General features: G+C 74.2%; 47 protein-coding genes (2 of these 47 cut by a window edge). 21 read left to right on the top strand and 26 right to left on the bottom strand.

All coding sequences use genetic code 11. The features are described 5' to 3' along the window. Both GBN72_RS16740 and GBN72_RS16735 read right to left on the bottom strand, forming a co-directional pair. Positions 1–1,840, bottom strand: the 5' portion of a protein-coding gene (locus tag GBN72_RS16740; protein WP_151772578.1) for a glycoside hydrolase family 3 N-terminal domain-containing protein. The gene continues 416 nt to the left of window position 1, outside the view; the window shows 1,840 of its 2,256 coding nt (coding positions 1–1,840); its start codon is at positions 1,838–1,840; its stop codon lies off the left edge, out of view. A gap of 1,005 nt (positions 1,841–2,845) precedes the next feature. Further along, positions 2,846–3,457 carry a DUF1349 domain-containing protein gene (locus GBN72_RS16735; RefSeq protein WP_439959775.1) on the bottom strand — a complete coding sequence of 204 codons (612 nt, stop codon included), beginning with the start codon at positions 3,455–3,457 and terminating at the stop codon, positions 2,846–2,848. A gap of 199 nt (positions 3,458–3,656) precedes the next feature. Here GBN72_RS16735 and GBN72_RS16730 point away from each other — a divergent pair, with 199 nt between their 5' ends. Beyond that, positions 3,657–4,433: an SDR family NAD(P)-dependent oxidoreductase gene (locus tag GBN72_RS16730; protein ID WP_151772577.1), complete on the top strand. Its 777-nt coding sequence runs from the start codon at positions 3,657–3,659 to the stop codon at positions 4,431–4,433. A 242-nt stretch (positions 4,434–4,675) separates the two neighbouring features. Continuing rightward, positions 4,676–5,251, top strand: a complete 576-nt coding sequence (locus GBN72_RS16725; RefSeq protein ID WP_151772576.1) for a snapalysin family zinc-dependent metalloprotease — start codon at positions 4,676–4,678, stop codon at positions 5,249–5,251. Between the two features lie 711 nt (positions 5,252–5,962). Here GBN72_RS16725 and GBN72_RS16720 read toward each other — a convergent pair. From GBN72_RS16720 to GBN72_RS16710, 3 genes are read right to left on the bottom strand one after another with little or no spacing between them, the layout of a single operon-like run. Next, positions 5,963–7,384 (bottom strand): mannitol dehydrogenase family protein, encoded by a 1,422-nt coding sequence (locus GBN72_RS16720; protein ID WP_246212552.1) that lies wholly within the window; start codon positions 7,382–7,384, stop codon positions 5,963–5,965. Beyond that, positions 7,381–8,589, bottom strand: a complete 1,209-nt coding sequence (gene manD / locus GBN72_RS16715; protein ID WP_151772574.1) for a D-mannonate dehydratase ManD — start codon at positions 8,587–8,589, stop codon at positions 7,381–7,383. Before manD ends, GBN72_RS16720 begins: the two co-directional genes overlap by 4 nt. Before the next feature lie 30 nt (positions 8,590–8,619). After that, entirely contained in the window at positions 8,620–10,023 is a 1,404-nt protein-coding gene (locus GBN72_RS16710) for an MFS transporter (RefSeq protein WP_151772573.1), read from the bottom strand. 203 nt (positions 10,024–10,226) lie between these two features. Between GBN72_RS16710 and GBN72_RS16705 the strand changes: the two genes are divergently transcribed. Genes GBN72_RS16705 through GBN72_RS16695 form a run of 3 tightly spaced genes read left to right on the top strand, consistent with a single transcriptional unit; the run spans position 10,227 to position 12,497 of the window. After that, on the top strand, positions 10,227–10,910 hold the full coding sequence (locus tag GBN72_RS16705; protein WP_246212550.1) for a GntR family transcriptional regulator: 684 nt from the start codon (positions 10,227–10,229) through the stop codon (positions 10,908–10,910). Beyond that, entirely contained in the window at positions 10,907–11,560 is a 654-nt protein-coding gene (locus GBN72_RS16700) for a bifunctional 4-hydroxy-2-oxoglutarate aldolase/2-dehydro-3-deoxy-phosphogluconate aldolase (protein WP_218042058.1), read from the top strand. The genes GBN72_RS16705 and GBN72_RS16700 overlap by 4 nt, the downstream gene beginning before the upstream one ends. Continuing rightward, complete coding sequence (locus tag GBN72_RS16695; RefSeq protein WP_151772571.1) at positions 11,553–12,497, top strand: sugar kinase; 945 nt, start codon at positions 11,553–11,555, stop codon at positions 12,495–12,497. Before GBN72_RS16700 ends, GBN72_RS16695 begins: the two co-directional genes overlap by 8 nt. A 355-nt stretch (positions 12,498–12,852) precedes the next feature. On the opposite strand, the gene GBN72_RS16690 is transcribed toward GBN72_RS16695, so the two are convergent. Further along, positions 12,853–14,049: an MFS transporter gene (locus GBN72_RS16690; protein WP_151772570.1), complete on the bottom strand. Its 1,197-nt coding sequence runs from the start codon at positions 14,047–14,049 to the stop codon at positions 12,853–12,855. A gap of 661 nt (positions 14,050–14,710) precedes the next feature. Here GBN72_RS16690 and GBN72_RS16685 point away from each other — a divergent pair. Next, positions 14,711–16,102, top strand: coding sequence for an MFS transporter (locus tag GBN72_RS16685; protein ID WP_174887146.1), 1,392 nt, complete (start codon positions 14,711–14,713; stop codon positions 16,100–16,102). 111 nt (positions 16,103–16,213) lie between these two features. Here the strand turns inward: GBN72_RS16685 and GBN72_RS16680 are convergent, their stop codons facing one another. From GBN72_RS16680 to GBN72_RS16660, 5 genes are all read right to left on the bottom strand, one after another. Beyond that, entirely contained in the window at positions 16,214–18,190 is a 1,977-nt protein-coding gene (locus tag GBN72_RS16680) for a helix-turn-helix domain-containing protein (RefSeq protein WP_151772693.1), read from the bottom strand. Between the two features lie 574 nt (positions 18,191–18,764). After that, complete coding sequence (locus GBN72_RS16675) at positions 18,765–19,583, bottom strand: 3-hydroxybutyrate dehydrogenase (RefSeq protein ID WP_151772568.1); 819 nt, start codon at positions 19,581–19,583, stop codon at positions 18,765–18,767. Positions 19,584–19,643: 60 nt separating this feature from the next. Beyond that, on the bottom strand, positions 19,644–20,117 hold the full coding sequence (locus GBN72_RS16670) for an NUDIX hydrolase (protein WP_151772567.1): 474 nt from the start codon (positions 20,115–20,117) through the stop codon (positions 19,644–19,646). A 9-nt stretch (positions 20,118–20,126) separates the two neighbouring features. Next, positions 20,127–21,749 carry an apolipoprotein N-acyltransferase gene (lnt, locus tag GBN72_RS16665; protein WP_439959774.1) on the bottom strand — a complete coding sequence of 541 codons (1,623 nt, stop codon included), beginning with the start codon at positions 21,747–21,749 and terminating at the stop codon, positions 20,127–20,129. A gap of 734 nt (positions 21,750–22,483) precedes the next feature. Continuing rightward, entirely contained in the window at positions 22,484–23,272 is a 789-nt protein-coding gene (locus tag GBN72_RS16660) for a glutamate racemase (protein WP_164540677.1), read from the bottom strand. Positions 23,273–23,329: 57 nt separating this feature from the next. Between GBN72_RS16660 and GBN72_RS16655 the strand changes: the two genes are divergently transcribed. The 5 genes from GBN72_RS16655 (at position 23,330) to GBN72_RS16635 (ending at position 29,521) form a co-directional block, all read left to right on the top strand. Beyond that, positions 23,330–24,559, top strand: a complete 1,230-nt coding sequence (locus tag GBN72_RS16655; protein ID WP_174887145.1) for a glycosyltransferase — start codon at positions 23,330–23,332, stop codon at positions 24,557–24,559. 202 nt (positions 24,560–24,761) lie between these two features. Continuing rightward, on the top strand, positions 24,762–25,349 hold the full coding sequence (locus GBN72_RS16650) for a DUF6643 family protein (RefSeq protein ID WP_246212548.1): 588 nt from the start codon (positions 24,762–24,764) through the stop codon (positions 25,347–25,349). 41 nt (positions 25,350–25,390) lie between these two features. Continuing rightward, positions 25,391–26,218: an MOSC domain-containing protein gene (locus GBN72_RS16645; protein ID WP_151772565.1), complete on the top strand. Its 828-nt coding sequence runs from the start codon at positions 25,391–25,393 to the stop codon at positions 26,216–26,218. Positions 26,219–26,339: 121 nt separating this feature from the next. Continuing rightward, positions 26,340–26,948, top strand: coding sequence for an Rv1733c family protein (locus GBN72_RS16640; protein ID WP_151772564.1), 609 nt, complete (start codon positions 26,340–26,342; stop codon positions 26,946–26,948). 116 nt (positions 26,949–27,064) lie between these two features. Further along, positions 27,065–29,521, top strand: coding sequence for a right-handed parallel beta-helix repeat-containing protein (locus tag GBN72_RS16635; RefSeq protein WP_151772563.1), 2,457 nt, complete (start codon positions 27,065–27,067; stop codon positions 29,519–29,521). Here the strand turns inward: GBN72_RS16635 and GBN72_RS16630 are convergent. Next, positions 29,491–31,971, bottom strand: a complete 2,481-nt coding sequence (locus tag GBN72_RS16630) for a hypothetical protein (RefSeq protein WP_439959773.1) — start codon at positions 31,969–31,971, stop codon at positions 29,491–29,493. The two genes, GBN72_RS16635 and GBN72_RS16630, sit on opposite strands and share 31 nt — an antisense overlap. A 325-nt stretch (positions 31,972–32,296) precedes the next feature. On the opposite strand from GBN72_RS16630, the gene GBN72_RS16625 reads away from it, so the two are divergent. After that, the gene (locus tag GBN72_RS16625) at positions 32,297–33,166 is read left to right on the top strand and encodes a DeoR/GlpR family DNA-binding transcription regulator (RefSeq protein WP_151772562.1); all 870 of its coding nucleotides are present in this window, start codon (positions 32,297–32,299) and stop codon (positions 33,164–33,166) included. Between the two features lie 137 nt (positions 33,167–33,303). Here the strand turns inward: GBN72_RS16625 and cds1 are convergent, their stop codons facing one another. Further along, positions 33,304–34,431: an L-cysteine desulfhydrase Cds1 gene (cds1, locus tag GBN72_RS16620; protein WP_151772561.1), complete on the bottom strand. Its 1,128-nt coding sequence runs from the start codon at positions 34,429–34,431 to the stop codon at positions 33,304–33,306. Positions 34,432–34,713: 282 nt separating this feature from the next. Here cds1 and GBN72_RS16615 point away from each other — a divergent pair, with 282 nt between their 5' ends. The 3 genes from GBN72_RS16615 to GBN72_RS16605 all read left to right on the top strand — a co-directional run bounded on the left by GBN72_RS16615 (position 34,714) and on the right by GBN72_RS16605 (position 37,393). Next, positions 34,714–35,130 (top strand): hypothetical protein, encoded by a 417-nt coding sequence (locus tag GBN72_RS16615; protein WP_151772560.1) that lies wholly within the window; start codon positions 34,714–34,716, stop codon positions 35,128–35,130. Between the two features lie 174 nt (positions 35,131–35,304). Next, on the top strand, positions 35,305–35,895 hold the full coding sequence (locus GBN72_RS16610; protein ID WP_246212546.1) for an ATP-binding protein: 591 nt from the start codon (positions 35,305–35,307) through the stop codon (positions 35,893–35,895). Between the two features lie 238 nt (positions 35,896–36,133). Then, entirely contained in the window at positions 36,134–37,393 is a 1,260-nt protein-coding gene (locus GBN72_RS16605; RefSeq protein ID WP_151772559.1) for an outer membrane protein assembly factor BamB family protein, read from the top strand. 13 nt (positions 37,394–37,406) lie between these two features. Here GBN72_RS16605 and GBN72_RS16600 read toward each other — a convergent pair whose 3' ends face one another. After that, positions 37,407–38,648 carry an ROK family protein gene (locus GBN72_RS16600; RefSeq protein ID WP_151772558.1) on the bottom strand — a complete coding sequence of 414 codons (1,242 nt, stop codon included), beginning with the start codon at positions 38,646–38,648 and terminating at the stop codon, positions 37,407–37,409. 79 nt (positions 38,649–38,727) lie between these two features. On the opposite strand from GBN72_RS16600, the gene GBN72_RS16595 reads away from it, so the two are divergent. Further along, positions 38,728–39,972, top strand: a complete 1,245-nt coding sequence (locus GBN72_RS16595; protein WP_151772557.1) for a methyltransferase — start codon at positions 38,728–38,730, stop codon at positions 39,970–39,972. 4 nt (positions 39,973–39,976) lie between these two features. Here the strand turns inward: GBN72_RS16595 and GBN72_RS16590 are convergent, their stop codons facing one another. Further along, positions 39,977–40,912, bottom strand: a complete 936-nt coding sequence (locus GBN72_RS16590; RefSeq protein ID WP_151772556.1) for a class II fructose-bisphosphate aldolase — start codon at positions 40,910–40,912, stop codon at positions 39,977–39,979. 95 nt (positions 40,913–41,007) lie between these two features. Then, positions 41,008–41,898 carry an SIS domain-containing protein gene (locus GBN72_RS16585; protein ID WP_151772555.1) on the bottom strand — a complete coding sequence of 297 codons (891 nt, stop codon included), beginning with the start codon at positions 41,896–41,898 and terminating at the stop codon, positions 41,008–41,010. A 69-nt stretch (positions 41,899–41,967) separates the two neighbouring features. Between GBN72_RS16585 and GBN72_RS16580 the strand changes: the two genes are divergently transcribed. Next, positions 41,968–42,786, top strand: coding sequence for a maleylpyruvate isomerase family mycothiol-dependent enzyme (locus GBN72_RS16580; protein ID WP_151772554.1), 819 nt, complete (start codon positions 41,968–41,970; stop codon positions 42,784–42,786). Between the two features lie 462 nt (positions 42,787–43,248). On the opposite strand, the gene GBN72_RS16575 is transcribed toward GBN72_RS16580, so the two are convergent. Further along, the gene (locus GBN72_RS16575) at positions 43,249–43,971 is read right to left on the bottom strand and encodes a TetR/AcrR family transcriptional regulator (RefSeq protein WP_151772553.1); all 723 of its coding nucleotides are present in this window, start codon (positions 43,969–43,971) and stop codon (positions 43,249–43,251) included. Between the two features lie 146 nt (positions 43,972–44,117). Here GBN72_RS16575 and GBN72_RS16570 point away from each other — a divergent pair, with 146 nt between their 5' ends. Beyond that, complete coding sequence (locus GBN72_RS16570) at positions 44,118–44,612, top strand: nitroreductase family deazaflavin-dependent oxidoreductase (RefSeq protein ID WP_151772552.1); 495 nt, start codon at positions 44,118–44,120, stop codon at positions 44,610–44,612. A 163-nt stretch (positions 44,613–44,775) separates the two neighbouring features. On the opposite strand, the gene GBN72_RS16565 is transcribed toward GBN72_RS16570, so the two are convergent. Next, complete coding sequence (locus tag GBN72_RS16565; RefSeq protein WP_369695888.1) at positions 44,776–45,987, bottom strand: geranylgeranyl reductase family protein; 1,212 nt, start codon at positions 45,985–45,987, stop codon at positions 44,776–44,778. 482 nt (positions 45,988–46,469) lie between these two features. Between GBN72_RS16565 and GBN72_RS16560 the strand changes: the two genes are divergently transcribed. Then, entirely contained in the window at positions 46,470–47,825 is a 1,356-nt protein-coding gene (locus GBN72_RS16560) for a dipeptidase (protein ID WP_151772551.1), read from the top strand. Between the two features lie 227 nt (positions 47,826–48,052). On the opposite strand, the gene GBN72_RS16555 is transcribed toward GBN72_RS16560, so the two are convergent. The 3 genes from GBN72_RS16555 to GBN72_RS16545 form a co-directional block, all read right to left on the bottom strand. Next, positions 48,053–49,093, bottom strand: a complete 1,041-nt coding sequence (locus GBN72_RS16555) for an NUDIX hydrolase (RefSeq protein WP_281371828.1) — start codon at positions 49,091–49,093, stop codon at positions 48,053–48,055. Positions 49,094–49,259: 166 nt separating this feature from the next. Next, positions 49,260–49,556 carry a hypothetical protein gene (locus tag GBN72_RS16550; RefSeq protein WP_151772549.1) on the bottom strand — a complete coding sequence of 99 codons (297 nt, stop codon included), beginning with the start codon at positions 49,554–49,556 and terminating at the stop codon, positions 49,260–49,262. Between the two features lie 142 nt (positions 49,557–49,698). Then, complete coding sequence (locus tag GBN72_RS16545; protein WP_151772548.1) at positions 49,699–50,658, bottom strand: ROK family protein; 960 nt, start codon at positions 50,656–50,658, stop codon at positions 49,699–49,701. A 161-nt stretch (positions 50,659–50,819) separates the two neighbouring features. Here GBN72_RS16545 and GBN72_RS16540 point away from each other — a divergent pair, with 161 nt between their 5' ends. Then, positions 50,820–51,812, top strand: a complete 993-nt coding sequence (locus tag GBN72_RS16540; RefSeq protein ID WP_151772688.1) for a LacI family DNA-binding transcriptional regulator — start codon at positions 50,820–50,822, stop codon at positions 51,810–51,812. A gap of 10 nt (positions 51,813–51,822) precedes the next feature. Here the strand turns inward: GBN72_RS16540 and GBN72_RS16535 are convergent, their stop codons facing one another. From GBN72_RS16535 to GBN72_RS16515, 5 genes are all read right to left on the bottom strand, one after another. After that, a complete protein-coding gene (locus GBN72_RS16535; RefSeq protein ID WP_151772547.1) occupies positions 51,823–53,097 on the bottom strand; it encodes a DUF6986 family protein in 1,275 nt (424 codons plus the stop codon). Between the two features lie 166 nt (positions 53,098–53,263). Then, on the bottom strand, positions 53,264–54,226 hold the full coding sequence (locus GBN72_RS16530) for an electron transfer flavoprotein subunit alpha/FixB family protein (protein ID WP_151772546.1): 963 nt from the start codon (positions 54,224–54,226) through the stop codon (positions 53,264–53,266). A 54-nt stretch (positions 54,227–54,280) separates the two neighbouring features. Further along, positions 54,281–55,066 carry an electron transfer flavoprotein subunit beta/FixA family protein gene (locus tag GBN72_RS16525; protein WP_151772545.1) on the bottom strand — a complete coding sequence of 262 codons (786 nt, stop codon included), beginning with the start codon at positions 55,064–55,066 and terminating at the stop codon, positions 54,281–54,283. A gap of 194 nt (positions 55,067–55,260) precedes the next feature. After that, complete coding sequence (locus GBN72_RS35340) at positions 55,261–55,722, bottom strand: flavin reductase family protein (protein WP_176604107.1); 462 nt, start codon at positions 55,720–55,722, stop codon at positions 55,261–55,263. A gap of 284 nt (positions 55,723–56,006) precedes the next feature. Continuing rightward, a complete protein-coding gene (locus tag GBN72_RS16515) occupies positions 56,007–56,375 on the bottom strand; it encodes a TlpA family protein disulfide reductase (protein WP_164540675.1) in 369 nt (122 codons plus the stop codon). A gap of 233 nt (positions 56,376–56,608) precedes the next feature. On the opposite strand from GBN72_RS16515, the gene GBN72_RS16510 reads away from it, so the two are divergent. Beyond that, positions 56,609–57,094 carry the 5' portion of a lysophospholipid acyltransferase family protein gene (locus GBN72_RS16510; RefSeq protein WP_151772542.1) on the top strand. Its footprint extends 240 nt past the window's final position, so only the first 486 of its 726 coding nucleotides appear in the window; it begins with the start codon at positions 56,609–56,611; its stop codon lies off the right edge, out of view.

Genomic DNA, 57,094 nt, shown 5'->3' with positions numbered 1-57,094 from the left:
GGTTGATCGGCTGCTGCGAGGCGCTGCGCATCCAGGTCATCGGCAGCTTGCCGGTCGGCCGGTGGTCGCCGAACAGCACGTCCGACACACCGCCGCCCTCGGTGCCCGGCAGCCAGGCGGCGACCAGGGCCTTCCAGTCGGGCAGCTGCGCGGCGATGTCCAGCGGGCGGCCGGAGACCAGCACGACCACCACCGGCACGCCGCTGGCCTTCAGCTTCGCCAGGGTCTGCAGGTCCTCCTGGTCGAGGCCCATCGCGCCCGGCCGGTCACCGCGGCCCTCGGCGTACGGGGTCTCGCCGACCACGGCGACGGCGGCGGTGTAGCTGCCGTCGATGCCGTTCCCGTACCGCTCGTAGGTGACGCGCGAGGAGTCGGTGGCGGCCTCCCGGATGCCCTCCAGGACCGTGGTGCCGGGGGTGATGTCGCCGCTCCTGCCCTGCCAGCTCATCGTCCAGCCACCGCTCATGTTGCCGATGTCGTCGGCCGACTTGCCGGCCACGAACAGCTTGGCGGACTTGGCCAGCGGCAGCACGCCGCCCTCGTTCTTGAGCAGCACCTGCGACTCGCGCACGGCCTGGCGGGCCAGCGCCCGGTGCTCCGCGGAGCCGACCGTCGAGGTGTACGCGCGGTCGGTCAAAGGCTTCTCGAACAGCCCGAGCCGGAACTTCTGGGTGAGGATGCGGCGGTTGGCGTCGTCGACGCGTGACATCGGCACCCGTCCGGCGTTCACCTCGGCCCGCAGCAGGCTGATGAACTTCTTGTAGTCGGTCGGCACCATGACCATGTCGACGCCCGCGTTGACCGCCCTGCTCACCTCGTCGGCGGTGAAGCCGGTCTGCCCGTCGAGCTGGTCGACGGCCGCCCAGTCGGAGACCACGAAGCCGTCGAAGCCCAGTTCGCCCTTGAGCAGGTCGGTGACGAGGAACTTGTGCCCGTGCACCTTGACGCCGTTCCAGCTGCTGTAGGACAGCATCACCGAGCCGACGCCCCGGTCCACCGCCGCCTTGAACGGGGGCAGATGGACGGAGCGCAGTTCGGCCTCGGTCAGCTGGGTGTTGCCCTGGTCGGTGCCGTTCGTGGTGCCGCCGTCGCCGATGTAGTGCTTGGCGGTGGCCAGGACGGAGGCCGGCACCGAGCCGGGCCCGTCGGCCCCCTGGAAGCCGTCGACGGCGGTGGCCATGGAGGAGACCAGCTCGGGCGTCTCGCCGAACGACTCGTAGGTCCGGCCCCAGCGGTCGTTCCGGGCCACGCACAGGCACGGGGCGAAGGTCCAGTCGACGCCCGTGCCGGTCACCTCCTCGGCGACCGCCCGTCCGATCCGTTCGACGAGCGCCGGGTCGCGGGTGGCGCCCAGGCCGATGTTGTGCGGGAAGATCGTCGCGCCGCGGACCGCGTTGGCGCCGTGCACCGCGTCGATGCCGTAGATCATCGGAATGGCGAGCGGTGTGGCGACGGCCTGCCGCTGGAGGGCGTCGTAGGTGTCGGCCCAGGTCTGCGCGGTGTTGGGGCTCACCGTCCCGTCGCCGCCGGACAGGACCGAACCGAGGCGGTAGGTCTTCACGTCGGACTGGGGGACGATCGCGTCCTTGTCCGCCTGCGTCATCTGACCGATCTTGTCGTCCAGCGTCATCCGCGCCAGCAGGTCGTCCACCCGTTCGTCGACGGCCAGGGAGGCATCCTGGTACGGCAGCGCCGCGGCCTGGGCGGTGGCGTCGGCCGACGGCTGGGCCACCGTCAGCACGGCCAGGGTGAGGAAGGCCGCGACGACGGACAGGGCGGCCGTCATCCGCTTGCGGCGGAGGTAGCCGGAACGGCCGCGGTGGTAGGTCGTTGGTCTCATCGACAGGCCTTTCGGATGCGCGGGAGCGGAAGCGGAAGCGGCCGGGACCGGAAGGGTTCCCGCCTCTGGGCGGTCCGGACGGAAATGGCCACGAATGCCGTAGTGGAACGTCCTTTCGGTACGCCGGTGGGGCACGCGACGAGGCACGCGACGGTGTCCGGGCGGCGGCCGGACACCGGCGCGGGGCGCCGGCCTGCCCCGTGGGGGCGGCCCCGCCGTGGGGAAGGACGGCGGGACCGTGGTGCGGGCGGTGCGGCTGCGGCGGTGCGTCCTTGCGGTGGTGCGTCCTGGCGGCAGTGCTTCCTGGCGGCAGTGCGTTCCTGCGGTGACGCCGGTGCGGAGTGCGGGCGGAGCTGGTGGTGCGACGGCCGGCTCACCGGGTCGGCGAGCCGGTGAGCCGGCCGCTGCTGCCGCGGCACCGCGGGAGAGAGGCGGCCTGCGACCACGGCTCCGCCTTGAGAGCCCGCAGGCGGCGCGATCGCTTCTGTCCCACTGTGTGCCGTTCTGGTGCGTCACAGAATCGAGAGGACTTACACGAGCGGGGATGGGAGCGCTCCCATCCCTACGGTTCATAAAGCCAGCAGGGTTCTCCGCTGTCAACAGCCGTCACAAAACCTTCGGAACTCGCGGAGGACGCGGGGTGCACCGCGAGGGTCCCCCCTCAGGGACGGACGCGCGCGTCGGGTGCGCGGCGAAGGCATCGGGCATCGCGGCGTCACCCTGCGGCGGCGTCCGGTCCGCCGAGGACGAAGGCGGGTGTGCCCGCAGAGCCGCCGGCGGCTCGCGCCAGGCAGGGCGCGAGCCATGCCTGGCCGGAGCGGACACGCCGAGCCGGCCCGGGTCGGGCGCGCCCGGTCGGGCAGGGTTCCGGGCCGGGTCCGGGCCAAGCCGGAGAAGGGACCGGGCCGGAGAAGGGGCCGGGCCGGTGAAGGGACCGGGCCAGTGAAGGGGCCGGGCCGGTGAAGGCTGCGGTGCCGTGCGGGCTGCGCCCGGGCAGCCCCCGCGTCAGGACCCGTCGCGGAGGTCGGCGGGGGCGGCGGGGGTGAAGGTCGTGCGGTCGAACACGGCGGTGCAGCCCTGACCCGTCGGCGACTGGGCGAGGAAGCCGACCGTGGTGCGTCCGGGCTCGCCCTCGTCCAGGGTGAAGTAGCGCAGCAGTCGCCACCACTCCCCGTCGGTGGAGGCGTGGAACGCCCAGGCCCGGCCCGACCGGGCGACGCGCAGCCACAGCGTGTCGCCGGTCACCTCGAAGGCGTTGGCGTCGTCGGAGGTGCCGCGGGTCACCACGGTGACGGCGGTCGGGACCTTCTGCGGCGCGTACTCGAAGCAGAGCTTGGCCCAGCGGTCCTCGGCGGCGTGCACCAGCAGGACGCCGGCGTCGAACGCCGAGGCGAACTCCACCCGCACTCGCGCCGCGAGACTGAAGTCCCCCTCGGGCGGCACTCCCGTCAGCCGTCCCCCGTCCGGCGGCGTACCGGTGCCCGCCGGGTCGAGGAACAGGTCGGTCCCCGCCTGCCCGGTCAGGCGCAGGGCGCCGTCGGCGATCTCGTGCGCGCAGGGCGGCTCGCCCTGCGCGTGGAGCGGGAAGGGCACGCCGGGCACGGTCAGCGAATTCACCGCCGCAGTCTCGTCGCGCGGGTGACAAGGTGTCAACGCCCGGTGGGAGCGCTCCCCTATGCTGTCGCCCGGTTCGCGGGGCCGACCGGCTCCGGCCGAGGGCCACTGCCGCGCCACCGTCCCGGACCCGAAACCGTACCGGACCGGACCGGGGCGGCCACCGGCGCTCTCACCGTTTCGTCATGGGAGAAAACGCACCTTGAGCAGCATCTTCATCACCGGTTCCGCCCAGGGCATCGGGCACGAGACCGCCCGGGTACTGATCGAGGCCGGCCACCGCGTCGTTGCCCATGCCCGCGACGAAGGGCGGGCCACCGCACTGCGCGCCTCGCTGCCCGGCGCAGCGGCGGTGCTGGTCGGCGATCTGGCTTCGCTGGAGGGCACCCGGGCTCTGGCCATGGCCGCCGCCGAGGCCGGCCCCTTCGACACCGTGATCCACAACGCCGGTGTGGGCGGCGGCGCCTCCCGGCGGGTGGTGACCACCGACGGTCTCGGCCAGGTCTTCCAGGTCAACGTCGTGGCGCCCTACCTGCTGACCGCGCTGCTCCCCCGCCCGGCGCGGCTGGTGTACCTCACTTCGGGGCTGGAGTCGGAGGGCCGCCTGGACTTCGACGACCTGACGTTCGAGAAGCGTGTGTGGGACGGCATGCAGGCCTACTCCGACAGCAAGCTCATGGACGTGGTGCTGGCGTTCGCCGTGGCACGGATGTGGCCCGACACCGTGGTCAGCGCGGTGGACCCCGGCTGGGTCCGCACCAGGCTCGGCGGCCCGAACGCGACGGACGCGCTGCCGGACGGGGCCGAGACCCAGGTGTGGCTGGCCTCCTCGGACGAGCCGGAGGCCCTGGCCACCGGCCGCTACCTCAAGCACCGGGTGTCCCTGCAGGCCAACCCCGCCGCCTACGACCCCGGCGTGCAGGAACGCCTGCTGGCCGTCCTCGCCGAGGCCACCGGCGAGGTCGTCACCACCTCCTGAACGGGCGGCCGTCAGGCCGCTGTTCACGCCCTGGGCGCCGAAGGTACATGACCGCGGCCGAGGGTGGCATGGGCCGTTTCCGGCCGAACTCTTATGACATGCGCATGACCATACGGCCCTGCTGGGCAGAGGTTCTGCAGTTCCGAAGTGCTGGGAGTCCCCACGAGCGCATACCCCGTCGCCGTGAACCTCCTCCCCCACCCGGCTCCTCGGGGCCGACCCCCACGAGTGAAGGGACAGCAATGCAGAAGTCCTTGTGGCTGAAGACGGCGGGCACCGCCGCGGCGATCACCCTGGCCGCGACCACGGCGGCGCAGGCCGCCCCGGCCCCGGCCGACTCCATGAGCGCCGCGGCCGTGGTGACACTCCGCTACGACGACAGCCGTGCCGCCGGCTGGGAGTCGGCGATCGCCGCGGGAGTGGCCTCCTGGAACGCGAACATCGACAACGTCGAACTGGTCGAGGCCGCGCCCGGCACCCGGGCCGAGATCGTGATCGTGGCCACCACCGGCTGGCCGCAGGCGATTCTGGGACCGGTCCGTCCGGGCGGTCAGGTGCGCGTCGAACTCGGCAGCCAGGCCGTGTCGCAGGGGTACAACAAGACCCGCATCGCCGCCCACGAGCTCGGACACAGTCTCGGCCTGCCCGACACGAAGCCCGGCCCGTGCTCCCAGCTGATGTCCGGGTCGAGCGCCGGCACCGGCTGCACCAACGCGGTTCCCAACCTGACCGAGCAGGCCCGCGTCGAGTCCCTGTACGCCAACCGCCTGACCGCGCTCGTCCCCGCCGACGGCCGCACCGTCGTCGACGCCCGGTAGGTCCGGCGACCCCGAGCCCGGTCCGCGGGCTTCCGTCCCGCCGGCGAAGGGGTTCGCCGACGGGGCGGTTGGCGCCGTTGCGCCGGGAGACGGTGCGGTTCCATCCCCGGGCGGGCCACCCGTCCTGTCACGACAGCTCGGTCGGAGGGCCGTTGCCGTGGCCGGCCGACGACCTCGCCGGCGCCCCCGGCATCGAGCTGGGCGGCTGTCCGGGCTGGATCCAGGAGCCCGTCCGGCCGGACTGCGCGGCGTGCGGACGGCGTATGGATCACCTGCTCACCGTGGCCGGCTGGGAGTACGACGGGGAGTCCTGGCGCACGTGGCTCCCACCGGGGCGAGCGGGGTCTCGCCGCCCACGACGCGGCGGGCCTGATGCTGGGCGACGCGGGCGGCGTGTACTTGTTCGAGTGCCGGTCCTGCCCCGATCGCCCGATCGGCCACCGGTTCGCCTGCTCCTGACCGTGACGCACCGGTCGTGGTCCTCGGCCGTTTCCTCCCGGCGGAAGCCGCGAGGACCGGGATCGGCTTCCTCACCGGCCGGTACCGGCGGTGTCTGCCGGAACCCGTACGACGACGAGTGAGGAGCCGTCCATTGCCGGGGCGGGCTCCGTCGGGTCGCACCGGGGACAGCCTCTCCTGACGGCGTGCGGCCCCGGAATCCGAAGGGATTCCGGGGCCGGGGCCCGCCGGCGGGAGCCGGCCGGAGCAGGGTCAGAGCAGGACGGTGGGGCCGTGGGTGTCCAGGGCGGCGATCCGGTCGCGGACCTGGGCGACGAAGACCGGGTCGGCCGCGAGGTCCTCGGCGCCGAGGACGGCGAGGAGGGACGGGACGGCCCGGTCCGCGGGCCCGTCCCAGGCGGCACGCAGCCGGCCGGCCGCCGGGTCGTCGGGCCGGTGGTCCCGCGTGTGACGGGCCCAGGCCGCGACGGCTCCGGTCAGGACCGGGACCTCACGGCCCGCGGCGCGCAGGTCGCGCAGCGGGGCCAGCCAGCGTTCGGGGACCTTGAGGGAACCGTCGGTGGCGATCTGCCCCAGCCGGTGGCGCATCGCCGGATTGGCGAACCTGTCCACCAGCCCGTCCACGTAGCCGTCGGCGTCCAGGCCGGGCGGAAGCGTCGCGGCGACCTCGGCGGCGTACGCGCGCAGGACCGGCTCGGCCCACGGGGCGGTCATGGCGTCGGCGACGGTCTCCCGGCCGTCGGCGAGGCCGAGGCAGCTCAGCAGCGTGTGGCTGCCGTTGAGCAGGCGGAGCTTCATCACCTGGTACGGGGCGACGTCCGGGACGAGGAGCGCGCCGGTGTCCTCCCAGCGGGGGCGGGCCGCCGCGAAGGTGTCCTGCAGGACCCACTGGGTGAACGGCTCGCCGGTGACCGCCGCCTCGTCACGGACGCCGAGGGCGGCGCTCGCGGCGTCCCGGTCGGCGTCGGTGGTGGCCGGGACGATGCGGTCGACGACCGTGGAGGGGAAGGCGACCGCCTCGTCGATCCAGGCGAGCAGGGTGTCGCGGTCGTCCCATCCGGAGGCCTCGACGAACTCACGGACGAGGCGGGCCACGACCTGGCCGTTGTCGGCCATGTTGTCGCACGGCAAGACGGACAGCGGGGCCCCGCAGACCACCCGCCGGGCCCGCAGGCCGTGGGCCAGCTGGCCGGGCACGCTCCCCGGCACGTGCGCGCCGGCCAGATCGTCGGCGACCAGCGGGTCGGCGGTGTCGAGGCCGCCGCCCGGGGCGCGGCGGTAGCCCTTCTCGGTCACCGTGAGGGTGACCACGGTGACCTCCGGGGAGGCCAGCAGCGCCCGCAGCCGGTCGGCGTCGTCGGCGGCGTGCAGGGCCTCACGGAGCTGGCCGACCACCCGGGTGCGGGGACCGTCGGGGGTGCGCAGGGTCAGCGAGTACAGCCCGTCCTGCGGAGCGAGCTGTTCGACCACACTGCGCCCCCGCTGGGAGAAGCCGGCGATGCCCCAGCCTCCGCCGTGCAGTGCCTCGGCCTGTTCGGTGTGGACGGCCTGGTGGGCACGGTGGAAGGCGCCCGGGCCGAGGTGGACGATGCGGGTGCGCAGGGAGCGCGGGTCGGCGAGCGGGCCGGCCCCCTCGGGCAGCCCGGCCAGCGCGCCGAGATCGAGTCTGGTCACCAGTCGTGCACCGACCCGTCCGAACGGCGGCCCACGGGCAGGTACTTGGGGTTGTACGGGAAGCGCGCCGCGGCTTCCTCGTCCAGCTCCACGCCGAGTCCGGGGGCGTCGGACGGGTACAGGGCGCCGTCACGCAGCTCGTAGGTGGGCCGGAACACCTCGTGGGTGACCGGGTCGTGCTCCATGTACTCCTGGATACCGAAGTTGGGCACGGTGACGTCCAGGTGGACGGCGGCCGACATGCTGACCGGGGAGAGGTCGGTGGCGCCGTGCGAGCCGGTGCGGACCTGGTACAGCTCGGCCAGGTTGAAGATGCGCCGCAGGTGGGTGATGCCGCCGGCGTGGGCGACGGAGCAGCGGATGTAGTCGATCAGCCGCTCGGTGATCAGCTGCTGGCAGTCCCAGATCGAGTTGAAGACCTCGCCGACCGCGATCGGCGTGGTGGTCGCCCGGCGGATCTGCCGGAAGCTCTCCTGCAGTTCGGCCGGGGACGGGTCCTCCATCCAGAACAGCCGCAGCTCCTCCAGCCGGGCGCCGAGGCGGCCCGCCTCGGTCGGGGTCAGGCGGTGGTGGACGTCGTGCAGCAGGTGGAAGTCGAAGCCGAAGCGCTCGCGGATCTCGGCGAGGTAGCGGGGCGCGAAGTCCAGGTACTTCTCGGTGTCCCAGAGCTGCTCCTCGGGAAGGGCCCCCGCGGCCGGCTCGTAGACGGCGCCCTTGCGGACGCCGTACGTGCCCGCGACACCCGGCACGGCCGCCTGGGCGCGGATCGCGCGGTAGCCCGCCTCCTTGAACCGGGCGACGTCGTCGATCAGTTCGCCGACGGTGGCGCCGCTCGCGTGGCCGTAGACCAGGACACCCTCGCGGGCCTTGCCTCCCAGGAGGTCGTACACCGGCATGCCGGCGACCTTGCCCTTGATGTCCCACAGGGCGGTGTCGACCGCGGCGATGGCCGTCATGGTGACGGGGCCGCGGCGCCAGTAGGCACCCTTGTAGAGGTACTGCCACATGTCCTCGATGCGGTCGGCGTCACGGCCGATCAGCAGGGGCACGAGGTGGTCGTTCAGGTAGGAAGCGACGGCGAGTTCGCGGCCGTTGAGGGTGGCGTCACCCAGACCCGTCACCCCGTCGGAGGTGGTGAGCTTGAGGGTGACGAAGTTGCGGCCGGGCGAGGTGACGATGACCTTCGCCTCGGTGATGGTGGCCATGGAGCAGCCCTTCCCGTGGAGCGTGGTGGATCAGTTGCCGGCGGACGCGGTGACGCGCGCGGCGTGCGGAGCGGTGGTGCCGGCGTCGGCGTCGCCGCGGCCCCAGTCGGCGTACTCCGCGCCGCCGCGGCGGCCCGGAGCGGTCTCCGGCATGAAGAACAGGGCGACGATGCTGACCAGGATCAGCGCCGCGACGTACACGGCGACCCAGGTGTAGGAGCCGTCGCCGGCGATCAGGAGCGCGGCCGCCACGACGGTGAACGGTCCGCTGGCGATCATCGAGCCGAACTGCCAGACGACCGAGACGCCGCTGTAGCGGGCGCGGGCGGGGAACAGTTCGGGGAAGTACGAGGCCTGCGGCGCGTAGGTGCCCGCGTGGCCCAGCGCGAGGCCGGCGATCAGCAGGACGACGATCACGGCCATGTTCCCGGTCTCGATCGCCTTGAACGCCGGGACGACCAGCGCCAGGTTGAGGACCGCGGCGGTGAAGTAGACCGGCTTGCGGCCCACCTTGTCGGTGAGGCGGCCGAGCAGCGGGATGGCGAGCAGCTCGCAGGCGATGGCTATCAGCACGGAGTTGAGCACCAGGCCGGAGTCGACGCCGTGTTCCTTGGCGTAGGTGACCAGGAAGACGGTGTAGAAGGGGAAGACCGCGGCCTCGACGAACTTGGTGAACAGACCGCCGAACAGCTCGCGCTTGTGGTTGCGGGCGAGCAGCTTGAGCGGCGCGGTCTGGTGCGTGCTCTGCTGCTTCTTGGCCTCCTGGAAGGTCTCCGACTCGTTGACCTTGAGCCGGATGAAGACGCCGATGGCGACGACCAGGATGCTCAGCAGGAACGGCACCCGCCAGCCCCAGGAGAGGAACGCCTCCTCGGAGAGCTGGGTGGTGAGCAGGGCGAACAGACCGGTGGGGATGAGGTACGCGGCCGGCGAGCCGAGCTGGACGAAGCTGGCGAGGAAGCCTCGTTTGCCGGGCGGTGCCGCCTCGGCGGTGAGGAGGACGGCGCCGCCCTGCTCGCCTCCGACGCCGAAGCCCTGGATGAGGCGGACCAGGACCAGGATGGCCGCGGCCCACATGCCGATCTGCTCGTAGGTGGGCAGCAGGCCGACCACGAAGGTGCCGAGCCCGGTCAGCAGCAGGGTGAAGACCAGGGCCTTCTTCCGCCCGACGCGGTCACCGATGTGCCCCCACACCAGGCCGCCCAGGGGACGGGCGAAGAAGCCGACGGCGTAGGTCGAGAACGCGGCGAGGGTGCCCACGGTGGGGTCGACCTCGGGGAAGAACACCTTGTTGAAGGCGAGCGCCGAAGCGGTGCCGTAGATGAAGAAGTCGTAGTACTCGGCGACGGTGCCGACCACCGAGGCACCGACGGTCCGGCGCACGTTCTTGGACGTCGGCGGCGCTGGGGACGCCGTGGCGGGGGTGTTGCTCATCTGCCTGCCTCCTTGCAGGGGAAAGGCCGCTGGGACGGGGATGGAGGGGGATCGAGGGGAGATCCACCCGAGTCCCTGCGGCCCCTGGTTCGTCGGCTACCATACAAGTACGTCAGACAAGGTCAAGTGGGGGAGGGCACGCGATGGTCTCGGCCAACGGGTTGCACGCGGCGCGAGCACGAGGGCGTAACACGAGGCAGCTCGTGTACGAACTGCTGCGTACGCGGATCGTGGGACTGGAGCTGCGCCCGGGCGCGGCGCTGTCGGAGAACGATCTGGCGGCCGAGCTCGGCGTGAGCCGCACGCCGGTCCGCGAGAGCCTGATACTGCTCGGCGAGGAGGGCCTGGTGGACGTGTATCCGCAGCTGGGCACCTTCGTGTCGCGGATCCGGCCGCAGGCAGTGGTCTCGGCCCAGTTCGTCCGTGAGGCCCTGGAGCTGGCCGCCCTGCGCGACGGTGTGGCGCAGGCCGGTGAACGCGACGTCCTGGAGCTGCGGGCGCTGCTCGCCGGGCAGGCGGAGGCCGACCGGCGCGGCGACCCGGAGACGTTCTTCCGTCTCGACGAGGAGTTCCACGCCCGGCTGATGGCGGTCGGCGGGCACGGCGACGCCTGGTCGGTGGTGGGGCACGCCAAGGCCCACCTGGACCGGGCGCGGCGGCTGTCGCTCCCCCTGGAGGACCGGATCCCCCTGCTGGTCCAGCAGCACACCGACGTGGTCGACGCCCTGGAGCGGGGGGACGCGGGCGGCGCCGAGACGGCGCTCCGCGGCCACCTGCGGCAGGTCTTCGCCGACGTCGAGACCATCCGCGACCGCCACCCCGAACTGTTCGGCGGCGACGACACAGCGCCGCCCCGCCGGCAGCCCCGTACGAAGGAGCACCGATGAGCATCCCCCTGAGTCCGATCCTCCTGGAGAGCCGCGTGATCGCGGTGCTGCGCGCCGCGGACGCGTCGTTCCTGCGGCCGGCGGCGGAAGTGCTGGCCGAGGAGGGCGTGCGCAGCTTCGAGGTGACGCTGACCACCGCCGGCGGCGTGGCCGCGATCGCCGACCTGGCCGGTGCCCTCGGGCCGGACGCCGAGGTGGGCGCGGGCACCGTGCTCTCGGTGGAGGACCTGGACGCCGTGCTGGCGGCCGGGGCGCGGTACGTGGTCACGCCGCACACCGATCCCGAGCTGATCCGCGCGGCGGTGCACAGGGGCGTGCCGATCGTGCCGGGCGGGCTCACGCCGACCGAGCTGCGCACCGGCTGGGCCGCCGGGGCGAGCGCTGTGAAGCTGTTCCCGGCCTCCGCGGTCGGGCCGCGGTACGTGAAGGACCTGCACGGACCGTTCCCGGCGATGCCGGTCATCCCGTCCGGCGGCGTGGACCGGGCGAGTGCCGGCGAGTGGATCCGGGTCGGGTGCCCTGCCGTGAGCATGGGCGGCCCGCTGCTCGGTGACGCCCTGGCCGGCGGTGACCTCGGTGAGCTGCGGGTTCGGGCGCGGGAGGTCGTGAAGAGCGTGACCGAGGCCGCCGCGGAGGTGTCCGGTGGCTGAGGTCGTCACCCTCGGGGAGACCATGGCCCTGCTCGCGCCCGAGCGGGTCGGCGCCCTCGCCCATGTGCCGGGGATGAGCCTGGGCATCGGCGGGGCGGAGAGCAACGTGGCGGTCGGCCTGCGCCGGCTGGGCGTGTCGGCGGCCTGGATCGGGCGGGTCGGGGACGACCCGTTCGGGCAGCGGGTGCTGCGCGAGCTGCGCGGCGAGGACCTGGACGTGCGGGCCCTGGTGGACGCGGACGCGCCGACCGGGCTGATGGTGAAGGAGCGGCGCACGGCGCGGACGGCCGGTGTCTGGTACTACCGCGCGGGCAGCGCCGGGTCCCGGCTCTCCCCCGCTGACGTGCCGGCCGAGGTGTTCCGGGACGCGCGGCTGCTGCACGTCACCGGCATCACCCCGGCCCTGTCGGCGTCGGCCGCGGAGGCCGTGCGGCATGCCGTGGCGGTCGCCCGGGAGCACGGTCTGACGGTCTCCTTCGACGTCAACCTCCGCACCAAGCTGTGGAGCCCGGCCGAGGCCGCGGAAGGGCTGGCCTGGCTGGTCCGGGAGGCGGACGTGGTGTTCGCCGGGCCGGAGGAGGCCGAGCTGTTCGTGGCCGCGGACGACGATCCGCTGGAGGTCGCCGCCTCGCTGTGCGCGCTGGGACCGTCGCAGGCGATCGTGAAGCTGGGTGCGGACGGGTGCGCCGCGGTCGCCGACGGCGAACGCGTGCGGATGCCCGCGCTGCGGGTGGACGCGGTGGACACGGTGGGCGCGGGCGACGCCTTCGTGGCCGGTTACCTCGCCGAACTCCTCGCGGGCGAACCGCTGGTGGAACGGCTCCGGACGGCGTCGGCGACGGGGGCGTTCGCCTGCACCGTCCCGGGCGACTGGGAGGGACTGCCGACCCGGCGCGAGCTGGGGCTGCTGACGGCCTCGGAGAACGTCTCGCGCTGAGGCGTCCCGGTTGCCGCGGCGCCTCCCGCCCCGTCGGCCGGCCGGCCGGTCCGGTCCCGGCCCGCCGACGGGGCGGTCGCCGGCACCCGGGGCCCGGCCTGCGGGGCCCCGGCCTCCGAGGCCCCGGGCCGCTCCGCACCTTGCTCCTCGCCGGCACCGCGTGCCCGCGCGGTGGTGGGGGCGAGCGCATGGAGGGTCTCGGCGTCACGGACCTGCCGGTCCAGGGCCGCCACGACGCCCCACGCCGCAGAGTCGTCGGCGGGGAAGGGGGTCCCTCGCACCGGTGTCGGCCGACCGGGCGCACGGGAACTCCTCGTCGGAGCCGACGTCGTCCCCTGTCCGCGGTGCCACGGTCTCATCCATGGTCCTCCTCCTTCGTGGGTCCGGTGCGCGGCCGGTCGGGCTCGGGCACCCGGAGGGCGATCAGCACGGCACCCGCGGCCAGCGCGGCACCGGCGAGGGCGGTGCCGCGGGGCCCGGTGTGGGCGATGGCGAGGCTGCCGAGGGACGAGCCCAGGGCGATACCGATGTTGTAGGCGATCGAGTTCCCCGCGGATGCCGTGTCCGTGCTGCCCGGCGCGAACTCCATGACACGGTTCTGCAGGGCCGGAGTCAGAGCACCCATGGCGAGCCCGGTGAGCACGAGGGTGGTCCCGGCAGCCACCGGGTCGGTCCCGAGGGCGAACATGCCGATCAACGTGGCTGCCAGGAGGGCGGCCGGCAGCAGCACCGCGAGCCGCTGGTTCCGGTCGGAGAGAATGCCCCCGACCGCGATCCCGCCGAAGTCGGCCAGCCCACGGGCGACCAGCAACGGGCCCAGCAGCACGGCCGGCATGCCGGCGACCGCGGTGACGAACGTGGAGGTGTACGTGAAGACGGCGAAGAATCCCGCCACCGAGAGCGCGGTGGTGGCGAGCACCAGCATGTACCGCCGGGCGTCGGGTGACGTGCCGCGTCCGGCGTGCTCGTGATGTGCCGGAGTGGTCGGCATGGCCACGGCCAGGACGAGGAACGCGAGGAGACCCAGTCCCGCCAGGGCGAGGAACGTCACCCGCCAGCCGGCCTGCTGCCCCAGCCAGGTCCCCGCGGGAACGCCCAGCATCGGGCCGAGCGAGCCGCCGGTGAACACGACGGCGGTCACCCGTCCCCGTACGCGCACCGGAAACATCCCTGCGGCGACCGGAGCCACGACAGCCCAGAAGACAGCCTGGCTGAGCGCGGTCGACAACCGGGCGGCGAACAGCAGGCCGTATCCGGGCGAGAGGCCGGACACGGCGGTGGCCGCCGTCAGCAGTGCCACGAGCCCGAGCAGCAGTGGTCTGCGGGGCGCCCGCGCCACCACCCGGGCCAGCGGCAGCGAGACGACCACGACCGTGACCCCGTACCCGGTCACCAGCAGGCCGATGTGGGAGGACGGCACGCCCAGGTCTGCGGACATCACCGACAGCAGGCCCACCGGCATGGTCTCGACCGAGACGAAGCAGAACGCCGCGACCGCGAGGGCCACGAGCGCCGACGCCGGCCGCTTCCCGAAGTCCGCCCGTTCCTTCATGTCAGTACCTCGATTGCCGCGACCCTCGCGAACGCCTCGACGGCGGCATCAAGGGGCGCGGGAGTCCGGGGGCGGCCGTCCGTGCCATCCCGGCGCCCCGCAAGAAGGTCGCACCCACACCCCGTCATGTCCACGCAACCCAGCCCACAGAGAGCTCGCCGAGACGACATCCACCGTCAACTCCGTTGCTGTAGTACCCAGTTGGCTCGCTAATGCAGACGAAGCTCCTGGTGCGCGGGGTCACGACGAGGCCGCCAGGCGCTGCCGGTGCCGGCACGCCTACGCCTGGGGCACACCTACGCGCAGACGTCTGTCAGCGCCTCGGTCCGTCCGTCGTTCGAGGCACGGGGCCTCAGGTAGGCCCCCTCGTCGACCCCACCACACCGGAGGTCTTCGCGATCAGGGCCTCGGCCGCGTCGACAAACGCTTGTGGGCACTACACCTGGGTCGTACCTCGGCAGGGCGACGCGGACAAGGGGCTCTCAGGGGCGGTTTTCGGCCCCCACAACGGCTCCGGCGAGGAACGATCGCACCGTCATGGTGGAGGCACGCACACCTGCGGCCAAAACTATGGTGTCCCACCACATGTGCGCTTGACCTGGGCCTTTCTACGTTGTGCCGACACGTAGACGTCCCCATCCCACATCTGGAAGTGGTCACCATGGCTTCATCGGCAGCCGCGCCCCCGACGCCGAACAGCTTGAAGAAGATCGTCGCCGCGAGCCTCATCGGCACCACCATCGAGTGGTACGACTTCTTCCTCTACGGCTCGGCCGCCGCGCTGGTGTTCAACACCTTGTTCTTCCCGGACGAGGACCCGCTGGTGGGTACGCTGCTGGCGTTCCTCACCTACGCGGTCGGCTTCCTGGCCCGCCCGTTGGGCGCCCTGGTGTTCGGTCACTACGGCGACCGGCTGGGCCGCAAGAAGCTGCTGGTGATCAGTCTGCTGATGATGGGTGGCGCGACCTTCGCCATCGGCCTGCTGCCGACCCACGCCACCATCGGCAGTGTGGCGCCGGTCCTGCTGACGGTGCTGCGTCTGGTGCAGGGCTTCGCCCTCGGCGGCGAGTGGGGCGGCGCGGTGCTGCTGGTGTCGGAGCACGGCGACCCGAAGCGGCGTGGATTCTGGGCCTCGTGGCCGCAGACCGGCGCCCCGGCCGGTCAGCTGCTGGCCACCGGTGTACTGGCACTGCTGACCGCCACACTCTCGGAGAGCGCCTTCAACTCGTGGGGCTGGCGCATACCGTTCCTGCTCTCCGGCCTGCTGGTGGTCGTCGGCCTGTGGATCCGCCTGTCGGTCGACGAGTCGCCCGTCTTCAAGCAGGCGCTGGCCGCCGCCGAGGCCCGCAAGGCCGAGGGCACGGCCGAGAAGCTTCCGCTGGTCGCCGTCTTCCGGTACCACTGGAAGGACATCCTGATCGCGATGGGCGCGCGGATGGCGGAGAACATCTCGTTCTACGTGATCACCGCGTTCATCCTGGTGTACGCCGTCGAGGCGGCCGAGATGTCCAAGCAGACCGCGCTGAACGCGGTGCTGGTCGGCTCCGCGATCCACTTCTGCGCGGTGCCGGCCTGGGGCGCGCTCTCCGACCGCTGGGGCCGGCGCCCGGTCTACATGATCGGCGCGGCCGGCATCGGCCTGTGGGTGTTCCCGTTCTTCTGGCTGATCGACAAGGGCGGCTTCCTCTCCCTGCTGACCGCGGTCACGGTGGGCCTGGTCCTGCACGGCGCCATGTACGCCCCGCAGGCCGCGTTCTTCTCCGAGCTGTTCTCGACCCGGGTGCGCTACTCCGGCGCCTCCATCGGCGCCCAGTTCGCCTCGGTGGCCGCGGGCGCTCCGGCGCCGCTGATCGCGACCGCGCTGCTGTCGAGCTACGGCACCTCGACCCCGATCTCCCTGTACGTGATCGCCGCGGCGGTCATCACGCTGATCGCGGTGGCCGTGGCCAAGGAGACCCGTGACCGGGACCTGAACGACATCGAGGGCTCCAGCGCCTCCGCGGCCTCCCCGGCCGCCCCGGCCGCCCCGGCCCGGAGCGAGCAGGCGGTGTGACCCCCGGCCGGGGGCGGCACCGGCCGCCCCGGCCGCACACGTGAAGGCTCCGTACACCCTGGTGTACGGAGCCTTCACGCGTCGGAGCTCAGGAGGCGGGCACCGCGCCGGTCAGCCGCGCGGGGGCGAGGTCAGGCGCTGGAGGCGCAGCGCGAGCTGGATCTCCAGGGCCCGGTCGGGCCGCTGCCAGTCCTCGCCCAGCAGGCGGCCCACCCGCTCCAGCCGCTGCGCCACCGTGTTGACGTGGACGTGGAGTTCGTCCTTGGTGCGGGCAGGGCTCATCCCGCAGGCGAAGTAGGCGTCGAGGGTGCGTACCAGGTCGGTGCCGCGCCGCTCGTCGTAGTCGACGACCTCGCCGATCGTGCGGCCGACGAACCCGGAGATGTCCCGGTCCCCCGCGAGGAGCAGGCCGACGAAGCCGAAGTCCTCGGCCGCCGCGCCGTCACCGGTCCGGCCGAGGAGACGGAGGGCGTCCAGGCAGCGGCGGGCCTCCTGGTAGGCGACGGCCACCTGGTCCGGCCCCGACGACAGCACCTCCTGCGGCGCGGACGCCCCGACGGTGACCGCGTCGTGCACGGCGGTGCCGAGCCTGCGCGCGACGTCGCGGGCCAGGTCGGTGGCGGTGCGGCCGGGCGGCAGCGGGAGCAGCAGCACCGTGCCGCCGTCGCGGGCGGCAGCCAGGCCGTGGCGGGTGGAGGCCAGGTGCGAGGCGGCGGACCAGATCCGGCGGCGGGCCTCCGCCTCGGCGTCGCCGCCGGGCGCGGTGGCGTCCAGGCGGGCGGCGAGCACCACGTGGGTGACGTCGAGGTCGGCGTGCAGGCGGGCGGCGCGCATCCGCAGCAGCCGGGGGTCGTGGTCGCGGGCGTCGAGGAGGTCGTCCAGGAGTTCGCCGCGGACCCGCTGTTCGGCCTCGGCGGCGGACCGGCGGGCGAGCAGCAGCAGGGAGGTGACCATGGCGGCCCGCTCCAGGGTGCGCTGGTCGACGGGGTCGAGGACGGGGTGCCCGCGCAGCACCAGGGCGCCGAGGAGTTCGCCGCCGGCGGTGACGGCGGCGATCCAGTCGTCGCCGTGCGGCACGGCGTGGCCCTCGGCGCGGGACGCCTCCAGCGCCTCGGCGGGGACGGCGGTGATGTCGGCGTAGGCCACCGAGCCGCCGAGCACCTCCGAGACGGCGGCGGCGACGTCGTGCACCTGGCCGCCGCGGAGCACCAGCTCGGCGAGGCGGTCGTGGACCTCGGAGGCGCGTTCGATGACGGCGCTGCGGTCCTGGATGATCTCGTTGGCCCGCTCCAGTTCGGCGACGGCGGAGCGGGTCTCGGTGAGCAGGTTGGCGGTGTCGATGGCCGCCGCGGCGAGGGCGGCGAAGCTGCTGAGCAGGGCGATCTGGCCGCGTTCGAAGACGCGGGCGCGGCGGTCCGCGGCGAACAGCACGCCGATGACGTGGTCGCCGAGCATCAGCGGGACGCCGAGGATGGCGACCAGTCCCTCGTCGTGGACCCCGGCGTCGATCGTGCCCGTGTGCAGGAACCGCGCGTCCTTGAAGTAGTCCTGGGTGACGTAGGGCCGGGCCGTCTGGGCGACGAGACCGCCGAGTCCTTCGCCCATGCCGAGCCGCAGCTGCTGGAAGCGGGCGGCGACCGATCCGTCGGTGACCCGCATGTAGGTGTCGCCGCGGGCCGGGTCGTTGAGGGAGAGGTAGGCGACATCGGTGCCGAGGAGGGAGCGGGCGCGCTGGACTATGGCCCGCAGCACGGCGTCGAGGTCGCGGGGGCCGGCGAGGTCGTGGGCGGTGGCGAAGAGGGCGGAGAGCTCCTCCTCGCGGCGGCGCCGGCCCTCGAGTTCGGACCGGACCCGCAGGGCGAGGTCCCGGGCCCGGCGCAGCGCGGCGACCTCGGCCGGGGGCCGCCCCTCGGCGCGGGCCACGAGCACGGGGCGGTCGTAGGCGTCCGCGGAGGCCCCGCGGGCCAGCAGTTCCAGGTAGGGGGCCTCCACCCCGGCCGCGCCCTCGCCCACGACACCGGGCGCGGCGTTCCTCCCGGGCGCGGCATTCGCCCCGGGCGCGGAGCTCGCCCCCGGCGCGGCATCCATGCCCGAGGCAGCATCGGCGCCGTAGGCGACGTCCGCGCGGGAGGCGGGCACGGGGGCCGGCTCGACGGCCGGCGCCACCGCGGCACCCGACCCGGCAACCACGCCGGAGGCGGCAGCGTCCCCGCCGACGGCAGACGCCGGAACCGGCTCGACGACGGGCGCGTCCAGGGCTCCGGAGGCGGCGTTCCCGTCGGAGGCGGCCGCGTCCGTACCGGGGGCGGAGTCCCGGCCGCGAGCCGCGTCCGCGTCCGTGCCGGAGGCGGGGGCGACGGCCGGGGCCGCCCCGGTCCCGGAGGCGGGGGTGGGTCCGGTGCGCGGGCCGGGCGCGGAGGAGGAACCGGCGACGGCCGGGGCGCCGGGCGCGCCGGGCGGCGGGGCGTCGGCGGGCGCCCCGTCGGCCGGGCGTGGAGCGGGCGGTTCCGCGGACGGCCGGGCCGCCGGCGACGGCCCGCTCCGCAGGTGATCGTGGGACATGGGCACAGGATTCACCATGGCCGGGGCCCCGGGACACCCCTGTGGACGACGGCCGCTCGGGGCACGGGGCGGCGGGCGGTCCGCCGCCCCGCACGGACGGTCAGTGCGCGGTCCAGCCGCCGTCCATCACGTAGGAGGACCCGGTGATCGTGGCGGCGGCCGGGCCGCAGAGGAAGGCCACCGTCTCGGCGACCTCGGCGGGCTCGATCAGCCGCTTGACGGCGGTGTCACGCAGCAGGATCTCGGAGACCACCCGGTCCTCGGGGATGCCGTGCACCGCCGCCTGGTCGGTGATCTGCTTCTCGACCAGTGGTGTGCGCACATAGCCGGGGTTCACACAGTTGGAGGTGACGCCGTGGGGCGCGCCCTCCAGGGCCACCGTCTTGGACAGTCCTTCCAGCCCATGTTTGGCGGACACATACGCCGACTTGAAGGCGGAGGCGCGCAGCCCATGGACGGAGGACACATTGATGATGCGCCCCCAGCCCTGCCCGTACATGTGCGGCAGGGCGCCGCGGATCAGCCGGAACGGCGCCTCCAGCATCACCGTGAGCACGGTGTGGAAGACCTCGGGCGGGAACTCGTGCACCGGACGCACCAGCTGGATCCCCGCGTTGTTGACCAGCACGTCGACCCCCTCGGCGGCGCGCTCGGCGGCGTCCAGGTCGGTGAGGTCGAGGACCTGGGGTTCCACGGTCCCGTTCAGCCCGGCCACCTGCCCGGTGAGTTCCGCGAGGCCGTGTTCGTCACGGTCCACCGCCCGCACCGTGGCGCCCGCGGCGGCCAGCCGCAGCGTGCAGGCGCGCCCGATGCCGCCGGCGGCGCCGGTGACCAGGGCGGTGCGCCCGGAGAGGTCGGGCGAGGAGGGGTCGAGGGGGGTGTCGACGCCCCCACCGGGGTTGCTGGGCTGCTCGGTCATGGTCCGACCCTAGGCAGCGCCCCCCAGCCACCCCATGTGGTCAGCGCCCATACTTCCCGGTCAGCTCATAGGGTCGAACCATGTGGGGGCATCCGACAGCGCCTGCTTGATCCGGGTCAGCCCGAACTCGTCCAGTTCCGGCAGCGCGTCGACCGGGAACCAGGCCACGTCCAGCGACTCGTCGTCGTTCACGCGGGCCTCGCCGCCGACGGCGTGGCAGCGGAAGGTGATGTCCATGTACTGGCAGACGTCGCCGTTCTCGTACGTCACCGGCTGGAGCGCCTGCACGCTGAGCACCCGCTCCGGGACGCAGTGCACCGCGGTCTCCTCGAAGACCTCGCGCACCGCGCAGGCGGCGGGCTGCTCCCCCGGTTCCGGGATGCCTCCGATCACCGCCCAGCGACGCGTGTCGGCGCGGCGGTTGAGCAGGACGCGGCCCTGGCCGTCGAGGACGATCGCGGTGACGCCGGGCAGCCACAGGAGCTGCCGCCCGGCGCTGGCGCGGAGCGTGCGGATGAAGTCCGGGGTTGCCATGGTCCGACCCTATCGGTCCGTTCCGGCGCGCCTGGCCGACACGGTGCGCACGGCCCGCCACGTTCCGCCCGCGACGGCGAGCGCCACCAGCGCCCACTCGGGCAGGGTGCCCAGCGTCGTCGCCGGGGTGGCGGAGGACCGCAGCGGAACCTCCTGCACCAGCGTCCCGGGCACGAACATGCCGGTGCGTGCGGTCACCCGGCCGTCGGGCAGGATGATCGCGCTGACCCCGCTGGTCACCGGCACGGTCACCGTCCGGCCGTGTTCGACCGCCCGCACCCGCGACATGGCGAGCTGCTGATAGGTCATCTCGCTGCGCCCGAAGGTGGCGTTGTTGCTGGGCACCGAGAGGAGCTGCGCGCCGGCCTGCACGGTGTCGCGCACCGCCCAGTCGAAGGCCGCCTCGTAGCAGGTGACCAGCCCGACGCCGGTGCCGTTCATCCGGAAGACGCCCGGGGTGTCGCCGCGGCTGAAGTCCCGGTGGACCATGCCCGTCCAGGTCTCGTTGATCGCGCCGATCATGGGACGCAGCGGCAGGTACTCGCCGAACGGCTGCGTCTGCCGCTTGTCGTAGGTGTCGACCGGGCCCTTCTCGGGGTCCCAGAGGATCTGCTCGTTGTAGACCTTGCCGTCCCGCTCGACCACGCCCCCGACGGCGATGGGCACGCCGACGGCCTTGGCCGCCCGGTCGATGACCTCGGCGGCGTCGGCGTTGGCGAAGGGGTCGATGTCGGAGGAGTTCTCCGGCCAGAGCACCAGGTCGGGCCGCTTGGCCTCACCGGCGTCGATGCGCTCGGCGAGCCGTTCGGTCTCCCGGACGTGGTAATCGAGCACCGCACGCCGCTGGGCGTTGAAGTCGAGGCCCAGCCGGGGGACGTTCCCCTGGATCACGGCGACGGTGGCCGTACCGTCCTCGGCGCCCGCGTCCACCGCGGCCCGCGCGCCGAGCGCGGCGCCGAACGGCGCGAGCAGGCTCAGCAGCGCGGCGGCGACAGCCCCGCGGCGCACGACACCGGTTCGCCGCGCCGAGCGGGCCTGCCGGACGGCCTCGCAGAGTCCGAAGCCGCTCAGCACCACCGCGAAGCCGAGCAGCGGGGTGCCGCCGAGCGCGGCGAGCGGCAGGAGGACGCCGTCGGCCTGACCGAAGGCGACCTTGCCCCAGGGGAAGCCGCCGAAGGGGAAACGCGCCCGGACCGCCTCACCGGCGGTCCAGACCGCCGCGGCCCACAGGGGCCAGGCGGGCAGCCGGGAGACGGCGGCGATGCCGGCCGCGGTGAGCGCGAGGAAGACCGCCTCCACGGCGACCAGCGCCAGCCACGGTCCGGGCCCGACCTCGATACCGGTCCAGACCAGCAGCGGCAGCAGGAAGCCGAGGCCGAAGAGGTATCCGAGACCGAAGGCCGGCTTCCACCGGCGGCCGCGCAACGTCTGCCCCAGGACGGCGAAGGCGGGCAGGGCCAGCCACCACAGGGTGCGGGGCGGGAAGCTCGCGTAGAGCAGCAGGCCGGAGAGGGCGGCGGCCACGGCAGGCAGGAGACGGCGCGTCCAGGTCGCGGCCCGGCTGCGGGGCGCGGCCGGCTCGGTGGGCGGCTGGTCGCCCCCGGCTTCGGTGGGGAGTGCGGTCACGGTCACTGGTGGAGTCTAAGGCGCATGTCAGGGGCCAGGAACGGGCCGGGGACCGGCCGGGCGGGACGGCCGGGGAGGTCGTGCGCGGTCGCGCGGCGCAGGACGGGCCAAGGCCGTCGAAGACGGACAGCTCCGACCGTACCGGGGGCCGCCCGTCCCGATACCGCCGGCACCGGGTGACGTCGGTCTCGCCCTGACCGGCCCGTGGACGACCCGTGCCCCGCACGCCTGGCTCCGGCGGCGGCCCGGACACCCCGCGGCACCGGTACCCCCTGACCTCCGCAGCGCCCCGTCCCTCCGCCGGGACGCCACCGCGCCCTCATGCCCCGCGGCTCCCCGCATCGCGCCTTCCCGCACCGCGGCCTCACGCCTCCACGCACCGCGGCACCGCGGCACCGCGCCCGCGCCTTCACGCACCGCGGCCTCACGCCTTCATGCACCGCACCCCGCGCACCGCGGCGTCACGCCTCCACGCACCGCGGCGTCACGCCTTCACGCACCGCGGGCTTTGCGCCTTCACGCACCGCGGGCTTTGCGCACCGCGCCTTTGCACTTCGCGCGTTTGCGCGCCCCGTGCCCCTCAGGCCGCCAGACCGCGCCCGCACGGTGCCGGGTGCGGCGGCCGCAGGGCGTCGGGACCACCGTCCGGCGTTCCCGGCGCTCAGGCAGGGGACCGGCCGCGGCGACGACCTCCGCGGCGGACGGGCGCCACCCGGCGGCGGGGCCGGGGCTCCGGCGCCTCAGCGCGCCGCGCTGACCTCGCGGAGTCCGCGCCCCTCGGCGTAGGAGAGGGCGGCGTCCGTGAGGGTGGACTCGACGCCGTCGTGGAGCACGGTCAGGGTCGCGCCGCCGGGCGGCACCACGTCGCCCGGCGTCCCGCCGATGCGGCGCAGCGCCTGCGCGGCGACCGCGCCCGCCGACCCGAGCAGTCCGGGCCGGTGACCGGCGGCGCGCTCGAGGGCGTCACCGATCCGCTCGGCGACCAGTTCGTAGTGGGTGCAGCCGAGCACCACGGTGCGCACGTCCGCGGGCGTGAGCGCGGCCGCGGCGGCGACGGCCGCGTCCACGGCGGCCTGGTCGGCGTGCTCGACGGCGTCGGCGAGTCCGGGGCAGGGCACCTCGGTGACCTCGACGCCCGCGGCGAACTGCTCGATCAGCCCTCGCTGGTAGGGGCTGCCGGTGGTGGCGGGGGTGGCCCAGATGGCGACAGGGCCGCCGTCCCCGGCCGCGGGCTTGATCGCGGGGACCGTGCCGATGACGGGCAGGCCGGGCTCCAAACGCGCGCGGAGCGTGGGCAGCGCGTGGACCGACGCCGTGTTGCAGGCGACGATCAGGGCGTCCGGGCGGTGGGCCGCGGCGGCCTCGGCGACGGCGAGCGCCCGGCGGGCGAGGTCCTCGGGGGTCCGGGGTCCCCAAGGCATCCCGGCCGGGTCGGAGGAGAGGACGAGATCGGCGTCGGGCCTGAGCCGGCGTACCGCGGCGGCCGCGGCCAGCAGCCCGATTCCGGAGTCCATGAGCGCGATCTTCACTCGGTCACCATAGTCGATGGACACGGAACGGCCCGTTCCCTGGTGCACACTGCGGCGATGGGCGTCGTGGTGTGGATCTCCGTCGTGTCCCTCGCCGTCTGGCTCTGGCTGCTGCTCGGGCACGGCTTCTTCTGGCGCACCGACATACGGCTCCCGGCGCGGAGCGAACCGGCGGTGTGGCCGCGGGTGGCGATCGTGGTGCCGGCCCGCGACGAGGCGGCGGCACTCCCGGAAAGCCTGCCGTCGCTGCTGGCCCAGGACTATCCGGGCGAGGCCGAGATCCTGCTGGTGGACGACGGCAGTACGGACGGCACCGGCGCCCTGGCCGGGGAGCTGGCCCGCCGCCACGGCGGGCTGCCCCTGACCGTCACCTCTCCCGGCGAGCCGCCGGACGGCTGGACCGGCAAGCTCTGGGCGGTCCGGCACGGCACGGAGACGGCCCGGCTGCGCGCACCGGAGTTCCTGCTGCTGACCGACGCGGACATCGCGCACGCCCCGGACAGCCTGCGAGCCCTGGTGTCGGCCGCGGTCACCGGTGGGTACGACGCGGTGTCGCTGATGGCCCGGCTGCGGGTGCGGGGCGTCTGGGAGCGGCTGGTGGTGCCGGCCTTCGTCTACTTCTTCGCCCAGCTCTACCCCTTCCGCCGGGTCGCCAGGCCGGGGGCCCGGACCGCCGCGGCCGCCGGCGGCTGTGTGCTGCTGCGCACCGCGGCGGCCGTGGCGGCGGGGGTGCCGGAGGCCGTCCGGGAGGCGGTGATCGACGACGTGGCGCTGGCGCGCGCCGTGAAACGGCGGTCGCCCTCCGCGCGGATCTGGCTCGGCCTGGCCGACGGCGTGGTCAGCGTGCGCCCGTATCCGCGGTTGCGGGACCTGTGGCGGATGGTGGCGCGCAGCGCCTACGCACAGCTGCGGCACAGTCCGCCGCTGCTGGCGGGCACGGTGCTCGGACTGTTCCTGGTCTACCTGGCGCCGCCGGTGGCCCTGGCCGCGGGCCTGGCGGCCGGCCGCCCCCTCGCGGCGGTGTGCGGCGGTGCGGCCTGGGCGGTGATGGCGGGAAGTTACGTGCCGATGCTGCGGTACCACCGGCAGCCGTCCTGGGCGGCGGTGCTGTTGCCGTTCACCGCGTTCCTCTACACCCTCATGACCGTGGACTCGGCGGTGCGCCATCACCGGGGTGTGGGCGCGGCCTGGAAGGGCCGTACCTACGGCCGCCCCGGGACGGCGTCCTTCACCCGTTCGCCGAAGGCTCCGGACGGCCGAACGGACCCTTCGGCGCAGGAGGCCTGACGGGCCACCACGGGGCCCTCCGAAACTGCCGTTGACCGTCGGTAACCTGTCCGATACAGGCGCCCATACACGATTCGTGATGGACAGAAGGAGTCTTTTTGCCAAATTAGCTCGAATTGGGTATCCAACATCACCGCCGACACGGAAAACAACCTTCTTATCCGTCTCCCCAACGACCACATCGTGGGCTTAACTTATGGGTATGACCTCCCCCCGCTCCCCTTACGGTGGCGGCTATTCAGCCGCGTTCCCGGACACCCCGATCTACGACTCCCTGGTCGCCGAGCGGGGTACCCCTCAGATCGCCCCGATCCGCGTGCCGCCCATGTACGACACGCCGTCGTACGACACCCGCCCCTCCTACGACCACGGAGGCGGCCACCTCCCGGCGCTGCCCGCGCTGCCGTCGGGTCCGTCGTACCAGCCGCCCGCACCGCAGCCGCCCATGCCGTCCTACGGCTACCCGCAGGCGCAGCCGGCGCTGCCGGCGGTCCACGCCGCGCTGCCGCCGGCGCCCTCCCCGGTCCCGGCGCCGTACATCCCGCAGCAGGCCACCTCCGGCTCGCGCGGGTACCCGGCGCCGCAGCAGCCCCGTCCGGCGCCGCACCCGGGCACCGGGTACGAGGCGATGCGCCCGGCCGCCGCGCGTCCGGCCCCCGCCCCGGCTCCGGCGCCGCAGGCCCCGTACAACGGGTCGTACGGCCAGCAGGCTCCGTACAACGGGTCGTACGGGCAGCCCGCGCAGGGCTACCAGTCGCAGTACAGCCCGCAGGAGTACCGGGGCTACTGACCGGCGCACGACCGGTCGGTGCCCGATGGCACGATGACCGCATGGGGAAAGCGGAAATCCATTCGATCCACGTACATCCGGTCAAGGCCTTCCGGGGCCAGGCGCCCCGGGAGGCACTGGTCGAGCCCTGGGGTCTGGCCGGTGACCGGCGCTGGGCGCTGATCGACGACGGGGGAAAGGTCGTCACCCAGCGCCAGCAGCCCCGCCTCGCGACAGCCGCCGCCGAGCTCCGGCCCGGCGGCGTCCGTCTGTCCGCGCCCGGCATGGAGCCGCTCACCGTGTCCGTGCCCGACCCGGGCACGTCGGACACCGCGGAGGCGGACGTCTTCGGTACCCGCGTCCGCGCGGTGCTCGCCGACGCGGCGGCGCACGCCTGGTGCCGCGCCTTCCTGGACGCTCCCGTGCGCCTGGTGCACATGGACGACCCCGCGGTCCGCCGTCCGGTCGACCCCGCGTACGCCCTGCCCGGCGAGACCGTCTCCTTCGCGGACGGCTACCCGCTGCTGGTGACCTCGCTCGCCTCGCTGGACGCCCTCAACGCGCTGATCGCCGACGGCGACCACGCCGAGGAGGGCCCGCTGCCGATGAACCGGTTCCGCCCCAGCCTGGTGGTGGACGGCTTCGAGGCGTGGGCCGAGGACGGCTGGAGCAGGGTGTCGGCCGGCGGCGTCCACTTCCGGGTCGCCAAGCCGTGCGGGCGGTGCGTGGTGACCACGACGGACCAGGAGTCCGCCCGGCGCGGCCGGGAGCCACTGGTGAGCCTGGGCCGCCACCGGCGCTTCGGATCGCGCGTGGTCTTCGGGCAGTACCTCGTGCCGCTGACGAGCGGTGCCGTCCGGGTCGGGGACCCGGTCACGGTCCTGGAGTGACGCCGCCCGCCGCCCGTCCGCCCGGTGCCGCCGAAAGGGTGAGGTCCCTCTCTTTCCCGGCGCACGGCGCGTGAACGGACGACGGCAGGGCTATCACAGAAGCGGAAAGGGGGGAGCGCCGGTGGGGGCGATCCGTGGAATCTGGCGCTGGCGGGGGAATCCGCTGCGGCGCACGACCGATCTGGTCGAGGCATGGGCGGCTCTGGTCGCCCTGCTGCTCATGGTGTTCGGCGCGCCGCTGGCCGGCCTCCTCGCCGGCTCCGTCGCGCACGACACGCTGACGCGTACGGCCGGCCGCCAGCACGCGGCCCGGCACCGCGTGACGGCGACGGTGCTGGACACCTCGACGGTCGTCGTCCCGGTCTCCGCCGACGCCGGGACGGCGACGGAACGCGACGGCCGCCGGCGCGTGTTCGCCGCGTGGACCGCGCCCGACGGCACGCAACGGCGTGCGCACACCTGGACGAACCTGCGGAACCCGGAACCCGGCCGGCGGTTCACCGTGTGGACCGACACCCGGGGCAGGCCGGTCGCCCGCCCGCTCGACGCGGGCGAGATCGCCCTGCAGGCGGGCCTGGCCGGGATCGGCGCGGCCCTGCTGACCACGGCGATCGCCGAGTCGGCGCGACGGGTGACGCTCCGGCAGCTGACGCTGCGCCGCTACGAGCGGCTGGACCGGGCGTGGGAGCGGGCCGGACCCGACTGGGGCCGGGCCGGTACCGGAAGCTGATCACGATCGTTCACCGGGCAACCCACCGTCCACGCGCGCGCTACGGTGGTGCGGCCGACACGTTCGGCCCAATCCGCTACATCCCGTGTACGACGAGGTGGGGACAGAAAAGCACCATGGCACAGGGCACGGTCCAGGTGACGCACACCGGCACGTCGCGGTGGCGTCGCCGCACGGGTGAGTACCCCTCGCTCGCCTCGGCCCTGGAGGCCGCCGGCGACGGGGACGTGCTCACCGTCTCCCCCGGCACCTACCGGGAGAACCTCCTCGTACAGCGGGCGGTGACACTGCGAGGGCCCGAGGGACAGCCGGGAGCCGTGCGCATCGCTCCCGTCGACGGCGTGCCGCTGACGGTGCGTGGCTCCGCCGTGGTGCAGGGCCTGCACCTGGAGGGGCAGGACTCCTCGGCTCCGGCACTGCTGGTGGAGGAGGGCGCCCCCGAGATCTCCGACATCCGCGTGATGACCCGGTCCGCGGCCGGGATCGAGGTGCGGGGCTCGGCCCGGCCCACGGTGCGCCGCTGCTCCGTCGACAACCCGGCGGGCGTGGGCATCGCCGTCGCGGACACCGCGGGCGGGGTCTTCGAGGAGTGCGAGGTGGCCGCGGCCGGTCAGGCCGGCGTGTCGGTGCACGGCGGGGCACGCCCGCGGCTGGAGCGCTGCCGGGTGCACCACGCCTCCGGTCCCGGTCTGAGCGTCACCGGGGAGGGCTCCTTCGTCGAGGCGGTGGGCTGCGAGATCTTCGAGGTGCGCGGCAGCGGCGTGCAGATCACCGGGCGGGCCACCGGCCAGCTCACCGACTGCGCCGTGCACCGCACCTCGGGGGACGGCGTCACGCTGGACACCGACGCGGTGCTCACCCTGGCGGACTGCCGGATCCACGACATCCCCGAGAACGCGATGGACCTGCGGTCGCGTTCGGTGCTGACGCTGACCCGCACCAGCGTGCGGCGGTTCGGGCGCAACGGGCTGTCGGTGTGGGACCCAGGGACCCGCGTCGACGCCCACGAGTGCGAGATCTTCGACTCGACCGGCGACTACCCGGCGGTCTGGGTGAGCGACGGCGCCACCGCCGTGCTGGACTCCTGCCGGGTGCACGACGTGCCCGACGCGCTGTTCGTACTGGACCGCGGGTCGCGGGCGGACGTCGTGGACAGCGACCTGAGCCAGGTCCGCAACACGGCCGTCTCGGTCAGCGACGGCGCGACGGCCCAACTGGACGACTGCCGCATCAAGGACGCCGCCACCGGCGCCTGGTTCCGTGACCACGGCAGCGGGGGCACGCTCGCCAACTGCTCGCTGGACGGCACCCAGACGGGCGTGATCGTCACCAAGGGGGCCGACCCGACGGTGGAGCGGTGCACGGTCGACGGGCCGGCCGAGGCGGGGTTCTACGTGTCGGCGGGAGGCCGCGGCACCTTCGTCGGCTGCAAGGTGACCGGCAGCGGCGGGTACGGCTTCCACGTCCTCGACGGCTGCCGCACCACGCTGCGCAGGTGCCGCACCGAGCGCTGCGCGCGGGGCGGTTACGAGTTCGCGGAGGCGGGCGCGGGCGGCGCGGGCGGCCCCGACGTGGAGGACTGCACCGGCGACGAGAGCCTCGCCGGCGGCTCCTCCCTCACCGCCGGGTCGCCCGCCGCCGACGGCCCGGTGCTGACCGCCCCGGCGCAGGTCGGCACGGGCGGGCTGCTGGGTTCGGTGCCCGCGCCGCGCGCGGAGACGCCGGCCGGTGCGGCGGACGACGCCGCCCGCGCGGCCCGGGCGCGTGAGCCGCGGGAGGTGCTGGGCGCGCTCGACGCCCTGGTGGGACTGGAGAGCGTCAAGCGGGAGGTGCGGGCGCTCACCGACATGATCGAGGTGGGCCGGCGCCGTCAGGAGGCGGGCCTCAAGGCGGCCTCGGTGCGGCGTCATCTCGTCTTCACCGGCTCCCCCGGCACCGGCAAGACGACGGTGGCCCGGCTCTACGGGGAGATCCTGGCCTCGCTGGACGTGCTGGAGAAGGGCCATCTGGTCGAGGTGTCCCGCGTCGACCTGGTCGGCGAGCACATCGGCTCCACCGCGATCCGCACCCAGGAGGCGTTCGAACGGGCGAGGGGCGGTGTGCTCTTCATCGACGAGGCGTACGCGCTCTCGCCGGAGGACTCGGGCCGGGACTTCGGCCGGGAGGCCATCGACACGCTGGTCAAGCTGATGGAGGACCACCGGGACGCCGTGGTGGTGATCGTCGCCGGCTACACCGAGGAGATGGAGCGCTTCCTGTCCGTCAACCCCGGTGTCGCCTCCCGTTTCTCGCGGACCATCAGGTTCGGCGACTACGGGCCGGACGAGCTCCTGCGGATCGTGGAGCAGCAGGCCGAGGAGCACGAGTACCGGCTGGCGGACGGCACGGGCGAGGCGTTGCTGAAGTACTTCGCGGAGATCCCCAAGGGACCCGCGTTCGGCAACGGACGCACCGCCCGCCAGACGTTCGAGGCGATGGTGGAGCGGCACGCCGGCCGGGTGGCGCAGCTTCCCGACGCGAGCACCGAGGCGCTGACCCTGCTCTATCCGGAGGACCTGCCGGAGCTGGACTGAGGGGTGTCCTGCCCGTCGCCCCCCTGGCGGGGCGCGGGCAGGCCGTCCGGCAGCCGGGCCAGCAACGCCGCGCGTTCCTCGGCGAAGACGGGGTCGGCCTGGTAGTCGCCGTGGCCGAGCACCGGCGAGGGCAGCGGGTGGGCGGGGGTGCGGCCCAGGGAGAGCGGGTCCTTGAGGGGTTCCCGGTCGACCGGGGGGCAGGGCGGGCGCCCCGAGGCGGTGGCGTCGTCCGCGTCGCCGACGAGGACCGGCCCGCCTATCGGGTCGGTGCGGCGGTGCAGGTTGCGCCAGCAGTCGACCTCCTGGTGCAGGCGGCGCAGCGCCTCGGGTCCGAAGTGGGCGGGGAACCAGCGTCCGTAGAGCCGTTCCAGCGGGGACCCGTAGGTGAGCAGGGCGACCCGGGCACGCACCGGGGAGGGCAGTTGCCAGGCGGCCGCTGCGGCCAGGACGCTGCCCTGTGAGTGCCCGGAGAGGACCAGGCGTCCGCCGGTGGAGGCGGTCCAGGTCGCCATCCGCCAGGTCAGGTCGGGCACGGCCCGCTCGGCGTAGCAGGGCGGCGCGAAGGGGTGGGCCGCGCGAGGCCAGAAGGTGCCGACGTCCCAGAGGATGCCGATGGTGCGGCGCGCGGAGGCGTCCCGGTAGGCGCGGCGGCCGAAGGTGACGAAGAGTATGAAGCCCAGCCCGATCAGCCAGGAGCCGATGGCCTGCGCCACCTCGGCGAGGCCGGCGACGGCCACCGGCGCGCCCTCGGCGGCGTCGGCGGGGGCGCGCCCGGTGCCGAGGGCGCCGGTCAGCGCCCCGGCTCCCAGCAGGAAGGTGACGACGGCGACGACGCCGACGAGCAGCGGCGCCCGGTCGGTGAGCGCGGCGAGCACGCGGACCCGGGCGACGCCGCGCACCCGCACCGGGTCGTGGGGTTCGCCGGGGTGGTCGCGCAGCACCCCGGGGATCTCTCCGCGGACGGACCGCCAGGCCCGGTGGGCGAGGACGACGACCAGCACGAGCACCACGGCCAGCAGGACGGGGATGGCGGAGGCCTGCCAGGTCAGGACCACCGGAGGACCGGCCAGGGTGCCGCTGCGGCCGTCGAGCCAGTCGGCGACCCGTTGGGCGACGCCGCCGGACATCACCCCGCCGAGGGCGCAGGCCAGCAGGGCGACGGCGGGGCCGGCCAGGCCGCGCAGGGCGGCGCGGGCGTCGGGGTGGGAGCGGTGCAGGGCGCGGGCGACGGCGGCCAGCGCGACCACCAGCACACCCTGGGCGAGGGAGATCGCCCCGAAGACGGCGTCGCCGGCCGGCGGTCCGGCCGATTTCCAGCCGGGCCGGGACCAGCAGGCGTACACCACGGCGAGGAGCAGCAGGGACGCGGAGCCGAGCGGCAGGGCGCGCTGGAGGCGGGCGTCCAGCGCGTGGTCGACGCGGCGTTCGCTGCGGCCCCTGCGGCACACCACCCAGACCACGGAGAGGGCGGCGGCGGCGAGCGCGGCCTCCAGCAGCCTGCCGGTCAGGTCCAGGAGGGCCGGGCCGCCCTCGGCGCGGTCGTGACGTGCCGCGGCGGCGGCCACCGCCGCGGCGACGGTGATCAGCGCGGCGGCGGTGTGCGCGGCGCGCAGCCGGGCGACCAGGCGGCGCCCGTACCAGAAGCCGGGCCGGCCCAGCGGCGCGTCGTCGCCGTACTCGTCCGGCCCGGTGCCGGTCAGCGGCTGCTGCGACTCGTAGGCGCTCCAGGTGCGGTGCGAGAGGTACCAGAGCAGCGTCGTCAGCGCGGTGGGGACGACGGCGGCGAGGGCCAGCCGGCGGCCGGGCGCGCTCCACCAGCCGTCGGTGAGGAACTCCAGCCAGGAGTGGGCGCTGACGCAGGCCGGGGTGCCGGCGCACTGCCAGGCGGTGAGGTCGAGGGCGACCTCGCAGGCGGCGGCGACCAGCAGCACGGTGAGGCTGAGGCCGGCGAGGCGCACCAGCGTGCCGTGGAGGCGGACGGCTCGGCCGTCGCCCCGGGCGGCGGGGCGCATCCAGTGGGCCAGGTTGACGACCATGAAGGGCAGCAGCAGGAGCCACAGGGCGCGGCTGCCGTTGCCGGAGGTCAGGTTGCACCAGACGTACGCCTCCTGGACGGGTGCGGCGGAGGCTCCGTCCCCCGTGTCCGCGCCGCCGGTGCCGCGGGCACGCCCGGCCCGTTCGGCGTCCACGTCGTCGGCGCGCCGGAACACGGCCGCGATGCCGTCGCCGGTGACGCGCACCGTCCGCGGGTCGTCGAGCATCTCCGCCGGGGTGGTGCCGCCCACCCCGTGGACGAGCAGTTCCAGCGTGGGCCCGCCGGCCGGCGGGTTCTGTGCCTGCGGCGCCGGCGCGACCGGCGTGCCCTGTTCAGATACCACGTGTCTCGCTCCCCCGTGCGTTCGATGTCCGCGGCTTCGGCTTCCGGTCCGCCCTCCCGGACCGCCCGGCATTCGAACATGTGATGCGGTCCTCCGCCCGTGGGATCTCCGTTCCGGCGCCCGCTCAACCCTTCCTCACCGAATCTCCCCTCCATCGGGTGACGGCTGTGACCCGGCGGCCGCTGCGGCCACCTGACCGACCTTCGGCGTGTCGTGCGAGGATGGAACGTCGACCGGCCCGGCACCGGAACGGAAAACTCCTGGTCACAGCACCGGTTCGGCGCGGTCCGGGGACGCGGGGCGCGGAGCGACCGCGGCGGGACGGGCACGACGGCGAGACGGCGATATGGCGATACGGCGATACGGCGATACGGCGAGACAGGGACGAGGGGCAGAGGTGGCTGAGCGGCAGAACCTCCTCGCGGAGCAACGGCGGGCACTGATCCTGGACGAGGTCCGCCGCCGCGGCGGCGTCCGGGTGAACGAGCTGACCCAGCGGCTCGGCGTGTCGGACATGACGGTGCGCCGTGACCTGGACGCGCTGGCGCGCCTGGGGGCACTGGCGAAGGTGCACGGCGGTGCGGTGCCGGTCGACGGCGCGGAGCCCACCGGGCACGAGCCCCGTTTCGAGGAGAAGACCGGCCGCGAACCGGCCGCCAAGGAGGAGATCGCCCGCGCGGCGGCGTCCTTGGTCACGCGGGGTTCGGCTGTGGCGCTCTCCGGGGGCACCACCACCTACGCGCTGGCCCAGTTGCTGGGCGGGGTCCCGGACCTGACGGTGGTCACCAACTCGGTGCGGGTGGCCGACGTGCTGCACACCGCGCGCCGCTCCCCCGACGGGACGGAGACGGGCGGGCCGACGGTGGTCCTCACCGGCGGGGTGCGCACCCCCTCCGACTCGCTGGTCGGCCCGGTCGCCGACCGGGCGATAGCGGCGCTCCACTTCGACCTGCTGTTCCTGGGCGTGCACGGCATCTCGGTGGAGGCGGGGCTCTCCACCCCGAACCTGGCGGAGGCGGAGACCAACCGGCGGCTGGTGGCCTCCGCCCGGCGTGTCGTGGTGGTCGCCGACCACACCAAGTGGGGGACGGTGGGGCTGAGTTCGTTCGCCTCGCTGTCCGAGGTGGACGTCCTGGTGACCGACGCGGGGCTGCCCGCCGTCACCCGGGCCGAACTCTCCGAGCTGCCGCTGCGGCTGCTGGTGGCCGGGGAGGACGAGGAACTGCCGGAGACGTCCGCCGAGGCGTTCCCGCCCCGCGCGGGCTGACCGCGCCACGGGGACCGCACGGTCCCGGCGCGGCGCCGCCGGGACCGGCCCGGCGCGGCGCAGGGCGGCGCCACCCGGCCGGACGCCGAGCGGGACGGGCGCGACGGCACGACACGGCGCGGGCGGGCGCGGTCCGGTCAGTCCGGCCAGGCGCCGCCGGCCAGTACCCGCTCCAGGACCTCCGTGTACGGACCGATCTCCAGCCCCTGACCGGCGAGCCAGGCGTCCGAGTAGTACTTGTCGAGGTAGCGGTCGCCCGGGTCGCACAGCAGGGTCACCACGCTGCCCGACCGCCCGGCGGCCACCATCTCGGCGACGATCTTGAGGGAGCTCCACAGCCCCGTGCCCGTGGAGCCGCCCGCCTTGCGGCCCATGACCCGCTCCAGGGTGCGCACCGCCGCGACGCTCGCCGCGTCCGGCACCTTCATCATCCGGTCCACCGCGCCGGGCAGGAAGCTGGGCTCCATCCGGGGCCGTCCGATGCCTTCGATCCGGGAGCCGCCCTCGCAGACCGGATCGGGCTCGCCGGTGGTCCAGCCGTCGAAGAAGACGGAGTTCTCCGGGTCGGCGACGCAGATCCGGGTGTCGAACTGCATGTAGTGGACGTAGCGCGCCAGGGTCGCCGAGGTGCCTCCGGTGCCGGCGGTCGCGACGATCCACGCGGGCACCGGGAAGCGCTCCATCCGCAGCTGACGGAAGATCGACTCGGCGATGTTGTTGTTGCCGCGCCAGTCCGTGGCCCGCTCGGCGTAGGTGAACTGGTCCATGTAGTGGCCGCCGGTCTCCCCCGCCAGGCGCGCGGCCTCCTCGTACATCCGGCGCGGGTCGTCCACGAAGTGGCAGCGGCCGCCGTGGAACTCGATGAGCCGGCACTTCTCGGCGCTGGTGGTACGCGGCATCACCGCGATGAACGGGATGCCGATGAGTTTGGCGAAGTAGGCCTCCGAGACGGCCGTGGAGCCGCTGGACGCCTCGATCACCGGGCGGTCCGGCCGGATCCAGCCGTTGCAGAGTCCGTAGAGGAAGAGCGAGCGGGCCAGGCGGTGCTTGAGGCTGCCGGTGGGGTGGGTCGACTCGTCCTTGAGGTACAGGTCGATGTTCCAGTGCTCGGGCAGCGGGAAGCGCAGCAGGTGGGTGTCGGCGGACCGGTTGGCGTCGGCCTGGACCCGGCGGACCGCCTCCTTGAGCCAGGCGCGGTAGGTCACGTCGCTGCGGTCGACGTCCGGCGTGGCGTCGGCGCCGGGCGGGGGAAGGGGGCTGGGCATGACAGGCTCCTCGGACGGCCCGGAAGAACCGGGAGCCCCGATCATAGACACCTTCCACACGCTTCCCACCTGCATAAACGCATCTTTGGGGACCTCAAGCGGGGCCTTGGGAGCGCGCCGGGGACAGGGGGCGCACAACGGCCGGTCCGTCCGGGCCGACGTGCCGCGCGCGCCTCGGCCCGGACCTCCGGAGGCCCTGGTGTCCGGCCGCACATCCGGGCAGACTACTCGTACGTGGCGCAACGGGGGCGCAGCGGACAAGGCGAAGGGTGGGGCGTCAGCATGGCGGAGCCGGATTTCACCGCCACGGAGGAGTTCCTGGCGGCCGGGCCCGGGGACCGGGAACAGCCCGGCGGCCAGGACGAGTTCAGCGCGACGGGCGTGCGCATCGAGCGGGGCCTCAGGTCGCTGACCAGGGCCGGCCAGGTGCGGGTGCGGGGCGGACTGGTGGAGCTGCTCAACAGCGGCGGGCGGGTCATCGCCGCCGCGCCCGCGAAGAAGGTCCGCGTCCTGCGGACGCGGTTCCGGCGGGCCGACCGTGTCCTGGTGCAGCTGGGGGGAGTGCGCTATGTCCTGACGCTCCGTGACGAGGACGCCGAGTCCGGCGCGTCCGCGCACGACGGGCGTGGACCGGACGGCGCGGAGTCGCCGGCGGTGCGCCTCGCCCGGACGGTGCGCCTGGCGGCGCGGCCACGCTGAAGGAACCCGGTCGTCCGCGTCCGGACCCGCCCTCCGGACGCCGCCGGTTGCCGCGAGTTGCGGCGGTGCGGGCGCTGGGTCACGCTGTTCTCACGTCACTCTGGGTTTACCGGCGACTACGCAGACAGCCGGTCGTCGCCATCTTCCGGACCTCTACGTCGGGGAGTTGCAGCCGTGATCAGTCACCCGAGCAGGCACTGCGCGGTGGAGCTCCAGGCCCTGCCGTCGCGGATCGGACAGGTCCGCAGAATCGTCTCGGCGCAATTGCGCTACTGGCATCTGGACTCCCTCACCGAGCGGGCCTCGCTCGGTGTCACCGAACTGCTGACCAACGTCCACCGGCACGTCCGGCCGGACAAGACCTGCACCGTGCGGCTCGAGCTGCTGCTCGACCGGCTCACCGTGTCGGTGCACGACCACGATCCCCGGCTCCCGGTGCTGGGGGACGCCGATGCCCTCGCCGACTCGCTCGCCACCTGCGGCCGCGGCCTGGCGATGATCGCCGCGCTCAGCGAGAGCTGGGGGGCGCGTCCGGACGGCGACTCCGGCAAGGTCGTCTGGTTCACCCTTCCCGCGGCCGAGGACGCCCCGCGGGCGCCGGCTCCGGGGCCGGCCCTGGCCGGCGTCCACCCTCCTGATCCGGCGCCCGGTCCGGCTGCGGCACCGGAGTTCGCGCCTGCCGCGACGCCGGAGCCGGAACCCGCCCTGGTCGAGGCCGTCGTCGCGGCCTCCCCCGCTCCCGCCCGGTCGGCCGTTCCCGGCTGACCGGGCGGTGACCCTTGAGGCGGGCGACGCGGGCGACCGCGCCGCCCGCCTCCGGCCTGCGCCGACGCGGGGCGTCTGTGACAGCCGTGACAGCCGTGACAGGACCGGCACGGTTTCACAGCTGTGTCCACGTTGTGTACCCGGCAGCTCCGCGCACCCGGCCTGCCCCTACAGTTCCCCGTGTCCCGCCCCGGTCGTCCCCCGCGGCGGCAGCTGATACGACGAAGGAACGGGGAACATGAACAAGCGCCTCTCCACGGAGTCTCCGGCGTCCGGCGGCCGCCTCCGGACGCCCTCCCGCCGCGCCCTGCTGCGCCTCGCCGGGGCGGGTCTCGGGCTGGCCGCTCTCACCGGCGCCGCCGGCTGCCGCGCCGAGGACGAGGACCCCTCCTCGGGGACCGGCACCGGGGGCGGCGGGAAGGGCGACGCCAAGGGCGGTGGCGAGGGCGGGGGCAAGGGCGGCGCGCCGAAGCCCCTGTGGCAGACGGACACCACCGCGCAGGCCATGGGCGTCGTCCACGCCCTCGTGGTGGCGGACGGCGTGGTGATAGCCACCGGCGACCCGCTCAAGGGCTTCGACGCGGCCACCGGCAAGGAGCTGTGGTCCCGGGAGGAGCTGACCGTGCCGGGCGCGCAGATGCTCATGGGCGGCGGCACGCTCTACCTGGCCAGCGGCCAGTACGACGGCGACGTGGTCGGCATCGATCCGGCCACCGGCGAGGAGACCTGGCGCAGCAGGCTCGGCGGCGCGTACGGAGACCCCCGGGTGATCGCCGTGGACGACACCCAGGTCTACGTGATCGCCGAGGAGGTGGAGAACGGTGAGCTGACCGACCGGAACGTGATCGCGGCGATCGACACCGCCTCGGGACGGGCGGTGTGGAAGGAGCGGCGTGACGCCGGCACGGAGGAGCACGGCATCATCGCGGCCGCGCGGGGGCGGCACCTGGTCTACACGGACTACCGGAAGAACCTGACGGTGCGGGACACCTCCACCGGGCAGCAGGTGTGGACGCGGAAGATCAGCGAGTTCAACTACCAGCGGTTCGCCGTGGAGGGGGATCTGGTGATCCTCGCGGACGACGGGAAGCTGCTGGCGGTCGACCTCGCCACCGGGAAGGACCGGTGGTCGCTGACGGCCGAGGAGTTCACGAAGTTCGTCGGCCCCACCGTGCTGGACGGCGTCCTGTACGTCTCGGACACCAACCGCAAACTCTTCGCCCTCGACCCGCGGACCGGCGACGTCGCCTGGGAGAACACCGGCCTGTCCGAGCGGGAGGCCACCAGCCCGTGGCACTTCGCGCTGGCGGGCGACGTCCTGTACGCGGCCACGGAGTTGAACGACCGGGGCGGCGTCTACGCGCTCGACGTGGCGACCGGCGACTACCTCTGGACGTACAACGACGGCTCCGGCGAGCTCGACGAGTGGTTCGTCACCACCACCGAGGCCGGCGTCTTCTGCCTGCACGGCAAGCGTCTGACGGCCCTCCCGGTCTGACACCGGCCCCGCATCAGCCCTCGAGCACCGCCAGGGGGTCGTCGAACACCGGCTGCCAGGCCAGTTCCGCGGCCCCCACCAGGCTGTTGAAGGGCAGTGTGCACCCCTGGAGCGGGACGGCGGCGCTCTGCCCCCACAGGCTGCGCCGGGCCACCACCGAGTGCAGCCGCCCGGGATCGGCCTCCAGCAACGCCCGGTGCAGTCCCCCGAGGATGATCCGGTCCGGGTTCAGGATGTTGACCAGGCCGGCCAGGCCCAGGCCCAGCCGGTCGATCAGCGCGTGCACGGCCGCCCGCACCGCACGGTCGTGGGCGTAGCCGTCCCGGATCAGTTCCTCGGCCTGCCGCAGCAGGGACCCCTCGGGGCCCGGTTCACGGCCGAGCACGGCGAGGAACGCCAGGGGGTCGGTCTCGACGTCGAGACAGCCGCGGCTGCCGCAGTGGCAGGGGCGCCCGTCGGAGTCGACGGTGAGGTGTCCGACCTCCAGGGCCAGTCCCGAACTCCCGGTGTGCAGGCGGCCGTCCAGCACCAGGGCGCCGCCGACGCCCTGGTGGCCGGTGGCGACGCACAGGAGGTGGTCGGCGCCGCGCCCGGCGGCGTGCCGGTGCTCGGCGAGCGCCGTGAGGTTCATGTCGTTGCCGACGAACACGGGCACCTCGATACCGGCGGCACGCAGGCACGCGACGAAGACGTCCCGTACGGGGGCTCCGGCCGGCCAGGCGAGCAGCAGCGGGTTGAGCGCCACTCCGTCCGGCTCGGTCACCGCGAACGGCACCGCGAGCCCGGCCCCCACGCACCGCAGGCCGGTCTCCCTCAGCAGCCGGGCACCCGCGCCCACGGCCACGCCGAGGAGCTGGGCGGGGTCCTCCTCCACCTTCAGCGCGCTGTGCGCGGTGGCGACGATCCGGCCGCCGAGTCCGACCAGGGCGGTACGGTAGCCGTCTACGTGCACCTGGGCCGCGAGGACGACCGGGCCCCGTTCGGCGACCATCAGCCGGTGCGACGGACGGCCCTGCGATCCCGCGGGGGCGACCGGATGCGCGTCGACCTCGATCAGTCCGAGCGCCTCCAGCTCGGCGGCGACCGCGCCCGCCGTGGCCCGCGTCACGCCCAGCTCCGAGGTCAGCACGGCGCGGGTGGGTGCCCGGCCGGTGTGGACGAGCTGCAGTGCCGGGCCGAGCGCGCCGCGTCCGCGGTCCAGCCGGGCCCGGGTCGTGCCCTCCCCCTCCGGTCGGGGGTCAGCGTTGCCGTTCATGCCGAAGAGTCTTTCATGATCCCCCGGCCGGGGACGGGCGGACGGTCTCCTGCGGCGGCTCGGCTAGCCTGGGAGCACGATGAACGACCGCTTCACCACTCCCTGGGCCGAACTCGCCCTCTCCCGCTTCCCCCGGGATCCGCGCGACCGGCTGCGGGCCTGGGACGCCGCCGACGACTACCTGCTGCGCCATCTGGCGGCCGCCGGGCCGCCGTCGTCGGGCGCCGTGGTGGTCGTCGGCGACCGCTGGGGCGCGCTGACCACGGCACTGGCCGCACGGGCCGCCGGTGCGGGTTCGGGGGCGGGTGCCGGTTCGGGTGCCGGTTCGGGTTCGGGGGCGGGTGCCGGTTCGGGTTCGGGTGCCGCGGCGGGGACCGTCACCCAGATCACCGAGTCGTTCCTGACCCGGGAGGCCACCCGGGCCAACCTGGCCGCCAACGGCCTGGCCGAGGACGCGGTCACGCTGCTGACCACCCGTGACGCGCCGCCGGAGCGGATCGACGTCCTGCTGGTCCGGGTCCCCAAGAGCCTGGCGCTGCTGGAGGACCAGCTGCACCGGCTGGCCCCGGCCCTGCACGAGGACAGCGTGGTCGTCGGCACCGGCATGGTGAAGGAGATCCACACCTCGACGCTCGCCCTGTTCGAGCGGGTCGTGGGCCCGACCCGGACCTCGCTGGCGGAGCGGAAGGCACGGCTGGTGTTCGTCACGCCCGGCGGGCCGGCGGCGGAGCGCGGCGCCAACCCGTGGCCGCTGCGGTACGAGCTGCCCGGGGACGCGGCGCTGGTGGCGGGCCGCCCGGTGGTCAACCACGCCGGGGTGTTCTGCGCCGACCGCCTCGACATCGGCACCCGCTTCTTCCTCCAGCACCTGCCAGCCGGCCCGGGCCTCGGCCGGGTGGTGGATCTCGGCTGCGGCAACGGCGTGGTCGGTGCGGCTGTGGCGCTGGCCGACCCGGACGCCGAGGTGCTGTTCACCGACGAGTCCTACCAGGCGGTCGCCTCCGCCGAGGAGACCTGCCGGGCCAACGGGCTGGGCGCGAAGGCGGAGTTCAGGGTGGGCGACGGCCTGGACCGCGTCCCGTCGGACAGCGTCGACCTGGTACTCAGCAACCCTCCGTTCCACTCCCACCAAGCGACCACCGACGCGATCGCCCGGCGGATGTTCCGGGGCGCGAAGCGGGTGCTGCGGCCCGGTGGCGAGTTGTGGATCGTGGGCAACCGGCACCTCGGCTACCACGTGTCGCTGCGACGGGTCTTCGGCAACGCCGAACTGGTCGCCTCCGACCCGAAGTTCGTGGTCCTCCGGGCGGTCCGGCGGGGCTGACGTCTCAGCCGGTGGCGGCCGCGGCGGGCGCCGTCCCGGGTTCCGGCCCGTCGCCGCCGTCGCCGTCGCCGTCGCCGTCGCCGTCGCCGTCGCCCAGGATCACTTCGAGGTAGCGCACCACCGTGTCCGCCACGGCCTCCCTCGCGGGGCCCAGGTAGCGGCGCGGGTCGACCTGCTCGGGGTGCCGGGCCAGGTGGGCGCGTACGGCGCCGGTCAGGGCCACGTTGAGGGCGGTGCCCACGTTGACCTTGCCGATGCCCCCGGTGACCGCCGCGGCCAGCTCCGCGTCGGGGACCCCGGAGGAGCCGTGCAGCACCAGCGGGACGTCGACCGCCTCGGCAAGCCGGGTCAGCAGGGCGTGGTCAAGGGTGGCGGTGCGCGTGGTCATGGCGTGGACGCTGCCGATCGCCACCGCCAGGGCGTCCACCCCGCACCCGGTGACGAACGCGCGGGCCTCGTCGGGGTCGGTGCGGGCCCCGGGCGCGTGGGCGTCCAGTGCGGGCGTGCCCTCCTTCCCGCCGACCTGGCCCAGCTCCGCCTCGATCCACAGCCCTTGGCCGTGTGCCCAGCGCGCCGCCTCGCGGGTGGCGGCGAGGTTCTCGGCGTGGGGCAGCCGGGAGGCGTCGTACATCACCGAGCCGAAGCCGGCGTCCGCCGCCTGCCGCAGCAGGTCGTCGCGGGTGACGTGGTCCAGGTGCAGGCCCACCGGCACGGCCGCCCCCTCGGCCGCCGCGGCGGCGGCCCGGGCGAGCGGCAGCAGCCGTCCGCCGTGGAACGCCACGGTGTTCTCGCTGACCTGCACGATCACCGGCGCCGCGGCCCGTTCGGCCCCCTCGATCACCGCCTCGACGTGTTCCAGGGTGATGACGTTGAAGGCGGCGACGGCCCGGCGGGCGGCGGCAGCCGCCCTGACCAGGTCGCCGGAGGGCACGAGGGGCACGGCTCTCCTTCCGTTCGGTACGACGGTGCGGCGGCCGGTCGGCGGCGGAGCGTCCGCTGGTCGGCGGCGGGGCGGTGCGCCGAGCGGTGGGGCGGTCAGGCGGTGTCGGCGAGGATCACCGAGCGGGTGAGGTGCCGGGGGCTGTCCGGGTCGAGGCCGCGCCCGGCGGCGACCGCCACGGCGAGGCGCTGGGCGCGGACCAGTTCGGCGAGCGGGTCCAGGCCGCCGTCCACCCAGAGCGCACCGGTGGCGCGCACCTGCTCGGCGAGTCCGGCGGGCGCCTCGCCCAGCATCCAGGTGGCGGTGGACCGGGTGGAGACGCTGATCGGGCCGTGCCGGTACTCCATGGCCGGATAGGCCTCGGTCCAGGACAAGGACGCCTCCCGCATCTTCAGCGCCGCCTCGTTGGCCAGGCCGACCGTCCAGCCCCGGCCGAGGAAGGTGAACTGCCCGCAGTCCACCAGTCCTTCGGGCAGCGGTGTGCCGAGGGCGGTGCGCGCGTCGGCGACGGCGGCATCGGGGTGCAGCCCGAGGTGGGCGCGGAGCAGGGTGAGCGCGGTGGTGGCGAACCGGGTCTGCACCACCGACCGTTCGTCGGCGTACGCCAGGACCACGGTCCGGTCGGCGGCCTCCATGACGGGGGTGTCGGGGTCCGCGGTGATCGCGGTGGTGGGCACGCCGTCGGCGCGCAGCCGGGCCAGCAGGTCGAGCACCTCGGTCGTGGTGCCGGACCGGGTGAGGGCCACGACCCGGTCGTAGCGGCGCCCGTGGGGGAACTCGGAGGCGGCGAAGGCGTCGGTCTCGCCCTGGCCCGCGTGCTCCCGCAGGGCGGCGGCGGCCTGGGCCATGAACCAGGAGGTGCCGCAGCCCACGACGGCGACCCGCTCACCGGGGGCCGGCAGTGCCGCCCGGTGGTCCGGCGCCTCGTCGGCCGCCCGCTGCCAGCACTCGGGCTGGCTGTTCAACTCGTCTTCGACATGGGTCACTTGCGCTTCCCTCCGCGCGGCGGGGCACGTTCGGGTGCACCCTACAGTCGGCTCCGGCAGACTCGAAGGATGAAGATTGCCGAGCACATCGAGATCCTGCGCCGTGAGGGCGAATTGCTGGCCGGGGCAGCCGAGGAGGCCGGGCTCGGCGCGCCGGTGCCGACCTGTCCGGGGTGGCGGGTGCGCGATCTGGTGGAGCACACCGGCGCGGTGCATCGCTGGGCCGCGGCGTTCGTGGGGAGGGGGCTCACCGCGCCCCGGCAGCTCGAGGCGCCTCCCCACCTGGACGGGGCCGAGCTGCTGGCCTGGTTCACCGAGGGGCACCGGGAGTTGACCTCGACGCTGGCCTCGGCCGATCCGGAGGTGGAGTGCTGGCGCTTCCTCCCCGCCCCGTCCCCGCTGGCCTTCTGGGCGCGGCGGCAGGCGCACGAGACGGCGGTGCACCGGCTGGACGCCGAGGCCGCGCGCGGGGGCGAACCGACGGAAGTGGGTGCGGAGTTCGCCGTGGACGGGATCGACGAGCTGCTGCGCGGCTTCCACGGCCGCCGCAAGAGGTGGGTGCGCTCGCCGGAACCACGCCTGCTGCGGGTGCGCGTGACGGACGTGGTGGCGGCCGCGGACCCGCTGGACGCGTCGAAGGCGGAGGCGGAGGCAGCGGCGGAGGCGGTGTGGACGGTGCGGATATCGGAGGACCCGCCCGTGACGGTGCGGGGCGCGGGCGGAGACGGCGTCGGCGGCGCGGCGGACGCGGTGGCGGACTGCGAGCTGGCGGGACCGGCGGCACAGCTGTACGCCGCGCTATGGAACCGCTCCCCCTACCCCTCGGTCAGCGGCGACGCGGGGACGGCGGAGCTGTGGCGGGAGCAGTCGAAGGAGGTCCTCGGCTGAGCCACCGCGCCCCGGCCCCGGTGCCCGGCCGGGGCCCTCCGGGGCCGCCTCCCGCCCGGCGGGCTGCGGGCCACCCGGCGTCGGACCACCCTGGCTCGGACCACCCCGACTCGGGCCACATCGGCACCGGGGCATCAAGCGCCAGGCCCCGCAACCGAGCACCGGGCATCGAGCGCCAGACTCCAGGGCATCGGGCAATGGGCAACGGGCTTCGGGCGGAAGGCGTTCGGCCTGGCCGGCCGGGCCGACGGCGCCGCCCCGCCCGAAGCGGTGGGCGAGGCGGGCCGTCCGTCAGGGCCCGGCGGCCCCTACCCGTGGACGGCGCCGAACCGGAGCGCCGGACCATCACGGTGACCGCGGAGTGCGGGCTCCGGCCACCGGGCGGGCCGCTTCGGGCAGCGAGACCCGGGGGCGCCGGGCACGTCGGGCGCCGGTGATCCCGCGGGTGGCCGCGGGCAGGTGTCACGCCTCGGGCGTGGCGCCCGGGAAGGCGATACCGACCTCATGGGCGAGTCTGGCGACCGCGTGCCGGAAGAACGGCGCCCGGTCCTCCACCACCCGGTGGAACTGGCCGAACAGCTCGAAGCCGATCAGCCCGAACAGCTCGGACCAGGCGGCGACCAGCGCGACCACCGTCTCCGGCGGCAGGTCCGGCGCCAGGTCGGCCGTCATCCGCACGGCCTCCGGGCGCAGGCCCTCGGGCAGCGGGGTACGGGAGAGCCCGGCGGGGCCTCGGTGGGCGTCGCGGGCGACGCCGATCAGCAGCAGCCCCACCCGTGAGGCGGCGGGCACGGTGGTCTCGGGCGCCCGGTAACCGGGAACCGGCGTGCCGTAGATCAGCGCGTACTCGTGCGGGTGGGCCAGTGCCCACCCGCGCACCGCCTCACAGACCGCGACCCACCGGCCCAGCGGCGTGGCGCCGGGAGCCGCGGCGGCCTCGGCCTCGACGCCCTCCGCGGCGGCGCCGAGCGAGTCGTAGGCGTCGACGATCAGGGCGGTCAGGAGGTCGTCGCGGCTCGGGAAGTAGCGGTAGACGGCGGACGAGGCCATGCCCAGCTCCCGGGCCACCGCCCGCAGCGAGAGCTTGGCGGCGCCCTCGTCCGCGAGCCGTCGCCGGGCCTCGTCCTTGATCGCCGCGGTGATCTCCCGCCGGGCGCGGGCCCGGACTCCTTCGGTTGCGCTCATGATCCGAGTGTGGCACAGATCGAGAGCAGTGCACCCATTCAAGAGCGGCGCTCATAAACGTGAGCACCGCTCTTGCTTTCTTACACCGATAACGCGCACACTGTTCTCAAGCGAGAGCACCGCTCTCATTTCCCCGGAGGTTCACCATGCGGAACGCCCAGGAGCCGACGCCGAAGACCGGCACGACCGGCGCAACCGGCACCTACTACCTCGAGGCGGGTCCCGTCGCCGCCCGCTTCAACAAGGTCGTCGGCTGGCTGGCCCGGCACGGGCTCAGCCTGATGGGCAGTGCCGAGCTGTCGGTACGGGGCCGCAGGAGCGGCGCGCTGCAGCGGATCCCGGTCAACCCCTTCGAGCTCGGCGGCGACCAGTTCCTGGTCTCCGCCCGCGGCCACTCCCAGTGGGTCCGCAACATGCGCGCGGCGGGCGGCGGTGAACTGCGCGTCGGACGCAAGGTCCGCCACTTCACGGCCACCGAGCTGCCGGACGACCAGAAGCTCGCGGTGCTGCGCGGCTACCTGGTCAAGTGGGGGTGGGAGGTCGACAAGTACTTCCAGGGCGTCACCGCCGACTCCACCGACGCGGAGCTGACGGCGGCCGCCCCCGACCACCCGGTCTTCCGGATCACCGTCACCTCCTGAGCCCCGCGGCACCGCGCCCCGTCCGCTCCACAGCGCACAGCCGCACCACGGGCGGCAGCCCCGCGGCCCCCCGGCACCGCGGCCCCCGGCCCCCTGGCACCGCGGCTTCACAGCCCCGCGGCCCGGCGCCCGCCCCGGCCCCGGCCCTGGCCCCCCGCGCCCCCTACCGCTCCAGCGCCGTGAGCGCCCGCTGCGCGAGCGGGCGGGAGCGGACGAGCTCGGCCAGCGTGGTCGCGCCCCGGGTGATGTCGGCGAACGCCCGCCAGGCGGGCCGGAAGCCGGTGATCGCGGCGTGGAGCATCCCGGGGCGGCGCTCGAAGACGGCGAGCAGCTTCCGCCCCACGCTCATCTCCACGCCGAGACCGGCCTTGATGGCGAAGGCGTAGTTGAGCGACTCGCGCCGCACGTCCACGGCGTCGTGGGCCTCGGCGATCCGCACCGCCCACTCCCCCGCCAGCCGCCCGGAGCGCAGCGCGAAGGAGATGCCCTCGCGGGTCCACGGCTCCAGCAGGCCCGCGGCGTCCCCGCAGACCAGCACGCGGCCGCGGGAGAGCGGCGAGTCGTCGGTGCGGCACCGCGTCAGGTGGCCGGAGGAGACGGCCGGTTCGAACCCGGCCAGGCCGAGCCGGCCGATGAAGTCCTCCAGGTAGCGCTTGGTCGCCGCGCCCTCGCCGCGCGCGGAGATCACACCGACGGTCAGGGTGTCGCCCTTGGGGAACACCCATCCGTAACTGCCGGGCAGCGGCCCCCAGTCGATCAGCACACGTCCGCGCCAGTCCTCGGCGACCGTCCCGGGCACCGGGATCTCGGCCTCGAGGCCCAGGTCGACCTGGCCCATCTTGACGCCGACGTGGGCTCCTATCCGGCTGGCGCTGCCGTCCGCGCCGACCACCGAGCGGGCCAGCAGGGTCTCGCCGCCCTGGAGCACCACGGCGACGGTGCGGCGGTCGGGGACCGTGGGGCCGTGCTGCTCGACCCGGGAGACGGTGACTCCGGTGCGCACCTCCGCTCCGGCCTTCTGCGCGCTCTCCACCAGCCGCTGGTCGAACTCGGGGCGGTTGACCAGGCCGAAGAGCATCCGTCGGGAACGGCGGGTGCGGGTGAACCGGCCGTTGTGGGAGAAGGTGACCGCGTTCACCCGGTCCTGGAAGGGAACCTCGAAGCCGGGAGGCAGGGCGTCGCGGGAGGGGCCGATGATGCCGCCGCCGCAGGTCTTGTAGCGGGGCAGCTCCGCCTTCTCCAGGAGCAGCACGCGCCGTCCGGCGACCGCCGCCGCGTAGGCGGCCGCCGCTCCCGACGGGCCCGCGCCCACCACCACGACGTCCCAGACGCCTTCGCCGTCCGCCGCCCGATCGGCCAGGTACTCCGCCCCCACGGCGGGGTCACCCGCCCGTCCGGCAGGTTCCTCCGCCCGTGCGCCGTCCGCGGGCGCGCCGTCCTCGGGCGCGTCTTCCGCGGGCGCGTCTTCCGCCGTCGCGTCCTCCGCCGACCCTGTCGGGTCCGAAGTGTCGTCCCGGCCGTTCTCCGCGTGCTCCGCGTGCTCCCCGTGCTCGCCGTTCTCGTCGCTCACGATCGCCAACCGCTCCCGATCACCAGTCAAGATGTCTGCCGCACTGTCCACCGCATCCTACGGCGGCAATCGCCGCAGGTGGCTGTGGGAGTATCGACGGTGCGGAACGCGGAACCACACGCGTCCGTCCGTCCTCCGTACAGGGCCCTCGATCACGGCATCCGCCGTACCGGGGCGTGTACCGGACGCTGTACCGGACCTGCCAGGGCGGTCCCGGCCCGCATCCGTGCGGACGGCCCGCCCGAACGGTCCGGCGTAAGACCCGAGATCTACGAGGAGTCCCGCACATGTCGTCGAACCCGGTCGCCGCGACCGTCGCCTCGCTGATGCCGAGAGCGAAGGAGGAACTCGCCGAGCTGGTCGCCTTCGAGTCGGTGGCCGACTTCGAGCAGTTCCCCCGCGGCGAGAGCGAGGGCGCCGCGAACTGGGTCGCCGACGCCCTGCGCGCGGAGGGCTTCCAGGACGTCGCCCTGCTCGACACCCCGGACGGCACCCAGTCCGTCTACGGCTGCCTGCCCGGCCCCGCGGGGTCCCGGACCGTCCTGCTCTACGCCCACTACGACGTCCAGCCGCCGCTGGACGAGGCGGCGTGGATCTCCCCGCCGTTCGAGCTGACGGAGCGCGACGGCCGCTGGTACGGGCGGGGCGCGGCCGACTGCAAGGGCGGCGTCGTCATGCATCTGCTGGCGTTGCGCGCCCTCAAGGCGAACGGCGGCGTGCCGGTCACCGTCAAGGTGATCGCCGAGGGTTCCGAGGAGCAGGGCACCGGTGGCCTGGAGCGGTACGCCGAGGAGCACCCCGAGCTGCTGGCCGCCGACGCGATCGTGATCGGTGACTCGGGCAACTTCCGGGTGGGGCTGCCGACCGCCACGGCCACCCTGCGCGGGATGACGATGGTGCGGATCCAGATGGACACCCTGCAGGGCAACCTGCACTCCGGGCAGTTCGGCGGCGCCGCCCCGGACGCGCTGGCGGCGCTGATCCGCGTCCTGGACTCGCTGCGCGGCGAGGACGGCTCGACGACGGTGGACGGCCTGACCGGTGACACGGTCTGGGAGGGTCTCCAGTACGACGAGGAGCAGTTCCGTGCCGACGCGAAGGTGCTGGACGGTGTCGGGCTGACCGGTTCCGGGACGGTGGCCGACCGGATCTGGGCGCGGCCCGCGGTCACCGTGCTGGGCATCGACTGCCCGCCGGTGGTCGGCGCCACGCCGTCGGTGCAGGCGAGCGCGCGGGCGCTGGTCAGCCTGCGGGTGCCGCCGGGCGTGGACGCGTCGGAGGCCTCCGCGCTGCTCCAGGCGCACGTGGAACGCCACACCCCGTGGGGGGCGCGGGTCGTCGTCGAGCAGGTCGGTCAGGGCCAGCCGTTCAGCGCCGACACCGACAGCCCGGCCTACTCCGCGATGGCGCGGGCCATGGCGGAGGCCTACCCGGGCCAGGAGATGCAGCTCGCCGGCCAGGGCGGGTCCATCCCGCTGTGCAACACCCTCGGAACGCTGTACCCGAAGGCGGAGGTGCTGCTGATCGGTCTCAGCGAGCCCGAGGCCCAGATCCACGCGCCGAACGAGAGCGTGTCCCCCGAGGAGCTGGAGCGGCTCTCGGTCGCCGAGGCCCTCTTCCTCCAGATGTACGCGGCCGGCTGACGGAGCCTCGCCCTCACGGCGGAACAGCCCCTCGCCCCGTCCGGGCGAGGGGCTGCCACCCGCACGGAAGCACCTCACGCAGCGGCAGCGGTTCGGCGGCGGCGGACCCCGCAGCGGGCGCACCGGGCCCGCGGAGGACAGCCCATGACAGACGGCCCATGGCAGGCGGCCCACGACGGGGCGCCCCGCGCCGGACGGCCCGCCGCGACCCGGCCGCCCGCCCCCGGTCATCCCACCGGCTCGCCGGCCTCCAGGTACATCGCCGCGCCCCGTTCCCGTGCGCGCAGCGCCCAGTGGAGACGCCGGTAGCGCACCGGCGGCAGCAGTTCGGCGGCCTCCGTCTCGGTGACGAACCGCCAGCCGCGCAGCTCGGGACCGGGCAGGATCACCCGGGCGGCCGCGTCACCGCGCAGCCGTCCGCCGTCGAACAGGAACCGCAGCCCGCCGTATCCGGGAGGCCGTGGCGCCTCCCAGTCGACGACCAGCAGCCTCGGTTCCTCGGCGAGGCACAGCCCGGTCTCCTCGGCCACCTCGCGCACCCCCGCCTGCGCGGGCGCCTCCCCCCGTTCGACCACCCCGCCGGGGAACTCCCAGCCCGGCTTGTAGGTGGGGTCGACGAGCAGGAACCGGTCCTGCTCGTCGAAGAGCAGCACCCCGGAGGCCACCGTCTCGGCGCTGGGTTCGGGGGTCTGCACGATGTCGCAGACGGCTGCCTCCCCGCTGCCGACCGCCCGGGCGATCCGGGCCGCGGTCTGCTGGGGGGTGAGGGTGCCGTTGTCCACGGGATGGGCGTCGGCGGCCAGCCAGGAGCCCAGCGCGGCCAGGTACGGCTCGACGTGGTCCTGGCGCCACTGGCGCACGCGCCGCTCGGCGTCGGGCAGTGCGTCAGGCGTCTCGGCGTCCGTTATCCGCTGACGGAGAATCGTTTCCGCCGGGGTGAGCACCACATGGCGGACGGTGATCCGGCGCGCGGCGAGGCCACCGAAGATCTCGTCGCGGTACTCCTGGCGCAGCAGAGTCATGGGAACGACCAGGGTGCCGCCGAGTTCCGAGAGCATCGCGGCCGCGGTGTCCACCACCAGCCGCCGCCAGATCGGCAGGTCCTGGAAATCGTCGATCCCGGCGAGGTGCTTGGGCGGCAGCATGTAAGTGAGCGCACCGCCGACCACCTCGGGATCGAAGAGCGCGCTGTCGGGCATCAGGTCCAGCAGCTCCCTCGCGGTGCTGGACTTGCCCGCGCCGAACGCGCCGTTGATCCAGACGATCACTGTTCCCCCTCTTCTCCGGATCTTCGTCCTCTCCGGACGAATGTGACGTGCCCGCCCCATCCTGCATCGGAAACCAGCCGCAGTTGAGGGGGCAACGGGGGAGCACGGAGGGATCACGGTGGCGGCGGGCGGGCCGGGGGTCCGCACCGCCGCGCGACGCGATGCGTCAGACGGCGGGCCACAGCCCCGCGTCGGGGGCCGGCAGCGCCTCGAGGGCTTCCAGCGCCTGCAGGGTCTCCAGCCCCTCCAGGTAGGCGACCCCGTCGTGGACGGTGGTGTCGGCGGACGGCCCGAAGACCTCGTGGCGGGCGATGCTGTCGTCGCCGGTGAGCTCCTCCACCGTGCCGCGCACGTCCTCGACGGGACGTTCGGCCTCCTCCCCCTCCGCGTGGGAGGGGGAGACCGCCGCGAGGACGCACCCGGCGGCGAAGGAGGCGATGGCGAGCATGCTGCGCTTCTTCATGCCGCTACAACAGCGCGGCGGGCTCGCCGGTCACGGGACACGCCCGGCGAACGACGGCTCGGTCACAATCGGCCGCAATCGGTCGAATTCAGCCGCTCAGGGCCGGACCGGGAAGCCGGAACGACGTCGGCGCCTCCTCCGCTCATCCCTCCAGTCGTCCCAGCGCGGCCGCCGCGGCGCCGATCAGCCCGGCGTCCGAGCCGGTCAGCGCCGGCACGACCCGCAGTCCGCTGGTGAAGGACAACGTCGCGTACTCCGGGAGCGCCTCGCGCAGCGGGGCGAACAGGACGTCGCCGGACTCGGCCACTCCCCCGCCGATCACCGCGACCTCTATCTCGACCAGCGCGGCCACCGCGGCGATCGAGGCGGCCAGCGCACGTCCGGCGAGGGCGAAGGAGGCCACCGCGGCCGGGTGGCCCGCCCGGGCGGCGTCGGCCACCGCGACGGCCGACGCGTCACCGCCGGGGTCCGGACGCCAGCCGTTCTCCCATGCCCGCCGGGCTATCGCGGGCCCCCGGGCCAGCCCCTCGACGCACCCGCGCGCGCCGCAGGGGCAGAGGTCGCCGGCGAGGTCGACACTGATGTGGCCGATGTGTCCGGCGTTGCCGGTGCGACCCGGCCGGACCCGTCCGCCGAGCACCAGGCCGCCACCGACACCGGTGGACACCACCATGCACAGGGCGTCGGAGCAGCCGCGGGCGGCGCCCACCCAGTGCTCGGCGGCCGCGACCGCGGCCCCGTCGCCGATCAGCTCGACCGGCAGACCGCCGACCCGTTCGCGGACCCGCTCACGCAGCGGATAGCCGCGCCAGCCGGGGATGTTGACGGGCGAGACGGCTCCCGCCGCCCGGTCCACCGGGCCCGCGCTGCCGATGCCCACCCCCCGGACCTCCGCCCAGAGCGGCGAGGCCCGGAGCTCGTCGAGCACCGCGGCGACCGCGCCCATCACCGTCCCGCCGTCCCCCGCCGCGGGCGTGGCCCGCCGCGCGCGCACCCGGAGGCGCCCCTCACCGTCCACCAGCGCGCCCGCGATCTTGGTGCCGCCGATGTCGAGCGCGGCCACCAGGCCGGCCGGCGAGAGCGCGGTACCCGTCGACGTCATGTCCCCCCTGCTTTCCTGCCGTTTCCCTGCCTGACAACGATGTCCAGACTCTATGCTCGTCGCCGCACGCCGCGCATCCGCCCTCTCAGGACAGGACCCAGCACATCGTGACCCTGACCGAAGGCCGTCCCCCCACCTCCCGTTACGGCAGCCGTCCCACCATGAAGGACGTGGCGAGCCGTGCGGGAGTGGGTCTGAAGACGGTCTCCAGGGTGGTGAACGGGGAGCCCGGGGTCACCTCGGAGACCCGGCGGCGGGTGCAGGACGCGATCGACGCCCTGGGGTTCCGGCGCAACGACAGCGCGCGGGTGCTCCGCAAGGGCCGCACCGCCACCGTGGGGCTGATCCTCGAGGACCTGGCCGACCCGTTCTACGGCCCGCTCTCCCGTGCCGTGGAGGAGGTGGCGCGGGCGCACGACACCTTGCTGATCAACGGCTCCAGCGCCCATGACCCCTACCGTGAGCAGGAGTTGGCGCTGGCCCTGTGCGCACGCCGGGTGGACGGCCTGCTGGTGGTTCCGGCGGGCCCGGACCACCGTTACCTGGAGCCGGAGATGCACGCCGGGATCGCCACGGTGTTCGTGGACCGGCCTGCCCGGGGCATCGAGGCCGACACGGTGGTCTCCGACAACCACGGTGGGGCGCGGTCGGGGGTGGCGCACCTGATCGCCCACGGGCACCGCCGGATCGGCTACATCGGGGACCTCCCGCGGATCCACACCGCCGCGGAGCGGCTGCGCGGCTACCGCACGGCGATGGAGGAGGCCGGCCTGCCGGTGCGGCCCGACTGGGTGTCGCTCGGGAGCACGGCACCGGAGCGGGTGCGGCGGGCGGCCGAGGAGATGCTGAGCGGGCCCGCTCCGGTGACGGCCCTGCTGACCGGGAACAACCGGGTGACGGTGACGGTGGTCCGGGTCCTCGCCGAACGGGATCCGCACCGCCCGGTGGCGCTGGTGGGCTTCGACGACTTCGAACTGGCCGACCTGCTGCGGCCCGCGGTCACCGTGGTGGCGCAGGACGCGGCGGGGCTCGGCCGGGTGGCGGCGCGGCGGCTGTTCGACCGGCTGGGCCAGGCGGGCCTGCCCCCTTCGCTGGTGGAGCTGCCCACACGTCTCATGGTGCGGGGATCCGGGGAACTGCCGCCGGCCGACTGAGCCGCGCCGGTCAGCGGGCCGCCCCCGGCCGGGCGTACTCCTCGAGCCTCCGGCGGGTCAGCCCGGTCCGTTGCGTCACCTCGGCCGGGTCGAAGGCTCCGCAGTCGAGGCCCCGGAGCAGGAAGGCGGCCAGCGCGCGGGCGGTGGCGGGCTCGTCGAGCACGTCCCCGGCGGTGCGGGCGGCATAGCGGGCGAGGCGGTCCGCTGCGCGGTCGAACCCTTCGAGGTGGAAGGCGAAGACGGCGGCGTAGCGGGTGGGCAGATGGCCGGGGTGCATGTCCCACCCCTGGTGGTAGGCGCGGGCCAGGGCCCGGCGGGTGAGCCGGTGGTGCAGCCGCCACGCCTCGTGCACCTGCGCCGTGCCGCCCACCGGGAGCACGTTGGTGGAGCCGTCGCTGACCCGGACCCCCGTGCCGGCCGCGGCCACCTGCATCACCGCCTTGGCGTGGTCGGCGGCCGGATGGTCGCTCGCCTGGTGGGCGGCGGAGACTCCGAGGGCGGCGCTGTAGTCGAAGGTTCCGTAGTGCAGGCCCGTGGCACGGCCCTCGGCCGCGTGGATCATCCGGGCCACGGTGGCGGTGCCGTCCGCGGCGACGATCGCCTGGCTGGTCTCCACCTGGATCTCGAAGCCGAGCCGTCCGGGCTCCAGGCCGAGCGCCTTCTCGCACTCCTCCAGGAGACGGACCATGGCGGTCACCTGGTCGGCGGAGGTCACCTTGGGCAGGGTGAGCAGCAGGCCGCCGGGAAGCGGGCCGTGCTCGAGCAGCGTGGTGAGGAAGATGTCCAGGGTGCGCACGCCCCGGCGGCGGACGGGGGCCTCCAGGCACTGCATCCGGATGCCGGCGTACGGCGGCGCACAGCCGTTTCCCAGGGCCTCGGCTAGCCGGTGTGCGGCGCGTGCGGCATGCGCGTCCTCCTCCGCGTCGGCGCGCGGTCCGTAGCCGTCCTCGAAGTCGATCCGCAGGTCCTCGACGGGTTCGCGTTCCAGCTTGGCGCGGACGCGGGTGTACACCGGCTCGGCGAGGTCCTCGGGCAGGCCGAGCACGGCGGCGAAGGCGGCGGCGTCGGGGGCGTGCCGGTCGAGTGCGGCGAGGGCGCGGTCGCCCCAGTCCCGGGGGGTTCCCGCGGTGAACTCGTCGGCCGGCACGTACACGGTGTGGACGGGCTGACGGGTGCCCGGGTCTCCGGGGTAACGGCGGACCAGGTCGGCGTCGGCGGTGGCGAGCAGCGCGTCCAGCCGGTCGTGGACCGCGCCGGGCAGGGATGTCGGCACGGCCTTGCTCATGCGGGGCGCCCCTTTCGGCACGTCAACAGATTGTTGAACTGCGCGGGAGGTTACGGGTGCGTCCGCGGGCGGGTCAACAGCGTCCGGCCGGCGGCGTCCGGCCGCACACGCCGAGGGGCCCGCGGCCGGTGAACCGGCCGCGGGCCCCTCGGGCGCCGTGCGGTGATCAGGCCTTGCGGGCCTTGATCTCCTCGGTGAGCTGCGGGACGACCTGGAAGAGGTCGCCGACGACGCCGTAGTCGGCGAGCTCGAAGATCGGGGCCTCGGCGTCCTTGTTGACGGCCACGATGGTCTTCGAGGTCTGCATGCCGGCGCGGTGCTGGATGGCGCCGGAGATGCCGTTGGCGATGTACAGCTGCGGGGAGACCGACTTGCCGGTCTGGCCGACCTGGTTGGTGTGCGGGTACCAGCCGGCGTCGACGGCGGCACGGGACGCGCCCACCGCGGCGCCGAGCTCGTCGGCGAGCGCCTCGATGATGCCGAAGTTCTCGGCGCCGTTCACACCGCGGCCGCCGGAGACCACGATGGCGGCCTCGGTCAGCTCGGGGCGGCCGGTCGACTGACGCGGCGTACGGGAGACGACCTTGGTGCCGGTGGCCAGGGCGGAGAAGGTCACCGAAAGCTCCTCGACCGCACCGGCGGCCGGGGCGGCCTCGACCGGGGCCGAGTTGGGCTTCACGGTGATGACCGGCGTGCCCTTGGCGACCACGGACCTGGTGGTGAAGGAAGCGGCGAACACCGACTGGGTCGCGACCGGACCGTCGGCACCGGCCTCGACGTCGACGGCGTCGGTGATGATGCCGGAATCGATGCGCAGCGCCAGGCGGGCCGCGATCTCCTTGGCGTCGGCGGAGGTCGGCAGCAGCACGGCGGCCGGGGACACCTGCTGGTAGGCGGCCTGGAGGGCGTCGACCTTCGGGACGACCAGGTAGTCGGCGAGCTCGGCGGCCTCGTTGGTGAGGACCTTCACCGCGCCGTGCTCGGCGAGCGTGGCGGCGGTGGCCGCGGCACCGGCGCCCAGGGCGACGGCGACCGGCTCGCCGATGCGGCGGGCCAGCGTCAGGACCTCGAGGGTGGGCTTGCGGACGGCGCCGTCGACGTGGTCGACGTAGACGAGAACTTCAGCCATGGGAATGCTCTCCTGCGGATTTGCGAAGTCTGAGGGGCGGTCAGCTGGGGCGGATCAGATGAACTTCTGGCCCGCGAGGAAGGCGGCGAGCTGCTTGCCGCCCTCGCCCTCGTCCTTGACGATCGTGCCGGCGGTGCGGGCCGGACGCGCGTCGGCGGACTCGACCTTGGTGTACGCGCCCTCCAGGCCGACCTCCTCGGCCTCGATGTCGAGGTCGGACAGGTCCCAGGACTCGACCGGCTTCTTCTTCGCGGCCATGATGCCCTTGAAGGACGGGTAGCGCGCCTCGCCCGACTGGTCGGTCACGGAGACGACGGCCGGGAGGGAGGCCTCGAGCTGCTCGGAGGCGGCGTCGCCGTCGCGGCGGCCGGTGACCTTGCCGTCCTCGACCGCGATCTCGGAGAGCAGGGTGACCTGCGGGACGCCCAGGCGCTCGGCGACCAGCGCGGGCACGATGCCCATGGTGCCGTCGGTGGAGGCCATGCCGGAGATGACCACGTCGTAGCCGGCCTTCTCGATCGCCTTGGCGAGCACCAGGGAGGTACCGATGGCGTCGGTGCCGTGCAGGTCGTCGTCCTCGACGTGGACGGCCTTGTCCGCGCCCATGGACAGCGCCTTGCGCAGCGCGTCCTTGGCGTCCTCGGGGCCGACCGTGAGCACGGTGACCTCGGCGTCGTCGGCGTTCTCGGCGATCTGCAGCGCCTGCTCGACGGCGTACTCGTCCAGCTCCGACAGCAGACCGTCGACATCGTCGCGGTCGACGGTCAGGTCGTCTGCGAAGTGCCGGTCGCCGGTGGCGTCAGGCACGTACTTCACGGTGACAACGATCCTCAAGCTCACGCCGGCTCTCCTACTGCATCGTCATGTCGGGCTGCTTCCTGTCAGGCAGCATATGCGCCCGAAGCCGCCACTTCCGTCCGGGGAGTGTCCGCTCCCCGACGAATAAATTACTCACCAGTAGTACACCCGGTCACACCCGGCTAAGCAAGCGCTTTGCAGTGTGACCTTAGTAACCCTACGTAACGACCGGTATGTCAGTCCCGCAGCCCGCCGTACCGGCCCTGGTGGTAGAGGAGCGGCCGTCCCGGGCCGGCCGGATCGCCGCCCGCCACCTCGGCCACGACGATCCGGTGGTCCCCGGCCGGGACGCGCGCCACCGGGCGGCAGACCAGCCAGGCGACCACGTCGTCCAGCAGCGGGACACCGCCGGGTCCCTCGCGCCACGCGGTGGGCGGGGCGAACCGGTCGGCCCCGCTGCGGGCGAAGGTGGCGGCCAGTTCCGTCTGGTGCTCGCCGAGTATGTGGACGCCGACGTACTCCGCCCGGGCGACGGCCGGCCAGCAGGAGGAACGTTCGCTGATGCCGAACGAGACCAGGGCGGGGTCCGCGGAGACCGAGGTGAGCGAGGTGGCGGTGAATCCGTAGGCCTCGCCCCGGTGACCGGCCGTGATCACGGCCACGCCGGCGGCGTGGCGCCGGAAGACGGAACGCAGCAGGTCCGAGTGGACGACGGCGTCGGCACCCGTGGCGGAAGCACCGGGTCCGGCAGGCGCGTCGGGTCCGAAGGGCGCGTCGGGCCGGGCCGGCCCGTCGGGTCCGGTGACCGCGGGCGCGTCGGATCGGGTCGCCGGCGGCGCCTGCGCCGCCCCGCCCGCACCGGCCCCGGTACCGGAACCCGTGCCGGCCGCCGTGGAACCGACCGTCGTGGAACCGGCCGCCGTGGAACCGGCCGTCGTGGAACCGGCCGTCGTGGACTCGACCGTCATGGGGTCGTCCTTCCTCATATCGCCTCTCCGAGCGCGGCGATCACATCGGCCCTGCGCGGCACGCCCGCGGCCCGGCGCACCACGCGGCGGTCCGCGTCGAGCACCAGCGTGGTCGGGGTGGACTCGATCCCCAGCGCGCGCACCAGCGCCAGATGGGCCTCCGCGTCGATCTCCACGTGCGCCACGCCGGGGACCATCGCGGCCACCTCGGACAGGACGCGCCGTGTCGCGCGGCAGGGGGCGCAGAAGGCGGTGGAGAACTGCAGCAGGGTGGCCCGTTCACCCGGGCGGCCGCCGAGTACGGCAGTATCGACCCGCGGCCCGCCGTCGTGCCCACTCACCCGCGCTCCTCCGTTCCGCCGCCGTCGCGGCGTTCCCATCATCACCTGCCGGAAACCGTCAGCGGTGGGCGGGGGGTGAAGATTCCCCGGTCAGGGGCCATATGAGGGACGTGACGAGGATCTCTTCGGGACCAGGCACTTCATCTGGTCCTTTGCCCGTTCTTGGGGCACGATCTCTACGCGACCGTAACCTACGGCCGCGTAGGTTGGAGCGGCCGGAGCTGGAAATCCCTTGCCTGGCGGCCACACACACCAGAAGGGAGCTCGTCCCGCCCATGGCAGAGCTTGTCTACCGTCCCGTCATCGGTCTCGCCTTGTCGTTGTTCAAGGCCTGGGACCTGAAGATCGACCTGCAGGGAACGGAGAACATACCTCGGGCGGGCGGTGCGGTGCTGGCCAGCAACCACATCAGCTACCTGGACTTCATCTTCGACGGCTACGCGGCCCGTCCGCGCAAGCGGCTGGTGCGGTTCATGGCCAAGGACTCGGTCTTCCGCCACAGGATCTCCGGCCCGCTGATGCGCGGCATGCGGCACATCCCGGTGGACCGCCGCAAGGGCGACGCGGCCTACGCGCACGCGCTGGACTCGCTGCGGTCCGGCGAGGTGGTGGGCATCTTCCCCGAGGCGACGATCTCCCAGTCGTTCTGCCTGAAGGAGTTCAAGAAGGGCGCGGCGCGCCTGGCCCAGGAGTCCGGCGTCCCGCTGATCCCGATGGCGCTGTGGGGCACCCAGCGCCTGTGGACCAAGGGGCACAAGCGC

Source organism: Streptomyces abyssomicinicus, from assembly GCF_008974245.1.
GTDB lineage: Bacteria > Actinomycetota > Actinomycetes > Streptomycetales > Streptomycetaceae > Streptomyces > Streptomyces abyssomicinicus.
The sequence above is the reverse complement of the archived record's forward strand: the minus strand, read 5'-3'. Positions and strand labels throughout refer to the sequence as shown.

Excerpts from the sequence above, each read along its gene's own strand:
- GBN72_RS16650 (WP_246212548.1), top strand. The coding sequence starts at position 24,762 with ATGACCTCCCCCCGCTCCCCTTACGGTGGCGGCTATTCAGCCGCGTTC.
- GBN72_RS16545 (WP_151772548.1), bottom strand. The coding sequence starts at position 50,658 with ATGACGTCGACGGGTACCGCGCTCTCGCCGGCCGGCCTGGTGGCCGCG.
- GBN72_RS16655 (WP_174887145.1), top strand. The coding sequence starts at position 23,330 with ATGGGCGTCGTGGTGTGGATCTCCGTCGTGTCCCTCGCCGTCTGGCTC.
- GBN72_RS16605 (WP_151772559.1), top strand. The coding sequence starts at position 36,134 with ATGAACAAGCGCCTCTCCACGGAGTCTCCGGCGTCCGGCGGCCGCCTC.
- GBN72_RS16680 (WP_151772693.1), bottom strand. The coding sequence starts at position 18,190 with ATGGATGCCGCGCCGGGGGCGAGCTCCGCGCCCGGGGCGAATGCCGCG.
- GBN72_RS16575 (WP_151772553.1), bottom strand. The coding sequence starts at position 43,971 with ATGAGCGCAACCGAAGGAGTCCGGGCCCGCGCCCGGCGGGAGATCACC.
- GBN72_RS16645 (WP_151772565.1), top strand. The coding sequence starts at position 25,391 with ATGGGGAAAGCGGAAATCCATTCGATCCACGTACATCCGGTCAAGGCC.
- GBN72_RS16515 (WP_164540675.1), bottom strand. The coding sequence starts at position 56,375 with ATGATGGGAACGCCGCGACGGCGGCGGAACGGAGGAGCGCGGGTGAGT.
- GBN72_RS16535 (WP_151772547.1), bottom strand. The coding sequence starts at position 53,097 with ATGAGCAAGGCCGTGCCGACATCCCTGCCCGGCGCGGTCCACGACCGG.
- GBN72_RS16615 (WP_151772560.1), top strand. The coding sequence starts at position 34,714 with ATGGCGGAGCCGGATTTCACCGCCACGGAGGAGTTCCTGGCGGCCGGG.
- GBN72_RS16675 (WP_151772568.1), bottom strand. The coding sequence starts at position 19,583 with ATGACCGAGCAGCCCAGCAACCCCGGTGGGGGCGTCGACACCCCCCTC.
- GBN72_RS16670 (WP_151772567.1), bottom strand. The coding sequence starts at position 20,117 with ATGGCAACCCCGGACTTCATCCGCACGCTCCGCGCCAGCGCCGGGCGG.
- GBN72_RS16595 (WP_151772557.1), top strand. The coding sequence starts at position 38,728 with ATGAACGACCGCTTCACCACTCCCTGGGCCGAACTCGCCCTCTCCCGC.
- GBN72_RS16580 (WP_151772554.1), top strand. The coding sequence starts at position 41,968 with ATGAAGATTGCCGAGCACATCGAGATCCTGCGCCGTGAGGGCGAATTG.
- GBN72_RS16700 (WP_218042058.1), top strand. The coding sequence starts at position 10,907 with ATGAGCATCCCCCTGAGTCCGATCCTCCTGGAGAGCCGCGTGATCGCG.
- GBN72_RS16550 (WP_151772549.1), bottom strand. The coding sequence starts at position 49,556 with ATGAAGAAGCGCAGCATGCTCGCCATCGCCTCCTTCGCCGCCGGGTGC.
- GBN72_RS16530 (WP_151772546.1), bottom strand. The coding sequence starts at position 54,226 with ATGGCTGAAGTTCTCGTCTACGTCGACCACGTCGACGGCGCCGTCCGC.
- manD (WP_151772574.1), bottom strand. The coding sequence starts at position 8,589 with ATGGCCACCATCACCGAGGCGAAGGTCATCGTCACCTCGCCCGGCCGC.
- GBN72_RS16560 (WP_151772551.1), top strand. The coding sequence starts at position 46,470 with ATGTCGTCGAACCCGGTCGCCGCGACCGTCGCCTCGCTGATGCCGAGA.
- GBN72_RS16540 (WP_151772688.1), top strand. The coding sequence starts at position 50,820 with ATGAAGGACGTGGCGAGCCGTGCGGGAGTGGGTCTGAAGACGGTCTCC.
- GBN72_RS16710 (WP_151772573.1), bottom strand. The coding sequence starts at position 10,023 with ATGAGCAACACCCCCGCCACGGCGTCCCCAGCGCCGCCGACGTCCAAG.
- cds1 (WP_151772561.1), bottom strand. The coding sequence starts at position 34,431 with ATGCCCAGCCCCCTTCCCCCGCCCGGCGCCGACGCCACGCCGGACGTC.
- GBN72_RS16725 (WP_151772576.1), top strand. The coding sequence starts at position 4,676 with ATGCAGAAGTCCTTGTGGCTGAAGACGGCGGGCACCGCCGCGGCGATC.
- GBN72_RS16690 (WP_151772570.1), bottom strand. The coding sequence starts at position 14,049 with ATGAAGGAACGGGCGGACTTCGGGAAGCGGCCGGCGTCGGCGCTCGTG.
- GBN72_RS16570 (WP_151772552.1), top strand. The coding sequence starts at position 44,118 with ATGCGGAACGCCCAGGAGCCGACGCCGAAGACCGGCACGACCGGCGCA.
- GBN72_RS16630 (WP_439959773.1), bottom strand. The coding sequence starts at position 31,971 with ATGCCGGGCGGTCCGGGAGGGCGGACCGGAAGCCGAAGCCGCGGACAT.
- GBN72_RS16600 (WP_151772558.1), bottom strand. The coding sequence starts at position 38,648 with ATGAACGGCAACGCTGACCCCCGACCGGAGGGGGAGGGCACGACCCGG.
- GBN72_RS16685 (WP_174887146.1), top strand. The coding sequence starts at position 14,711 with ATGGCTTCATCGGCAGCCGCGCCCCCGACGCCGAACAGCTTGAAGAAG.
- GBN72_RS16635 (WP_151772563.1), top strand. The coding sequence starts at position 27,065 with ATGGCACAGGGCACGGTCCAGGTGACGCACACCGGCACGTCGCGGTGG.